The 56,631-nt window shown below is 70.9% G+C and carries 53 protein-coding genes and 1 riboswitch (2 of these 54 running past the window's edge); of the genes, 29 read left to right on the forward strand and 24 right to left on the reverse strand.

Features of this window, described 5'->3' with window-relative positions:
• Window positions 1–89: the 5' end (the start) of an SAM-dependent methyltransferase gene (locus tag KUF83_RS20040; RefSeq protein ID WP_217456108.1), read on the reverse strand. 721 nt of this gene lie to the left of the window's left edge; the window shows 89 of its 810 coding nt (coding positions 1–89); it begins with the start codon at window positions 87–89; the stop codon falls past the left edge of the window.
• Window positions 90–260: 171 nt separating this feature from the next.
• Between KUF83_RS20040 and KUF83_RS20045 the strand changes: the two genes are divergently transcribed.
• The gene (locus KUF83_RS20045; protein ID WP_217456109.1) at window positions 261–569 is read left to right on the forward strand and encodes a GNAT family N-acetyltransferase; all 309 of its coding nucleotides are present in this window, start codon (window positions 261–263) and stop codon (window positions 567–569) included.
• 21 nt (window positions 570–590) lie between these two features.
• Here KUF83_RS20045 and KUF83_RS20050 read toward each other — a convergent pair whose 3' ends face one another.
• From KUF83_RS20050 to KUF83_RS20060, 3 genes are all read right to left on the reverse strand, one after another.
• Window positions 591–1,622, reverse strand: coding sequence for an LLM class flavin-dependent oxidoreductase (locus KUF83_RS20050; RefSeq protein WP_217456110.1), 1,032 nt, complete (start codon window positions 1,620–1,622; stop codon window positions 591–593).
• 131 nt (window positions 1,623–1,753) lie between these two features.
• Window positions 1,754–2,461 carry an AAA family ATPase gene (locus KUF83_RS20055; RefSeq protein ID WP_217456111.1) on the reverse strand — a complete coding sequence of 236 codons (708 nt, stop codon included), beginning with the start codon at window positions 2,459–2,461 and terminating at the stop codon, window positions 1,754–1,756.
• Between the two features lie 52 nt (window positions 2,462–2,513).
• Window positions 2,514–2,903 (reverse strand): DUF5997 family protein, encoded by a 390-nt coding sequence (locus tag KUF83_RS20060; protein WP_217456112.1) that lies wholly within the window; start codon window positions 2,901–2,903, stop codon window positions 2,514–2,516.
• A gap of 58 nt (window positions 2,904–2,961) precedes the next feature.
• On the opposite strand from KUF83_RS20060, the gene KUF83_RS20065 reads away from it, so the two are divergent.
• Complete coding sequence (locus KUF83_RS20065; RefSeq protein ID WP_217456113.1) at window positions 2,962–3,741, forward strand: LysR substrate-binding domain-containing protein; 780 nt, start codon at window positions 2,962–2,964, stop codon at window positions 3,739–3,741.
• A 12-nt stretch (window positions 3,742–3,753) separates the two neighbouring features.
• Here the strand turns inward: KUF83_RS20065 and KUF83_RS20070 are convergent, their stop codons facing one another.
• Window positions 3,754–4,362: a TetR/AcrR family transcriptional regulator gene (locus KUF83_RS20070; RefSeq protein WP_217456114.1), complete on the reverse strand. Its 609-nt coding sequence runs from the start codon at window positions 4,360–4,362 to the stop codon at window positions 3,754–3,756.
• Window positions 4,363–4,387: 25 nt separating this feature from the next.
• A complete protein-coding gene (locus tag KUF83_RS20075) occupies window positions 4,388–6,445 on the reverse strand; it encodes a discoidin domain-containing protein (protein WP_217456115.1) in 2,058 nt (685 codons plus the stop codon).
• A 367-nt stretch (window positions 6,446–6,812) separates the two neighbouring features.
• Between KUF83_RS20075 and KUF83_RS20080 the strand changes: the two genes are divergently transcribed.
• The 3 genes from KUF83_RS20080 (at window position 6,813) to KUF83_RS20090 (ending at window position 9,025) form a co-directional block, all read left to right on the forward strand.
• Complete coding sequence (locus tag KUF83_RS20080; protein WP_217456116.1) at window positions 6,813–7,415, forward strand: hypothetical protein; 603 nt, start codon at window positions 6,813–6,815, stop codon at window positions 7,413–7,415.
• A gap of 10 nt (window positions 7,416–7,425) precedes the next feature.
• Window positions 7,426–8,241: a fibronectin type III domain-containing protein gene (locus KUF83_RS20085; RefSeq protein ID WP_217456117.1), complete on the forward strand. Its 816-nt coding sequence runs from the start codon at window positions 7,426–7,428 to the stop codon at window positions 8,239–8,241.
• 106 nt (window positions 8,242–8,347) lie between these two features.
• Window positions 8,348–9,025: an NUDIX domain-containing protein gene (locus tag KUF83_RS20090; RefSeq protein WP_217456475.1), complete on the forward strand. Its 678-nt coding sequence runs from the start codon at window positions 8,348–8,350 to the stop codon at window positions 9,023–9,025.
• Between the two features lie 74 nt (window positions 9,026–9,099).
• On the opposite strand, the gene KUF83_RS20095 is transcribed toward KUF83_RS20090, so the two are convergent.
• From KUF83_RS20095 to KUF83_RS20115, 5 genes are all read right to left on the reverse strand, one after another.
• Complete coding sequence (locus KUF83_RS20095; RefSeq protein ID WP_217456118.1) at window positions 9,100–9,894, reverse strand: sulfite exporter TauE/SafE family protein; 795 nt, start codon at window positions 9,892–9,894, stop codon at window positions 9,100–9,102.
• A gap of 219 nt (window positions 9,895–10,113) precedes the next feature.
• Window positions 10,114–10,734 carry an L-threonylcarbamoyladenylate synthase gene (locus tag KUF83_RS20100; protein WP_217456119.1) on the reverse strand — a complete coding sequence of 207 codons (621 nt, stop codon included), beginning with the start codon at window positions 10,732–10,734 and terminating at the stop codon, window positions 10,114–10,116.
• Window positions 10,735–10,831: 97 nt separating this feature from the next.
• A complete protein-coding gene (gene sthA, locus KUF83_RS20105) occupies window positions 10,832–12,235 on the reverse strand; it encodes a Si-specific NAD(P)(+) transhydrogenase (protein ID WP_217456120.1) in 1,404 nt (467 codons plus the stop codon).
• 148 nt (window positions 12,236–12,383) lie between these two features.
• A complete protein-coding gene (locus KUF83_RS20110; protein ID WP_217456121.1) occupies window positions 12,384–13,058 on the reverse strand; it encodes an SUMF1/EgtB/PvdO family nonheme iron enzyme in 675 nt (224 codons plus the stop codon).
• Between the two features lie 73 nt (window positions 13,059–13,131).
• Entirely contained in the window at window positions 13,132–14,292 is a 1,161-nt protein-coding gene (locus tag KUF83_RS20115; protein ID WP_217456122.1) for a Gfo/Idh/MocA family protein, read from the reverse strand.
• 111 nt (window positions 14,293–14,403) lie between these two features.
• Here KUF83_RS20115 and KUF83_RS20120 point away from each other — a divergent pair, with 111 nt between their 5' ends.
• Window positions 14,404–15,468, forward strand: a complete 1,065-nt coding sequence (locus KUF83_RS20120) for a LacI family DNA-binding transcriptional regulator (protein WP_217456123.1) — start codon at window positions 14,404–14,406, stop codon at window positions 15,466–15,468.
• Window positions 15,469–15,519: 51 nt separating this feature from the next.
• On the opposite strand, the gene KUF83_RS20125 is transcribed toward KUF83_RS20120, so the two are convergent.
• Both KUF83_RS20125 and KUF83_RS20130 read right to left on the reverse strand, forming a co-directional pair.
• Complete coding sequence (locus KUF83_RS20125) at window positions 15,520–15,729, reverse strand: heavy-metal-associated domain-containing protein (RefSeq protein ID WP_217456124.1); 210 nt, start codon at window positions 15,727–15,729, stop codon at window positions 15,520–15,522.
• A gap of 274 nt (window positions 15,730–16,003) precedes the next feature.
• Window positions 16,004–17,674, reverse strand: a complete 1,671-nt coding sequence (locus KUF83_RS20130) for an acyl-CoA dehydrogenase family protein (RefSeq protein ID WP_217456125.1) — start codon at window positions 17,672–17,674, stop codon at window positions 16,004–16,006.
• 135 nt (window positions 17,675–17,809) lie between these two features.
• Between KUF83_RS20130 and KUF83_RS20135 the strand changes: the two genes are divergently transcribed.
• Window positions 17,810–18,547, forward strand: coding sequence for a PaaX family transcriptional regulator C-terminal domain-containing protein (locus KUF83_RS20135; protein WP_217456126.1), 738 nt, complete (start codon window positions 17,810–17,812; stop codon window positions 18,545–18,547).
• A gap of 130 nt (window positions 18,548–18,677) precedes the next feature.
• Window positions 18,678–19,049, forward strand: coding sequence for a hypothetical protein (locus tag KUF83_RS20140; protein ID WP_217456127.1), 372 nt, complete (start codon window positions 18,678–18,680; stop codon window positions 19,047–19,049).
• Window positions 19,050–19,214: 165 nt separating this feature from the next.
• Here KUF83_RS20140 and KUF83_RS20145 read toward each other — a convergent pair whose 3' ends face one another.
• Window positions 19,215–20,048 (reverse strand): anti-sigma factor antagonist, encoded by an 834-nt coding sequence (locus KUF83_RS20145; RefSeq protein ID WP_217456128.1) that lies wholly within the window; start codon window positions 20,046–20,048, stop codon window positions 19,215–19,217.
• A gap of 131 nt (window positions 20,049–20,179) precedes the next feature.
• Between KUF83_RS20145 and KUF83_RS20150 the strand changes: the two genes are divergently transcribed.
• From KUF83_RS20150 to KUF83_RS20170, 5 genes are all read left to right on the forward strand, one after another.
• A complete protein-coding gene (locus KUF83_RS20150; protein WP_217456129.1) occupies window positions 20,180–20,551 on the forward strand; it encodes a helix-turn-helix domain-containing protein in 372 nt (123 codons plus the stop codon).
• A 67-nt stretch (window positions 20,552–20,618) separates the two neighbouring features.
• Window positions 20,619–20,993 carry an SDR family oxidoreductase gene (locus KUF83_RS42820; RefSeq protein ID WP_308403067.1) on the forward strand — a complete coding sequence of 125 codons (375 nt, stop codon included), beginning with the start codon at window positions 20,619–20,621 and terminating at the stop codon, window positions 20,991–20,993.
• A 106-nt stretch (window positions 20,994–21,099) separates the two neighbouring features.
• Window positions 21,100–22,665 (forward strand): FAD-dependent oxidoreductase, encoded by a 1,566-nt coding sequence (locus KUF83_RS20160; protein WP_217456130.1) that lies wholly within the window; start codon window positions 21,100–21,102, stop codon window positions 22,663–22,665.
• A 156-nt stretch (window positions 22,666–22,821) separates the two neighbouring features.
• Window positions 22,822–22,992 (forward strand): hypothetical protein, encoded by a 171-nt coding sequence (locus tag KUF83_RS20165; protein ID WP_217456131.1) that lies wholly within the window; start codon window positions 22,822–22,824, stop codon window positions 22,990–22,992.
• A gap of 203 nt (window positions 22,993–23,195) precedes the next feature.
• Complete coding sequence (locus KUF83_RS20170) at window positions 23,196–24,845, forward strand: MFS transporter (RefSeq protein ID WP_217456132.1); 1,650 nt, start codon at window positions 23,196–23,198, stop codon at window positions 24,843–24,845.
• A 47-nt stretch (window positions 24,846–24,892) separates the two neighbouring features.
• Here the strand turns inward: KUF83_RS20170 and KUF83_RS20175 are convergent, their stop codons facing one another.
• Window positions 24,893–27,712, reverse strand: a complete 2,820-nt coding sequence (locus KUF83_RS20175; RefSeq protein WP_254644101.1) for a SpoIIE family protein phosphatase/ATP-binding protein — start codon at window positions 27,710–27,712, stop codon at window positions 24,893–24,895.
• A gap of 267 nt (window positions 27,713–27,979) precedes the next feature.
• On the opposite strand from KUF83_RS20175, the gene KUF83_RS20180 reads away from it, so the two are divergent.
• The 8 genes from KUF83_RS20180 to KUF83_RS20215 all read left to right on the forward strand — a co-directional run bounded on the left by KUF83_RS20180 (window position 27,980) and on the right by KUF83_RS20215 (window position 38,181).
• Window positions 27,980–28,216: a DUF6296 family protein gene (locus KUF83_RS20180; protein ID WP_217456133.1), complete on the forward strand. Its 237-nt coding sequence runs from the start codon at window positions 27,980–27,982 to the stop codon at window positions 28,214–28,216.
• Window positions 28,217–28,491: 275 nt separating this feature from the next.
• On the forward strand, window positions 28,492–29,697 hold the full coding sequence (locus KUF83_RS20185) for a cytochrome P450 (protein WP_217456134.1): 1,206 nt from the start codon (window positions 28,492–28,494) through the stop codon (window positions 29,695–29,697).
• 346 nt (window positions 29,698–30,043) lie between these two features.
• Window positions 30,044–32,152 carry a DUF1996 domain-containing protein gene (locus tag KUF83_RS20190; RefSeq protein WP_254644102.1) on the forward strand — a complete coding sequence of 703 codons (2,109 nt, stop codon included), beginning with the start codon at window positions 30,044–30,046 and terminating at the stop codon, window positions 32,150–32,152.
• Window positions 32,153–32,812: 660 nt separating this feature from the next.
• Complete coding sequence (locus KUF83_RS20195; RefSeq protein ID WP_217456135.1) at window positions 32,813–33,352, forward strand: toxin-antitoxin system, toxin component; 540 nt, start codon at window positions 32,813–32,815, stop codon at window positions 33,350–33,352.
• 3 nt (window positions 33,353–33,355) lie between these two features.
• A complete protein-coding gene (locus KUF83_RS20200; protein WP_217456136.1) occupies window positions 33,356–34,555 on the forward strand; it encodes an MAB_1171c family putative transporter in 1,200 nt (399 codons plus the stop codon).
• Between the two features lie 236 nt (window positions 34,556–34,791).
• Complete coding sequence (locus tag KUF83_RS20205) at window positions 34,792–36,030, forward strand: hypothetical protein (protein WP_217456137.1); 1,239 nt, start codon at window positions 34,792–34,794, stop codon at window positions 36,028–36,030.
• Between the two features lie 396 nt (window positions 36,031–36,426).
• Entirely contained in the window at window positions 36,427–37,824 is a 1,398-nt protein-coding gene (locus KUF83_RS20210; RefSeq protein ID WP_217456138.1) for an NAD(P)/FAD-dependent oxidoreductase, read from the forward strand.
• 180 nt (window positions 37,825–38,004) lie between these two features.
• Entirely contained in the window at window positions 38,005–38,181 is a 177-nt protein-coding gene (locus KUF83_RS20215) for a hypothetical protein (protein ID WP_217456139.1), read from the forward strand.
• Between the two features lie 95 nt (window positions 38,182–38,276).
• Here KUF83_RS20215 and KUF83_RS20220 read toward each other — a convergent pair whose 3' ends face one another.
• A complete protein-coding gene (locus KUF83_RS20220) occupies window positions 38,277–38,840 on the reverse strand; it encodes an ABATE domain-containing protein (RefSeq protein ID WP_217456140.1) in 564 nt (187 codons plus the stop codon).
• Between the two features lie 316 nt (window positions 38,841–39,156).
• Between KUF83_RS20220 and kstD the strand changes: the two genes are divergently transcribed.
• Window positions 39,157–40,959, forward strand: coding sequence for a 3-oxosteroid 1-dehydrogenase (gene kstD / locus KUF83_RS20225; protein WP_217456141.1), 1,803 nt, complete (start codon window positions 39,157–39,159; stop codon window positions 40,957–40,959).
• A 43-nt stretch (window positions 40,960–41,002) separates the two neighbouring features.
• On the opposite strand, the gene KUF83_RS20230 is transcribed toward kstD, so the two are convergent.
• The gene (locus tag KUF83_RS20230) at window positions 41,003–41,494 is read right to left on the reverse strand and encodes a lamin tail domain-containing protein (protein ID WP_217456142.1); all 492 of its coding nucleotides are present in this window, start codon (window positions 41,492–41,494) and stop codon (window positions 41,003–41,005) included.
• A 223-nt stretch (window positions 41,495–41,717) separates the two neighbouring features.
• Here KUF83_RS20230 and KUF83_RS20235 point away from each other — a divergent pair, with 223 nt between their 5' ends.
• A complete protein-coding gene (locus KUF83_RS20235) occupies window positions 41,718–42,347 on the forward strand; it encodes a GNAT family N-acetyltransferase (RefSeq protein WP_217456143.1) in 630 nt (209 codons plus the stop codon).
• Between the two features lie 84 nt (window positions 42,348–42,431).
• Window positions 42,432–44,192, forward strand: a complete 1,761-nt coding sequence (locus KUF83_RS20240) for a serine/threonine-protein kinase (protein ID WP_217456144.1) — start codon at window positions 42,432–42,434, stop codon at window positions 44,190–44,192.
• Window positions 44,193–44,281: 89 nt separating this feature from the next.
• Here KUF83_RS20240 and KUF83_RS20245 read toward each other — a convergent pair whose 3' ends face one another.
• From KUF83_RS20245 to KUF83_RS20260, 4 genes are read right to left on the reverse strand one after another with little or no spacing between them, the layout of a single operon-like run.
• A complete protein-coding gene (locus KUF83_RS20245; protein ID WP_217456145.1) occupies window positions 44,282–45,145 on the reverse strand; it encodes an energy-coupling factor ABC transporter ATP-binding protein in 864 nt (287 codons plus the stop codon).
• Window positions 45,142–45,891: a cobalt ECF transporter T component CbiQ gene (gene cbiQ / locus KUF83_RS20250; protein WP_217456146.1), complete on the reverse strand. Its 750-nt coding sequence runs from the start codon at window positions 45,889–45,891 to the stop codon at window positions 45,142–45,144. Before cbiQ ends, KUF83_RS20245 begins: the two co-directional genes overlap by 4 nt.
• Before the next feature lie 6 nt (window positions 45,892–45,897).
• A complete protein-coding gene (locus tag KUF83_RS20255) occupies window positions 45,898–46,353 on the reverse strand; it encodes an energy-coupling factor ABC transporter substrate-binding protein (protein WP_254644104.1) in 456 nt (151 codons plus the stop codon).
• Window positions 46,350–47,051 (reverse strand): energy-coupling factor ABC transporter permease, encoded by a 702-nt coding sequence (locus tag KUF83_RS20260; protein WP_217456147.1) that lies wholly within the window; start codon window positions 47,049–47,051, stop codon window positions 46,350–46,352. The genes KUF83_RS20255 and KUF83_RS20260 overlap by 4 nt, the downstream gene beginning before the upstream one ends.
• 29 nt (window positions 47,052–47,080) lie before the next feature.
• A riboswitch (cobalamin riboswitch) is annotated at window positions 47,081–47,264 on the reverse strand.
• Window positions 47,265–47,718: 454 nt separating this feature from the next.
• Between KUF83_RS20260 and KUF83_RS20265 the strand changes: the two genes are divergently transcribed.
• Together KUF83_RS20265 and KUF83_RS20270 are read left to right on the forward strand one after the other, a co-directional pair.
• Window positions 47,719–49,389: a cellulase family glycosylhydrolase gene (locus tag KUF83_RS20265; RefSeq protein ID WP_217456148.1), complete on the forward strand. Its 1,671-nt coding sequence runs from the start codon at window positions 47,719–47,721 to the stop codon at window positions 49,387–49,389.
• A 310-nt stretch (window positions 49,390–49,699) separates the two neighbouring features.
• Window positions 49,700–50,032, forward strand: coding sequence for a hypothetical protein (locus tag KUF83_RS20270; RefSeq protein WP_217456149.1), 333 nt, complete (start codon window positions 49,700–49,702; stop codon window positions 50,030–50,032).
• A gap of 138 nt (window positions 50,033–50,170) precedes the next feature.
• Here the strand turns inward: KUF83_RS20270 and KUF83_RS20275 are convergent, their stop codons facing one another.
• Window positions 50,171–50,860: a BlaI/MecI/CopY family transcriptional regulator gene (locus KUF83_RS20275; protein WP_217456150.1), complete on the reverse strand. Its 690-nt coding sequence runs from the start codon at window positions 50,858–50,860 to the stop codon at window positions 50,171–50,173.
• A gap of 632 nt (window positions 50,861–51,492) precedes the next feature.
• Here KUF83_RS20275 and KUF83_RS20280 point away from each other — a divergent pair.
• Window positions 51,493–52,653 carry a GNAT family N-acetyltransferase gene (locus KUF83_RS20280; protein ID WP_217456151.1) on the forward strand — a complete coding sequence of 387 codons (1,161 nt, stop codon included), beginning with the start codon at window positions 51,493–51,495 and terminating at the stop codon, window positions 52,651–52,653.
• Between the two features lie 213 nt (window positions 52,654–52,866).
• The gene (locus KUF83_RS20285) at window positions 52,867–54,096 is read left to right on the forward strand and encodes a DegT/DnrJ/EryC1/StrS family aminotransferase (protein WP_217456152.1); all 1,230 of its coding nucleotides are present in this window, start codon (window positions 52,867–52,869) and stop codon (window positions 54,094–54,096) included.
• 133 nt (window positions 54,097–54,229) lie between these two features.
• Here the strand turns inward: KUF83_RS20285 and KUF83_RS20290 are convergent, their stop codons facing one another.
• Together KUF83_RS20290 and KUF83_RS20295 are read right to left on the reverse strand one after the other, a co-directional pair.
• Window positions 54,230–54,694: a hypothetical protein gene (locus KUF83_RS20290; protein ID WP_217456153.1), complete on the reverse strand. Its 465-nt coding sequence runs from the start codon at window positions 54,692–54,694 to the stop codon at window positions 54,230–54,232.
• 66 nt (window positions 54,695–54,760) lie between these two features.
• Window positions 54,761–55,621: an RNA polymerase sigma factor SigF gene (locus KUF83_RS20295; RefSeq protein WP_217456478.1), complete on the reverse strand. Its 861-nt coding sequence runs from the start codon at window positions 55,619–55,621 to the stop codon at window positions 54,761–54,763.
• A gap of 340 nt (window positions 55,622–55,961) precedes the next feature.
• Here KUF83_RS20295 and KUF83_RS20300 point away from each other — a divergent pair, with 340 nt between their 5' ends.
• Window positions 55,962–56,631, forward strand: partial view of a phospholipase D-like domain-containing protein gene (locus KUF83_RS20300; RefSeq protein WP_217456154.1) — the 5' portion only. It continues 554 nt past the right edge of the window; only the first 670 of its 1,224 coding nucleotides appear in the window; its start codon is at window positions 55,962–55,964; its stop codon lies beyond the right edge, outside the window.

The raw sequence follows: 56,631 nt of genomic DNA on the forward strand, positions 1-56,631 counted from the left end.
TTCCAAAAACGCGCGGAGTGCGGCTTGTCCGTGTCGATCCGGGCCCGTATCTCGGCAGCGGCGGCGAGCTGGGGTTCCTGGTCGGTCACGGGAGTGCCTCCTGGCTGTCGACTGTCGGCCGTAGCCCGCCAACCTAGTCGAACAGTCCGTCCGGTTGCCGGTGTACCGGCAGGTCAACAGGGGTGCACCGGACGGGTTTCGGCCACACTGGGATACGCTCGAACTCCTGATCGGCAGTGGGTGTGCAAGGAGGAGGACACATGGCGGTGGAGGTGAGCGACGCGCCCGAGGCGCGGCGCTACGAGGCCCGGCTCGACGGAGCGTCCGCGGTCGCCGGTTTCGCCGACTACATCCGGACGACGGAACTCATCGCGTTCGTCCACACCGAGGTGAGCCCCGAGTGCGAGGGCAAGGGGGTCGGTTCCGCGCTGGTCCGGACCTCCCTCGACGAGGCGCGCGCCGCCGGCCTGAGGGTGCTGGCCACCTGCCCCTTCTACGCGGGCTGGATCGCCCGGCACCCCGAGTACGGCGATCTGCTGTACCAGGCCCGCAGCCGCGTCAGCGACTGAGAGGCGGCCCGGCACCCGGGCTCACTGTCCCCGGTGGACCGACGGCTGCCAGCCCAGGGCCGGGCCGAGCACGGTCGCGATGTCGGTGAGGATCTGGACGTAGTCGTCGTGCCCGAAGGTGAAGGGCAGCGCGAACGCGACCTCGTCGATCTCCCGGAACGCCGCCTGGGAGTAGAGCCGTTCGGCGATCTCGGCGGACGTCCCGACGAGGTCGGGCGCGAACATCATGCGTGCCGGGCCCTGGGGCGCGGCGGTCCGCGGGGTCCGCTCCTCGGCGTACGCCTCGTACTTCGCGCGCTGTTCGGGGGTGGCACTGTCGGTGGGGATCACGACGAGCCCCTGGGAGACGCGGGCGCTCTCCCCGTCGGGGTGGTGGGCCCGGAAGGCGCGCACGTGGGACAGCTGGATCTCGGCGAAGTCCTCGGACTCCTCCGCCTTGACGACGCTGCTGGTGAGGAAGTTCATCGCGTGCTCGCCGGCCCACCGGGCCGACCGCAGGCTGCCACCGCCGTACCACAGCCGGCGACCGAGACCGGAGGCGTGCGGCTGGACGCGGTCCGAGAACGTCTCGAATCCCACGGCACCGCTGAAGTCGGTGGCCGGTTCGCCCCGCACGAAGTCCAGCAGCCGGGCCACCCGGTCGTGACCGAAGTCCTCGGCGTCGGCGGTGCCGGGATACAGCGCGTCCTTGACCTGGTCGAAGTGCATCGGCGGTCCGACGCTGACACCCGGGTTGAGGCGCCCTCCGGACAGGATGTCGACCGTGGCGAGGTCCTCGGCCAGCCGCAGCGGGTTCTCCCAGCCCAGGGGGATGACCGCGGTGCCGAGCTCGATACGGGTGGTGCGCTGCGAGGCCGCGGCCAGGACGGCCACGGGGGAGGAGATCCCGTACTGGAGATGGCGGTGGCGCAGCCACGCGCTGTCGAAGCCCAGCCGTTCGCCGAGTTCGATGATCTCCAGCGTCGACTCGTGGCCGGTACGGGGGTCGGCCTCGTCGAACAGGCCGATGGTCAGGAAGCCCAGCTTCCGCAACGGTCGTGAGGGCAGCGGCACGGGGCTCCTCCTGCGTCCGGGGCGAGTTCTCTCGAACTCCGGGCCGAGCGCATTCTCGCAGCCGATCACCGGGGCCGGCGCTCGCGGGGGCTCCTGCCGGGGCGGCGACGGCCGGGGCCGCGCCGAGGGTGTCAGTCCAGGATGTGCCGCAGGTAGGCCTGCGGGTCGGCGAGGTAGCGGCGCCAGTGGTCGACCAGCGCCAGTTCCCGCCAGGCCACCCGCCGCATGCCGTGGTCGCCGACCTCGATGATGTCGGCGCCCGGCAGCGCGGTCAGCACGGGAGAGTGCGTGGCACAGACGACCTGGCCACCCCGGCGCGCCAACTGGTCGAGATGGCCGAGCAGTTCGAGGCACGAACTGAACGAGAGCGCGGCTTCGGGCTCGTCCAGCACATACAGGCCGGGCTGGTGGAACTTCCCCCGGAACGCGGCGAGGAAGCCCTCGCCATGACTGACCGAGTCCGGTGCGAACCCTTCCCGGTCCAGTGCGTCCATGGCTGTTTCGGCCCGGAGGAAGAAGCCCTTGCGGGCCGACCAGCTGCCGAGCATCCGCCGCCCGTGCGCCGCGGCGTCGAAGCGGATCCGCTCGCCGAGCTCCGACCTGGACCGGGAACTCGCGTAACGCCAGTCGTGCGAGCCGCCCCAGGAGTCGAGCCCGAAGCCCTCCGCCAGGGCCTCGACCAGTGTCGACTTGCCGGAGCCGTTCTCACCCACGACGAAGGTCACCGGCGCGGTGAACCGGATCCCGTCCGCCAGCAGCCCGCGCACGCAGGGCACGGACCAGGGCCATTCATCTTCGTCGTACGAAGCCACATGTGCGTACGCGCGTTCGATGATCACGCGTCGAGTGTTCCACAGGGCGGCCTGGGACCGCGAAGGCGACTGCCGGGCTCTAGCGCTCGTCCTTGGCCTCGGCCTTCTTGTCCTTGATGCGGGCCGTCTCCTTGCGGACCTCGGCCTGGGTGGCGCGCTCCTTCTGGAGCCACTCCGGAGAGTCCTGCTTCAGCGCCTCGATCTGGTCCGTGGTGAGGGCGTCCGTCACGCCGCCTCGGGCGAGCCCCGAGATGGAGACGCCGAGCTTCGCCGCGACCACCGGCCTGGGGTGCGGGCCGTTGCGCCGCAGCTCCTGCAGCCACTCGGGCGGATCGGTCTGGAGCGCGGTCAGCTCGGAGCGCGAGACGACACCCTCCTGGAACTCGGCGGGTGTGGCCTCGAGGTACACACCCAGCTTCTTCGCCGCGGTCGCGGGCTTCATCGTCTGGGTGTTCTGGTGCGACGTCATGCCGTCAAGGGTATCGAGCATGTGAACCAGCGCCGACCACGACGGGTAACCTGGCCAGGTGACAGGCTCGGAAGAATCCCCTTCGTTCCGGCTCGCGTATGTCCCGGGAGTGACGCCCAGCAAGTGGGTGCGGATCTGGAACGAGCGGCTGCCCGACGTTCCCCTGACTCTCCTCGCGGTGTCCGCCGCCGAAGCCCTCGGTGCGCTGCGCGGCGGAGACGCCGACGCGGGTTTCGTCCGGCTGCCGGTCGACGGCGAGGATCTCAGCGCGATCCCCCTCTACACGGAGACGACCGTGGTGGTCGTCCCCAAGGACCACGTCGTGGCCGCGGTGGACGAGGTGACGGCCGAGGACCTGGCGGACGACATCGTGCTGCGTCCCCTCGACGACCCCCTCGAATGGGAGCGTCCGCCGGGCCGCCCCGCGATCGAGCGCCCCGCCACCACGGCCGACGCGGTCGAACTGGTGGCGGCCGGAGTGGGGCTCCTCGTCGTCCCGCAGTCGATCGCCCGCCTGCACCACCGCAAGGACCTCACCTACCGGCCGGTCACGGACGCCCCCGAGTCGCGGGTCGCCCTGTCGTGGCCGCAGGACAGGACCACGGACCTGGTGGAGGACTTCATCGGGATCGTCAGGGGCCGGACCGCCAACAGCTCACGGGGCCGCTCGCAGACCCCCGCCGAGCCGAAGGCCGCACGGTCCGACAAGGCGGCCCGCTCCGACAAGGGTGCGGCCCGGCACAAGCCCGCCGCGGGCCGGGCGACCGGCAAGAGCCCCCGGCCGGGCGCGAAGAACGCCAAGGGAGCCAAGAAGGGCAAGCCCCGCCGCCGGTCGTAGCGGCGTCGGAGGCTACGGCGCCTCGTCCGTGTCGCGGACGAGGCCGGCCACGTGGTCGGTGATCGTGTCGAGGATGTCGGCCCACGCCCCGTCGTCACCGAGCACGAGGAAGTTGAGGGTCAGCCCGTCCGTCATGGCCGCCAGATAGCGGGCCAGCGCCGGGACGGGCACCCGGAGGTCGAAGTCCATGTCGCGGCTGAGCTGTTCGATCAGTTCGGCGTAGGCGTCGGAGTACAGCTCGTACTGCCGTCGTGCCAGGTGCTCGAATCCCGGCTGGCGCAGGGCGTACTGGGTCAGCTCGTAGGTGAGCATGTGCTCGCCGGGGTGCGCGGACACATGGTCCCAGTAGGCCTGGAAGCCGGCCGCGACCGTCTCCCGCAGCGTGGCCCTGGGCCGGATGGCCTCGCGCACCACCGTGACGTAGTGACCGGTGATCGTCTCGATGACGGACTCGATCAGTGCCTGCTTCGAGTCGAAGCAGTAGTGGAAGACACTCAGTGACACGCCCGCCTCGGCCGCGATGGACCGGGTCGTCGTCCTGGGGACGCCGTCCCGGGTCATCGCGCGGATGGCCGCTTCGGTGAGCTGACGGCGCCGTTCGGCCGACGGCATCCGTGCCATGAGGTCCCTTTCGTCGTCGTGGGCGTCAGTTGCTGTAGACGCCCACCTCGTGGAGGGAGTAGCCCCAGTCGGTGCCGCGGTCCAGCCCGTGGACGCGCACGTAGCGGGCGGGCACACCGGAGAACTGAGCCGTGTCCAGGCCGCCGTCCCCGGTGGTGGTGGACCACACCGACTGCCAGTTGCTGCCGTCGGTGGAGACCTCCACACGGTACGACTTCCCGTAGGCGCGCTCCCAGTCGAGAGTGACGCGCTTGACCGTGCTCGTCGAACCGAGGTCGACCCGCAGCCACTGGTCGTCGCTCCAGTCGCTGGCCCAGCGTGTGCCCTGGTCGCCGTCCACGGCCCGGCCGGGCGCGTAGCTCGTGAAGGGGTTCGACTCCGACGAACTGGCCGACGCCGAGGCGCCCTTGGCGAGGTTCACCCCGGCCTTGTGCTTCTCGGACGAGCCCCAGGTGTCGAGGTAGGACTCGGCGCCGCGCGACAGGTCGTCCACGACGTCCTGGCCGGCGACCAACCGGATGTCCTCGATCCAGTCCGGGACGAGTCCGTAGTGAGCGGCGCCGTCGGTGTTGATGTCCCAGGTGCGCCGGCCGGTGGTCTGCCGGTCGATCACGGCGCTCCCGTCGGCGCTGCGGAACGGGTACCGCACGGGGTTCGAGGTGTCAGCTCCCCGCGGGGCGGGCCAGCCGCCGACACCGTTCATGTCGGTGCCGTAGCCGTACCCGACGCCGTACTTGTCGCGCAGGGCCTCCGTGCGCTCGGCCTCAGCGCCGAACTCCTCGGAGCCGTGCATGTACTGGGCGATGAAACCGCCGAGGCGGTAGACCCGCTCGGTCCACTTGAGGTCCATCCAGCTGTGCGAGGAGAGCACACCGGGGTAGGACTCCGCCTCGAAGAGGTCGAGGGCCCGGCCGGTGGCCTTGACGCTCATGTGGTCGATCTCGAGCATCATCTTGCGCTTCATCAGGCCCTGGACGGCGTACTCGCCCAGGTCGGTGAGCCCGCGTTTGTTGCACTGCGCGTCCTCGTCGTACGACGGGACCTCGACGCCCGCCGGCAGTTCGTCCTCGGCGCCCGGTGCCGCCGCGCCCCCGATCGGGTTGTCGCGCTGCGGGCCCTTGCACTTCTCCGTCTGCCAGAAGGTGCCCGTCGACAGGAACTGGCCGACGTTGATCGCAGTACCGAGACCGTGCTCGTCGAAGCGGACCCCGCACAGCGCGTTGTCGAACTTGTGGCACAGGAACATGCTGCGCACGCCGAGGTCGTACAACTCGTCGAGTCCGGCGTCGATGTCGTCCTTGTCGCACTGCGCGATGTCCAGGATCTGCTTGCAGCCGAAGGGCTCGGACGTCTCCACGCCCAGAACGACGGCGAGTCTGCCCTGCTCGACGACCTCGCGGGCCTGTGCGCTGTCGGTGACGATCCGGAACCAGCCCTTGCCCGGACCGCCGTACATCGCGTCGATGTAGTCCTGCATGTCGTACGTCAGCTTCGCCTGCAGCCGGATCGAGGTCATCTCGTCACAACTGCGGTCCTTGAACGGGTAGACGGAGCAGATCACGCCGTTCGTCACGAGGTCGTTGACGAGCACGCGCTGGCCGCCGCGCCAGGCCCGTTCGACCCAGGCGTAGTAGTTCTGCTGGTGGGTCAGCGAGTCATGGGCGGGCCAGTCCTTGAACGTGGGCCAGCCGTCGGGGTCGTGCTTGCCGTCGCCGCCGTTGGTGATGAAGTCGAAGATCGCGAGCGAGCCGTCCGGGTAGTGCTCGGGGCAGTCCTTGAGGGCGTCCGCGACACCCGACTTGGAGAACGGCTTGCCACAGATGAGCCGGCCGCCGAAGGCCTCGTTGGCCATGATGTGGTTGTGCGCGTCGACGAACCCGCGTACCTCTCCCTGGGCGTTGGTGCCCTTGAAGGGTTCACCGGTGACGTTGATCTGGGAGTCGGGCGTGGGCCGCGCGGTCGGGTTCCACCAGTCCGTACCGGCCGCCGAACTGGGCGTGGGGCCGAGCGTCATGGCCATCACGACGAGCAGCAACGACAGGACCGCGAGGGGTCGGCGCCTGCGGTGAGGCTGTCGGGTCATGGTTCATCACCCACGTCTTCGGTTGGGGTCGGCGCAGTCGATGAGCCAGACGGTCAGGACCCTGACGACCCTGTGACGCTTGTCATGACTCGTGCAAACGATGGGACGAGAATCGCGACTGCCGCAGAGAGAGTCAAGAGTCCGGGACGGATGACCTGATGGCTCGTCGGTGGGTCCCGGTGGGCGGGAAGGGCGCGGCGGACGGCGGCCGTTGGTGTCCCGCGCCGGACGGGCCGGTGAACCGCGGGTGTCGCCGCCCCTCTTGACGGCTCATTGGTCCAGTCCTACTTTCCTCCTCAGCTGTTCAAAAGCTCAGTCATCGTTCGTATTCATGAACGGCTTCATCCCCCACACTCAGGGAGCCGACATGCTCACGCGCTTGCGAGCGCTCACCGTGACCGGTGCGGTGTGCGCCTCGACATTCCTGGCCGCGCCCAGCGCCTTCGCCGAAGTGGAACCCGGCGGCTGGACGTCGGTCTCGCCCACCCACACCGTGCAGGAGCGGGGCTGCGGCCAGGTCGACGGCCTGACCTTCCGGCTCACCTGCTCGACGGCCAGTGGAGACCAGCGGGCCGAACGGCGGTACGCCACCTACACCGGAGGCACGCGCCAGTTCGAGGGCTACTTCAGGATCAGCAGCCTCAGCGGCACCCGGATCAGCCTCAAGCAGACCTTCAACGAGTCGGCGGCGGGCCCCTACTTCATGCTCGCCGCCGAACGCGGCGGGCGACTGTACGCGGTCCACGGCGGCGACACCCTCTCCAACGCCGGCACGGTCGGCGCCACCGTGCGCGTCAACACCGTTCACCAGGTGGGCAGTTCGCACCGCACCTACATCAACGGCTCGCTCCAGCACACCTACGCGAGCCCCGGCGGCAGCTTCTACGACAAGTTCGGCGCCTACCGCACCAACAGCGGCAACGGACCGGCCACCGTGGTGTGGAGCAACGTCCGCTTCTGGCGCAAGTAGCGCGGAACCCATGCGAGTCACCGCACGCGGAGCGGCGCCGGCAGCCCTTGCTCCTGCCCTGGTCCTTCTCCTGGGGCTGGTGCTGCCGGCCTGCGACGCGACCCGGACCACGGGCGGGAGCGGAGCCGCGGCCCGGGGCCCCGCCACCGCTAGTCACCCCGAGACTGGTGAGGCCGTCGCCGCCTCGAACGTCGTGCTCGATGCCGAGCGTGCCTCGCCCACGGACATCGACCTGCACTGGCGGGGCGGCGGCTCCGGTTCGTCCGGCCACGTCCTCGAATTCGCCACGGACGCCTCGGGTCCGTACACCGTCCTGCGGTACCTGCCGGCCGGGGTGACGAGCTACCGGCACCCCGACCTGATGCCCCGCACCACGTTCCACTACCGACTGCGGGCCGTTCTCGGGCCCGTTTCGAGACCCGTGAGCGTCGCCCTACCCGCGGGAGAGCTGACCGCGTCGGACGAGGAATCCGGCCACGACTGGCTCCCCGCGCGCACGGATCCCGTACGGACCGTCCCGGGCACACCACTGCGCCGCACGGGTGCCGGAGCGCCGACCGCGTTCAAGGCCGTGGTCAAGCATGCGAACGGCATCCTCTTCACCTGGACGGACCACGCATCCGACGAGGAGGGATTCCTGCTGGAGGCCCGCGTCCGGAAGGACTCCGGGTACGTACCCGTCGCGGTCCTCGATCCCGACGTCAATTCCACGGGCCTGATCACCCTGCCCACCGAGAAACGGGGGTCGTACCGGGTCCGCGCCTTCACCCATGGCGCCCCCTCGAACGTGGTCCGGCTGACCACCGGCGACTTCGCCGGTCAATGACAGGCCTGACACGGGAGGGGCCAGGATGGTAGAAGCAGGGCATGACCACTGGTTCCACCCGCACGACCTCCGCCTCCACCCGGGCCCCTTCTCCGGCCGGTGCACGATGACCGCGGGCATCGACACCCCCGACCGCAGGGGCCGTACCGGACTCGACCGGGTCGGCCTTGACCTGACCGGAAACCCCCGGGTCAAGGTGCGGGACGTGACACTGCTGTCCTGCCACTGGTACGTGGAGCGCACCACGACGTTCGACATCCAGCAGGCCGACGGCACCTGGTCCACCCAGGAGCGCGAGACGCACGACCGCGGCAACGGCGCGACCATCCTGCTGTACGACACCGAACGTGAAACCGTGCTCCTGACCCGGCAGTTCCGCTACCCCGCGTACGTCAACGGCCATCCCGACGGCATGCTCGTCGAGACGGCGGGGGGCCTGCTGGACGAGGACGACGAGCATCCGGAGGTGGCCGTACGGCGCGAGGTCATCGAGGAGACCGGGCACACGGTCGGCGAGGTCCAGCGGGTCTTCGACGTCTACATGAGCCCGGGCTCGGTCACCGAGTGCCTGACCTTCTACGCGGCCTCCTACGGTCCGGCCACGCGGACCCACGAGGGCGGTGGGCTGGACGAGGAGGGCGAGGACATCGAAACCGTCGAACTGCCCTTCCGCCAGGCCCTGGGCATGATCCGTACCGGCGAGATCGCCGACGCGAAGACCATCATGCTGTTGCAGTGGGCGGCGCTGGAAGGGCCGTTCAGCGCGGGCGCCTCAGCCGGGTAGGTGTACGCGGCGGCCGGGCGCCGTCCCTGCGGGGGCGGCGCCCGGCCGCCGACAGTGCGGGGGCGGAGAGGCGCTCAGCGGAGCAGCAGTTGGACGAGCGCGACGGTGCCGATCGTCACGATGAGGGCGCGCAGGACCACGGGGCTGAAACGGCGGCCGACCACCGCCCCGAGCTGCCCGCCGAGCGCGGAGCCCACGGCGATCAGTGCGACGGCCGTCCAGTCGAAGTCCGCGACGAAGAGGAAGAAGGTCGCGGCGACGGTGTTGACGACGGCGACGAGGACGTTCTTGACGGCCGTGAGGCGTTGCAGCGTCTCGTCCAGGAGCACCCCCATCAGGGACATGTAGATGATCCCCTGCGCTGCCGCGAAGTAGCCGCCGTAGACGCTCGCGAGGGCCATACCGACGAACAGCAGCGGGCCGCCGTCGCCCCGGCCGGGGGCGCGGTCGTCCGGGCCCGGGGCGCCGACGGCGGCCGACGCGCGGCGACGGCGCAGACGCCTGGTGATCAGCGGCTGGAACGCGACCAGGACGAGGGCGAGGCCCACCACGACCGGGACGATCCTCTCGAACGCCGACGCGGGCAGGGCCAGCAGCAGGGTGGCGCCCGTGAAGCCGCCGAGCAGGGCGCCGACGCCCAGTTTCAGGATGCGCCGCCGCTGGCCGCGCAGTTCCTTCCGGTAGCCGAAGGCGCCGCTGACGGCGCCGGGTACCAGACCGAGCGCGTTCGAGACCGTGGCGGTGACGGGCGACAGTCCGGTGGCGAGCAGCACCGGAAAGGTGATGAGGGTCCCGGACCCCACGACGGTGTTGACGCCACCCGCGCACACGCCCGCGACGAACACGGCGACGGCCTCCCACGGCGTCACGTGACGCCCCGCCGCGCACGGCGGCCGTCCGCGGACGGCCGGACACCACGGTCAGGACGGCGGAGGAGCCGGTGAGGGACGGTCATGGGACCCATGCTGTACGGCCAACCCTTCGGCGCTCCCCGACAGGTCCCGGCCGCTTCCGCCCGGCCCCCGTGTGCCGACGGCATGCCGAAGGCCGGGGCGGCGCCACCGTCGACCGCCTCGCCGGGCGACAGGTCATCCGAACCGTGAGACGTCGCCGGCTCCCTTGCGTACGACCTCGGCCTCGCCGCTGGAGAAGTCGATGACCGTCGTCGGCTCGGTGCCGCAGTCCCCGGAGTCGACCACCGCGTCCACGACATGGTCGAGCCGCTCCTTGATCTCCCAGCCCTGGGTCATCGGTTCCTCCTCGTCGGGGAGCAGGAGGGTGCTGGACAGGAGCGGCTCGCCGAGTTCGGCGAGCAGGGCCTGGGCGACCGTGTGGTCGGGGATGCGAACGCCGACCGTCTTCTTCTTCGGGTGGAGGAGCTTGCGCGGGACTTCCCTGGTCGCGGGAAGGATGAAGGTGTAACTGCCGGGCGTGGACGCCTTGATGGCCCGGAACACGTCGTTGTCGATGTGCACGAACTGGCCGAGCTGCGCGAAGTTCTGGCACACGAGCGTGAAGTGGTGCCGGTCGTCGAGCCGGCGGATGGAGCGGATCCGGTCGATGCCGTCGCGGCTGCCCAACTGGCATCCCAGTGCGAAACAGGAGTCCGTGGGGTACACGACGAGCGCACCGTCACGGATGGAGTCGGCGACCTGGGTGAGGGTTCGCTGTTGAGGATTCTCGGGATGAACGTCGAAGTACTTGGCCACCCGTCGAGCTTATGCTCTCGACCGCCGGCGGGGACGCAGGTGCCCTGGGGGATCTGTGGGGCGCTGGTGGGAGTTCGGTACCCACCAGCGCCGCCGGTCAGTCCCTGAGCCGGTCGATCTGGCGGATCTTGTTGGTGGCGTCGAGCGCGGCGACCTTGTAGGACTCCGCGAGGGTCGGGTAGTTGAAGACGGCGTCGACGAGGTAGTCGACCGTGCCGCCGCAGCCCATCACGGACTGACCGATGTGGATCAGCTCGGTGGCACCCGTACCGAAGCAGTGCACGCCGAGCAGTTTCCGGTCGTCGGGGGAGACGAGCAGCTTGAGCATGCCGTGCGAGTCGCCGATGATCTGACCCCGGGCCAGTTCGCGGTAGCGGGAGATGCCGACCTCGAACGGCACGCGGTCCTCGGTGAGCTGGTCCTCGGTCCGCCCGATGAAGCTGATCTCCGGGATGGTGTAGATGCCGATCGGCTGCAGGTCGTGCATGCGGTTCACCGGTTCGCCGCACGCGTGGTATGCCGCCGTACGCCCCTGTTCCATCGAGGTCGCGGCGAGCGCAGGGAAGCCGATGACGTCACCGACAGCGTAGATGTGCGGCACTTCGGTGCGGTAGTGCTCGTCGACCGTGATCCGGCCGCGCCGGTCGGCGGACAGACCGGCCTTGTCGAGGTCCAGGTCGTCGGTGAGGCCCTGTCGCCCCGCGGAGTACATCACGGCGTCGGCCGGGATCTTCTTGCCGCTCTCCAGGACGGTGAGCGTCCCCCGCGGATGGCTCTCGACCGCGGCGACCGTCTCGCCGAAGCGGAAGGTGACGGCGAGGTCCCTGAGGTGGTACTTGAGCGACTCGATCACCTCGACGTCGCAGAAGTCGAGCATCCCGGGGCGCTGTTCGACCACGGTGATCTTGCTGCCGAGGGCGGCGAACATGGAGGCGTACTCCATGCCGATCACGCCGGCCCCGACGATGACCATGGAGCGGGGCACGCGCTCCAGGTTGAGAACGTTGTCGGAGTCCAGGATGGTCCGCTCGTCGAACTCGACGGTGGCCGGCCTGGCAGGCCTCGTGCCGGTCGCGATGACGATCGTGTCCGCGCTCAGCATCCGGTCGTGGCCGGTCACTTCGCGCAGCGCGACGGTGTGGTCGTCGACGAAGCGGCCGGTGCCGGCGAACAGCGAGACGTGGTTGCGGGACAACTGGTTGCGGATGACGTCGACCTCGCGGCTGACCACGTGCTGGGTGCGCGCGGTCAGGTCGGCGACGGTGATGTCCTCCTTGAGCCGGTAGCTCTGGCCGTACAGGTCCCGCTGCGTGAGACCGGTGAGATAGAGGACCGCCTCGCGCAGCGTTTTCGAGGGGATGGTCCCGGTGTGGATGGAGACCCCGCCGACCATGTCGGGGCGGTCGACGACGGCGACCCGGCGGCCGAGCTTGGCCGCGGCGATGGCGGCCTTCTGGCCGCCCGGGCCGGATCCGATGACTAGCAAGTCGAAGTCGCGCACCCTCGGGAGTCTGTCAGCCCGAGGCTGTCGCACGAAAGGGTGAACAGGGGTCAGTTGCCCCCGCGCACGCGAACCGGGCCGGCTCGTGGCGGAGCGGTCACGGCCGCTCGGGAGCGCCGGGGCCCGGAACCCGTACCGGGCAGGCGGATCAGCGCGCCACGGTACGGGCGACGCGGAACCCCACGTCGTCCACCTGGTAACTCGGGTGGCTGCGGCGCCGTGCGGACGCCCGGCAGCTCCAGTGCTCGTCGAACCATCCGCCGCCCCGCAGCACCCGGTAGGTGCCGTAGACCTCGGCGTCGTAGACGTCCCAGCACCAGTCCCAGACGTTGCCCAGCATGTCGTGCAGGCCCCAGGGGTTGGGCCGCTTGCCGCCCACGTCGTGGACGCGTTCCTGGGAGTTGTCGCGGTACCAGGCGATCTCGTCGAGCGGCCCGTAGCGCGGACCCGGCGTGCCGGCGCGGCAGCCGTGCTCCCACTCGGCCTCGGTGGGCAGCCGGTAGCCGTCGGCGGCCGTGTCCCAGTCGATGCCCTCGCCGTCGGCATGAATGGAGTAGGCGGGGGTCAGCCCTTCGCGCCGCGACAGGGCGTTGCAGAACCGGACCGCGTCCCACCACGAGACACCCTCGACGGGCAGGCGGTCACCGTCGGCGGCGCTCGGCCGCGCGCCCGTGACCCGGGCGTACAGCGCCTGCGTGACCGGGAAGGCCCCGAGCCGGTAGGGCGCGAGTTCGACGGACCAACTGCGCTGCGTCCGCCGGTCCGACAGCGTGACCTGCCCCGGCGGCACAGCGATCATCTCGTTCACCGCACGTGTGTCCATGAGCAGGCAATCCTACTGACGATCACGCAGGCCCGTGGTTCGTGGTGGCACGTACCGCGCGACTATGCCAAACTCATCCGCCCGCCGGACTCACCCAGGTGCCCTGCTCGGCGGAGCGTGCCATGGCGTCCAGGGCGGCCGCGCTGTGGACGGCGTCGTCGAGGGTGGCGCCGTGGGGGGTGCCCTCGGCGACCGACCGCAGGAAGTTGTATGCCTCGATGACCTTGAGGTCGTCGTAGCCCATGCTGTTGGCCGCGCCCGGCTGGAAGGCGCCGTACTCGCCGTGTCCGGGGCCGACGTACAGGGTGCTGACCGGCTGGTCCTGGTACGACGTACCGCGGCTGACGCCCAGTTCACCCATACGACGGAAGTCCCAGGAGACCGCGCCCCTGGTGCCGTGGATCTCGAAGCCGTAGTTGTTCTGTTCGCCGACCGAGACCCGGGAGGCCTCCAGGACCCCGCGGGCGCCGGAGGCGAAGCGCAGCAGGCAGGACACGTAGTCCTCGTTCTCCACCGGGCCCAACTCGCCGCCGGTGGAGCGGGTGTGGCCGGCCGTGGCGCCGGTGGGCCGGGCCCGTTCGGGGACGAAGACGGCCGTGTCGGCGGTCAGTGACGCGATCTCGCCGAGCAGGAAGCGGGCCAGGTCCACGCCGTGCGAGGCGAGGTCGCCCAGCACTCCGCTGCCGCCGCGCTCCCGCTCGTACCGCCAGGTCAGGGCGCCCTCGGGGTGGGCGGCGTAGTCGCTGAAGAGGCGGATGCGGACGTGCGTGACCGTGCCGATCTCCCCGGCGGCGACCAGCTCGCGTGCGGCCGCGACGGCAGGCGCGTTGCGGTAGTTGAAGCCGACCGTGCCCTGGACACCCGCCTTGGTGACGGCGTCCGCGACGGCCCGCGCGTCCTGGGCCGTGAGGCCGACCGGCTTCTCGATCCACAGGTGCTTGCCCGCCTCGGCCATGGCGACGCCGATCTCCCGGTGCAGGAAGTTGGGGGCGGCGACGCTCACGGCCTGGACCCGGGGGTCGGCGGCGACCTCCCGCCAGTCCCGGGCGGCCGTGGCGAAGCCGTACCGCTCGGCGGCCTCCTCGGCGCGGCCGGGCACCTCGTCGGCGACGGCGATCAGTTCGGGCCGTACGGCAAGTCCCGGGAAGTGGTGCGGCACGCGTGCGTACGCCTGGGTGTGCACCCGCCCCATCCAGCCGAACCCCACGACGGCGACGCCGAGCGTACTTCCCATGACTGTCCTTCTTTGGATCGGTCCAGAACCATTCCGGCTCACATTGGAGTCCGTAACAGCAGGTGTCAACCCCTTTGACTAAACGGTGGGCGCTGTGGAACGGTCCATTTCATGAGACCACCGACGATCCGTGATGTCGCCGACCGGGCCGGAGTGTCGAAATCCCTGGTCTCGCTCGTGCTGCGGGGCTCCGACCGGGTGCGCCCCGAGAAACGGCAGGCCGTGCTGGCCGCCGTCGAGGAGCTCGGCTACCGGCCCAACGCCGCCGCGCGCAGCCTCAGCGAGCGGCGCGCACACCCCCAGGCCCTCGATCACGCCCGCTCAGGGGGCACCCCCATGGTGGGCGTGCTCCTGAACGACATGCGCAACCCCTGGTTCGTGGAACTGCTGGACGGCCTGAACTCCGTGCTGGACGCCCGCGGCCTGCACATGCTGCTGGCCGACGGCCACCTGAACCGGCGACTCGGCGAGGACCTCACCCGCACCTTCACGCACCTGCGGGTCGACGGCCTCGTCGCGGTCGGGACGCTGCCCGGCCCCGAGGCGCTGCGTACCGCGGCAGGACAGTTGCCGACCGTCGTCGCGGGTGCCCGTGAACCGGTGCTGCCCCGCGCGGACATCGTCGCCAACGACGACGAGTACGGTGCCCGTCTCGCCACCGAACACCTCATCGGGCTCGGTCACCGGCGCATCGCCCACATCGCCGGGCAGGGGATGGTCGGCGAACTGCGCCGCCGCAGCTTCGAGACCGTGATGCGCGAACACGGACTGGCCGACTCCGCCGTCGTGGAGCAGGGCGACCTGACCGAGGAGGGCGGGTACCGGGCCACGGTCCGCCTGCTCAGCGCACCGCGGCGGCCCACCGCCGTGTTCGCCTTCAACGACATCGCCTGCGTCGGCGCGCTGTCGGCCGCCGAGGAGCTCGGACTGCGGGTGCCGCGGGACCTCTCCCTCGTCGGCTACGACAACACCTACCTCGCCCGGCTGCGGCACCTCTGGCTCACCACCGTGGACAGCGCGGGCCACGACGTCGGACGCCGCGCCGCGCAGTGCCTGCTCGACCGGATCGCCGACCCGGCCCGGCCCGCACAGGTCGTCCTCACCGCGCCCACCCTCGAAGTGCGCGGCACGACCGCGGCACCGCCGGGAGTGGGCGCCGACCGGCGGCCGTCCTGACCGGTGCCCGGTGCCCGGTGCCTGATGCCCGATGCCGTACGGGGCCGCGCCTCAGAGCACGGCCTCGACCTCGAACCCGGCGTCCGCGATGGCGGCGCAGACCTTGGACCCGTCGAACGCCTCACCGGTCACGGTCACCGACCCGGAGCCGACGTCGATTCCCACGCGGTCCACCCCGACGACCTTGCCGATGCGGGATTCGAGCGTGTCGGCACAGCGGCCACAGGTCATACCCGTGACGTGGTAACGCTGTTCGGTCATCGTGCCTCGTCTCTTCCCGGCGGGCGCGCCCGCGCCGTGGAGCGGTGCCGGGAAGTCATACGGGCCTGCGGACAGAGGCGTTCAGTACGGTCCCGCACGGTCGGCGAGCCCGGATCGGGGCCGGGCCCGGGGGCCGGGCCGGGGCTCGCGGTGAGCCGGCCGTCCGTGGCCGTCACGTTCGGCGGACCGGAGAACTCGTGCGCGTACAGGCCCGTACACCTGTCGTCCGACCGCGCGGCGGCCGTGCCTGGGCGGCGGGTGGGAAGCGCCCGCCTCAGCCCGCCGTCGCGCCGTCCGGCAGAGCGCGGTTCAGGATCGCGTTCAGGTTCGCGGAGGAGGGGAGTGTGCCGAAGGCGTGTCCCCAGTCGCCGCCGAGCCGGGTCGCGCAGAACGCGTCGGCGACCGCTCCCGGTGCGTGGCGGACCAGGAGAGAGCCCTGCAGTGTGAGAGCCATCAGTTCCACGAGCCGACGGGCGCCCGTCTCGATGTCGCGCAGGCCGGCCAGCTGGTCCCTGAGCCGGGTCACCGCCGCGTCCAGGCGGGCGTCGGCGCCGTGTGCCAGGGCGAGTTCAGCGAACAGGGCGTCGGCGGTGTCGGGTGCCCGGCCGAGGGCGCGCAGCACATCGAGGGCGTTGACGTTCCCCGACCCCTCCCAGATGGAGAGGAGGGGAGCCTCGCGGTAGTGGCGGGGCATGCCGGACTCCTCCACATAGCCGTTGCCGCCGAGGCACTCCAGCGCCTCTGCGGTGAACGCCGGGCCCCGCTTGGTCACCCAGTACTTGCCGACGGCGGTGGCGATCCGCCGGAACGCCGCCTCGTGCGCGTCACCGCGGATCGCGCGGTCGGCCGCGCCCGCGAGCCGCAGCGTGAGCGTCGTGGCGGCCTCCGACTCCAGCGCGAGGTCGGCCAGTACGTTGCGCATGAGCGGCTGGTCGATCAGCGGCGCACCAAAAGCACTCCGGTGCCTCGTGTGGTGGCCGGCCTCGACGAGGGTCTTGCGCATCAGCGTGGCGCTCATCATCACGCAGTCGAGGCGGGTGCAGTTGACCATCTCGATGATCGTCTTGACGCCCTGCCCCTCGGGGCCGACGAGCCAGGCGAGGGTGTTGTCGAACTCCGGTTCCGAGGACGCGTTCGAGCGGTTGCCCAGCTTGTCCTTGAGCCGCTGGATGCGGAACGTGTTGCGGCTGCCGTCCGGGAGGACGCGCGGCACGAGGAAGCAGGACAGGCCGCCGGGCGCCTGGGCGAGGACCAGGAACAGGTCGCACATCGGGGCGGACGTGAACCACTTGTGGCCGCGCAGCGTGTAGACGCCCGGCTCCGCGGTCGGTGAGGCTGCCGTCGTGTTGGTGCGGACGTCCGAGCCGCCCTGCTTCTCGGTCATGCCCATGCCCGCCAGCAGTCCGCGCTTCTCGGTCGGAACCCGCAGTCCCGGCTCGTAGACGCGGCTGACCAGTAGAGGTTCGTACACCGCTGCCAGCTCGGGCTGCCGCCTCAGGGCCGGTACAGCGGCGTAGGTCATGGAGGTGGGGCAGCCGTGCCCGGCCTCGGTGTGCCCCCACACCAGTCCGCCGGCCGTCCGGACCACATGGGCGCCGGGCCGGTCGTCGGCCCAGGGCGCGGCGGCCAGCCCCTCGGCCACCGCGGTGCCCATCAGGCGGTGCCAGCTGGGGTGGAACCCGACCTCGTCGATCCTGTTGCCGAACCGGTCGTGCGTACGCAGCTCGGGCTCGTGCCGGTTGGCCTGTTCGCCCCACTCCTGGGCCTCCTCGCCGCCCGCCATGCGGCCCAGGCGGCGAAGGTCCTCCTCGGCCCAGCCGGCACCCTCGCGGCGGAGCCCTTCCAGCAGTGCCGTGTCCTCGGCTGCGTCGTACGGAGCCAGGGCGGGGGCCTGATTGGTGACGTCGTGCGTGGCGGACTGTTCCGGTGTGAGTATCGGGACCATGCCCGTAATGTTGCATGAATCCTACGGTTGCAGCAATGACGTAATAGTCATCTCTTCCCGATCGGGGGTTCCCGGCGTGGGCCCGGCGCTGCCGTGCCCACGGCCCGGCTTCCCCGACCGGGCACAATGCCGTCCATGCGGATGAACGAGCCCCAGTCCTCGGCCGGCCCCGAGCTGCGCCCGTTGTCCGCGCGATCCGTGGTCCTGAGCCTCCTCCTTGGCGTGCATCCGCCCGCCCTGCCGGTGCGGGACCTGGTCCGCGGTGTGGAGCCGTTCGGGATCGCCGGCTCCACCCTGCGGGCCGCCCTCAGCCGGATGGTGACGGCGGGCGACCTGCGACGCGCCGACGGCGTCTACCGGCTCAGCGAACGGCTCCTGGAGCGACAGCGCCGCCAGGACGAGGCCGTGCACCCGAGGACCCGGGCCTGGGACGGATCGTGGGAGACCGTCGTCGTCACCGCCACCGGTCGCGGGCCCGCCGAACGGGCGGAACTGCGCGCCGAGTTGTCCGGCCTGCGGCTGGCGGAACTGCGCGAGGGGGTCTGGCTGCGGCCCGCCAACCTGCGACGCCGATGGCCCGACCGCCTGAACGACCTCACCCAGCGGTTCACCGCACGGCCGGAACAGCCCGCACGCGCCCTGGCCGAGAGCCTCTGGCCGCTCGACGAATGGGCCGACGCCGCCGACTCCCTGCTGGCGCACGTGGCCCGGACCGAACGCCCGGCCGACCGCTTCGCCGCCTTCGCCGCCGTCGTCCGGCACCTGGTCACCGACCCCGTCCTGCCCGGCGAACTCCTCCCCGCGAACTGGCCTGCGCCGGCTCTGCGAGCCGTCTACGCCGACTACCGGGCAGAGGTGCTCGCGGCGCTGTGAGGGGCGGCGCTGTGAGGGGTCCGGCCCCCGTCGAGGGATCGCGCGGAGTGGGCCAGGCGGGGCGTTCCCGGCGGCCGGCCGAGACCAAAACCCCGCGCCGGAGTGCGGAGTTGCTCCGTACGATCGCCTCGTGTGCTTCTACGCGATGACCTACTACAAGCTGCACTACGCGTGTGTGTCGTGCCGTGTCAGCTTCAAACGGCACGCCCATGCCGAGCGGAGCCACCGCTGCCCGAACTGCGCCCGCGCTCTCGTGAGGGCCGGCCACGACTTCGCGCCGCCGCCCCGGCGGGACGTCCGCGCGTGGTCCGCCGTGGCCGCGGTCCTCGACGCGGGCCTGCGCTACGAAGGGCTTTCCGTATGCGGGTGCGGCAAGGAGCCGAAGTACCGCCCACGTACGCGCGCGCAGGTGCGGGCGCGTCGCGTCGTGGCCGTGAGGGAAGGGCTGCCGCTGTCCGAGGCCCTGTCCCGTGCGGACCCGCAGACGCCCTCGGCGGACTGACCGGGCAACCCCGGCCAAGGATGTGGACCTCGTCGCCGACGGGGCGGATGCCCGAGGTGACGAGGCCGGCGCGCTTCCTGTGCCGGGTTCACGGCTCCGCTTCCCGGGACAGGCCCCGGGCCCCGCGGGCGTGACCCTGCGAAACCGGCTGGGCGGCACCGGTGTCTAGGCGGCACCGGTGTCGGCGGCGTCGGCGGCTGTCGAGCGGGAGGCCACCCGTTCGGCGACCGCCGCGGACAGCTGTTGCCGCAGGGAGTCGGGCAGCGGTTCGCCCTGGACGGTGGCCACTGCGGCCTCGGCGAGGTGGTGCAGTTTGATGTTGGCGTTCTGGGAGACCGTGACCAGCACGCTCCACGCGTCCTCGGGACTCAGGCCGAAGGAGGCCATCAGGACCCCGCGGGCCAGGTCGATGACCGGCCGTGTCTGCATGGCGCGCTTCAGCTGGACGACTTCGACCCGCAGATCCTGCTCCGCGTCGACAGTTTCGACGGCGTCGACGGCGTCGATGGCGTCATCGGACAACGGACTCTCCTCCGTGGTGCTGTGCGTCGCGCCGGGCCGCGGATCCTGATCCCGGAGTTCCTTGTCCGAGCCCGCGACGGGCGCGGGCGCGAACAGTGACGATGTGTCCGTGAGGGTGAGCAGCCGCTCGACGGCGGGACTCGCGGACCGGACCACGACCGTCTTGCCGTCCGCCAGCGCGCGACGGCGGACGTGCAGCAGGACGTTGAGGCCGCAGCAGTCGCAGAAGTCGACCCCGGTGAGGTCGAGATCCACGCCGCTGACCGATTCGCCGAGGGCCGTGCGCAGGGCGTGCTGCAGGCACGGGTAGGTGTCGATGTCCACTTCGCCGGTCGCCGTGAGGGTCATCCGCCCACCGGCGGCGTGGGTCTCGATCTGCAGGGAGGCCGCCGGGTGGCCCCGCGCGGTGCCGGACGGCTCCGCGCAGGGGGCGGCGTACCAGCCCCCCAGCTGCGCAGAAAGTACTGGTTCCGACATGGCAGCCGCTCCCCGGACATCCGCCGTCACTACTCCTCCAGATTCCGCGCTCCACTTTCGCACGTCAAGTGATACACGAAAAATCTTTCACCCTTTTGTTTGCGTGAATGACAGGTCGTATGCTGTCCGTCATGGGCGAAGTACCTGAGACACATTCCGGCTGGACGTTCCTCACCAATCACGCCCGGGTGCTGGCCGCGATCGCCGAAGACCAGAACACCCGTATCCGGGACATCGCAGCGCGCTGCCGACTGACCGAGCGAGCCGTTCAGAAGATCATTTCCGATCTGGAGCAGGGCGGCTATCTCACCCACACCCGGCAGGGGCGCAGCAACGAGTACCGCATCGAGCCGGGGACGATCCTGCGACATCCGGCCGACGCCGGTCTCACCGTCTCCGACCTGCTGTCCGTGCTGGCTCAGCACGACGCCCAGCGGGACGCGACACCCCAGTGGATGCGGACGGCGAACGTGCAGGAGCAGGGCTCCCCGGTCGACCAGTGACGTCGCCGGCGCCGTCGGTACTCCGGCGCCCCTCGGCGGCTCGATCCGCACCCGGACACGTACAGGTGTGGTTCCACCCGTACGGGGGACCGGCAGGGGTGGCGGAGACGCGACCCGCACGCGGTCAGGGGACGAGACAGGCCCCGGCGCGGGCCCTTCGAGAGCGCCCGGCCTTCGACGACGCCCGGCCCTTCGCGGGCGGCGGGGTGCGTACAGCGGCGCCTTCCACGTCACTCGGGTGACGAGGAGGGCCGCGCCGCACCGAGTGCGCGGCCTCCGCCGAGGACGGCACTTGTGCGAGGAGCCAGGGAAACAGTCGCCGATGGGCCGGCCGGCCCACCCCGCCGAGATGGCACCCGCCTTCGTCTTCCTCGCCTCCCAGGGGGCGAGCTTCATCACCGCGGAGGTCGTGAACGCCACAGGCGGTACGCCCCTGCCCTGACGGAGTCCGCACCGGCGGGGAGGTGCCGTCCCCGGGACGGGCTCCCTCCCCACGGCCACCCCTGCGCGTGGTGCTTCGCCGGACGACCAGGGGGAACTCGGGGCCCATGACTGAGCACACAGCCGATCAGACGTCGTACTGGATCGAGACGGCACCCCCGGGAACCCTGCACGCACCCCTGGCCGCCGACCTCACGGTGGACGTCGCCGTGGTCGGTGGCGGCATCGCGGGCCTCAGCACCGCCCGGGAGCTGGCCCGCACCGGCCGCACCGTGGCCGTCCTGGAGGCCGACCGGATCGCGACGGGGGTCACAGGGCACACCACAGCCAAACTGAGCGCCCTGCACACCCTCGTCTACGAAGGGCTGCGGCGTACCCGGGGCGCCGAGGCCGCGAAGCTGTACGCGCGCTCCCAGTCCGAGGCGATCCGCCACGCGGCGGCGATCGTGGACGAACTGAGCATCGACTGCGACTGGGAGGACACGGAGGCCTTCACCTACACCCAGGACCCCGAAAGGGCCGGGGAACTGAAGGCGGAGGCGGACGCCGCCCGCGCAGCCGGGCTGCCCGCGGACTACGTGACCGGGACCGACCTGCCGTTCCCCGTCGTGGGCGCCGTCCGGGTGTCGGAGCAGGCCCAGTTCCACCCGCGGAAGTACCTGCTGGCCCTCGCCGACGACCTGCTCCGGCACGGAGGGACCATCCACGAGCACACCAGGGTCATCGGCCTCAAGGAAGGCGAACCGTGCCGCCTCACCACCGAGGCGGGGCCGACGGTCACCGCCAAGGACGTGGTGGTCGCCACGCACTACCCGGTCTTCGACCGGGCGCTCCTGTTCACCCGGCTCTCCCCGCGCCGCGAACTCGTACTGACCGCCCCCGTCGCGGCCGAGCTCGCACCGCACGGCATGTACATCACCCCGGAACACGGCACCCGCTCGCTGCGCACCGCCCCGTACACGGACGGTCAACGGCTGCTCATCGTCACCGGGGAGCACTTCACCCCGGGGACGACCGACGTCGAGGAACGGTTCGCGCGGCTCGCCGACTGGGCCACAGAACACTTCGGGACGCTCACCTTCACGCATCGCTGGGCGACACAGGACAACGACTCCACCGACTCCGTGCCGCTGGTCGGCCCGTTCCACGTGGGCAGCCGTCACACCTACGTGGCGACCGGCTTCGGCGGCTGGGGCATGAGCGGCGGCATCATGGCGGGCCGGCTCCTGTCCGACCTGATCGCCGGGCGGAATCCGCCGTGGAGCGAGCTGTACGACCCCCGGCGGGTGCGCACGGCCGTACGCGAGGCCCCGGCCTTCCTCAAGCACCAGGCCCAGGTCGCCCGGCACTTCGTCGGGGACCGGCTGCCGCCCACGTCGGGCTCGGTGGACGACCTCGCCCCGGGAGACGGAGCACTCGTCCGTATCGACGGCCGGCGCTGCGCCGCCTACCGCGACGAGGGCGGAGAGCTCCACGCCGTCTCCGCCCGCTGTACGCACCTGGGCTGCCTGGTCGCCTTCAACCGCGCCGAACGAGCCTGGGAGTGCCCCTGCCACGGCTCCCGCTTCGACCCGGACGGCCGGATCCTCCAGGGGCCCGCCACCCAGCCCCTCGAACCACGTGACGTGACCGGCACGGACACGTCGGCGGACCCGTCCGCGGAACGTCCCTGAGGTCCTCCCGCTTCCGGCCCGGGAGGGCGGGGCCGGTCCCGGCTGGGTTTCCCGGTGCCGCCGCTGGGGACTCGGCGGGGGAGGCCGAGAGACGGCAGCAACGCGACGCAGACCCGGCCCCGGGCGGGGCAGGACGCAGAAGGAAGATGAGGAGTCGTGACCGCGTACGGCAGCACCCAGGACACCGTTCGTCGCCCCGAGACAGGCTGGGCGCAGGCCCGCCGCCGTGACAACGGCGTACGCATCTGCCTGTCGGCGACAGCCGAGAGGGATCCGAGCCGGACTCCCACGGAGCCGGAGGGCAACATCGTGAGGGGCGAGGACTGAGCGCGTTCTGCCCGACGAAGACCCGACCCCGACGAACACCCACGGGGACAGCCCGGAGCCGGAGAGACAGTCGACTGCCTCTCCGGCTTTTCGCATGCCCGTCCACGGCCCGGATGATCGACTGGTGAGGAGTCGAGCCCAGGGCTAACGTCGATCTAGCGAACGTCGGGGCCCGGACGCCGTCAGGCACAGAGGTCAAACCCATGACTGGAACTCACGCGACATCTTCCGGCACTGCCAAGTCCCCGGAGCGGGGCCACGGGAGTGGTATCGCACTCCTCGTCATCGCCTCGTGCCAGCTGATGGTGGTCCTCGACATCACCATCGTGAACATCGCACTCCCGCACATCCAGAGCTCGCTCGGGTTCTCGACCGAGAACCTGTCGTGGGTGATCAACGCCTACACGCTGACGTTCGGCGGTCTGCTCCTGCTCGGCGGGCGGCTGGGAGACGTCCTCGGCCGCCGCAGGGTCTTCATCTTCGGCGTCCTGCTCTTCGTGCTGGCCTCGCTGCTCGGCGGACTCTCCCAGGAGTCCTGGCAGTTGCTCGCGGCCCGCTCACTGCAGGGTGTCGGCGGAGCCATCGCCTCGCCGACGGCCCTGTCCCTGATCACCACGACATTCCGTGAAGGACCCGAGCGGAACAGGGCGTTCGGCGTGTTCGCCGCGGTCTCGGCCGGCGGCAGCGCGATCGGCCTGCTCGCGGGCGGGCTGCTCGTCGAGTGGCTCGACTGGCGCTGGGTCCTGTACGTCAACGTCCCCATCGGCCTGCTGATCGCGCTCGCGACCCCCCGCTACATCCGGGAGTCGGAACGCATGCCGGGGCACTTCGACATCCTCGGCGCGCTCACCTCCACCGCGGGCATGGTGCTGCTCGTCTACGGGTTCATCCGCGCCTCGGAGGAGGGCTGGAGCGACGGCCTCACCATCGCCGCCTTCCTGGCGGCCGTCGTGTTCCTCGCCGCGTTCATCGTCGTCGAACGCCGCTCGAAGCAGCCCATCACGCCCCTGTGGATGTTCCGCGACCGCAACCGCTCCGGTGTCTACGCGATCATGCTCAGCCTGGCCGCCGCGATGTTCGGCATGTTCTTCTTCCTGACGCTCTTCGTGCAGAACATCCTCGGCTTCAGTCCGCTGCGGGCCGGACTGGCCTTCCTTCCGGTCAGCGCGATCATCGCCCTCGGCGCAGGAGTCGCCTCCCAACTCCTGCCCAGATGGGGGCCCAAGCCGTTCATGACGGTCGGTGCCGTCCTGTCCGCGATCGGACTGGGCTGGCTGACACTGACCGAGGTCGACAGCACGTACGCCGGGAGCATTCTCGGGCCCATGCTCGTCTTCGGCTTCGGTATGGGCCTGAACTTCGTGTCACTGACGCTGATGGCGGTGTCCGGCGTGGCGCCGCAGGAGACCGGAGCGGCCTCCGGGATCCTCAACGCCACCCAGCAGGTGGGCGGTTCGCTCGGCCTGTCCGTGCTGGTCACCGTCTTCGGCACGGCCAGCCGCAACGAGGCCACCGACCAGGTCCGCCAGTTCATGGCGGAGGCGACCCCGGCCCAGCGCCTCGAGTTCCGCAGAACCGGCGCACTGCCGGCGCCATGGAGCGACCAGGTACTGACGTCGGGCATTTCGAGCTCCTTCGTCGTCGCCGCGGTCTTCGCCGTCGCGGCTGCCCTGATCGCCCTGCTCGTCATCCAGGTACGCCCCGACGACCTGGAACGTCTCCAGGGCAACGGCGCCCTGTCCGCCGTACCAGCGCCGGACGGCCCGCAGGGCACGCCGGCCGGCGGCGGCGAGACGGCACCGGACACGTCGGAGCCCCGCGAGGGCCCCGGTCCTCCACCCGCTCACGGCTGAACCCCGCCCGTCGATCCAGGCCGTGCCGGTCGCGGCGGCGGCTCGGCTCAGGAGAGGGACTGTTCGGCCCAGATCACCTTGCCCGCGGGCGTGTAGCGCGTCCCCCAGCGCTCGGCGAGCTGGGCGACGAGGAACAGCCCGCGTCCGCCCTCGTCCGTCGTCGCCGCGTACCTCAGGTGCGGCGAGGTACTGCTGCCGTCGAAGACTTCGCAGATCAGGGTGCGGTCGAGCAGCATACGGACCCGGATGGGGCCGCTGCCGTACCGGATCGCGTTGGTGACCAGCTCGCTGAGCATCAGCTCCGTCGTGAACACCATCTCGTCCAGCTCCCACTCGGCCAGCTGCCGGGTGACCGAGGCCCGCACCTCGCCGACGGCCGACGGCTCCGAGGGCACCTGCCACTCGGCGATGCGGTCGCTGCCGAGGGCACGGGTGCCCGCGACGATCAGGGCGATGTCGTCGCTCGGCCGGGGCGGCAGCAGGGCGTCGAGAACACCCTGACAGGTGTCCTCCGGTGACCGGTCGGCCCCGGCGAGGGCGGTACGCAGCAGTTCCAGCCCGACGTCGATGTCCCGTTCCCGGTCCTCGACGAGCCCGTCGGTGTAGAGGACCAGCCTGCTGCCCTCGTCCAGCTCGAGCTCGGCCGTCTCGAAGGGGAGGCCACCGAGGCCGAGCGGCGGCCCCGCCGGCACCTCGGGGAAGTCGACGGTGCCGTCCGGGCGGATCACCGCGGGCGGCGGATGGCCCGCCCTGGCGACGGTGCACCGGCGGGACGCCGGGTCGTAGACGGCGTACAGGCAGGTGGCTCCGGTCACCGCGGCGTTGCTGTCCTCGCCGTCCTCCGCCACCTCGTCCTGGTCGATACGGCCGACCAGCTCGTCGAGGAGACCCAGCAGCTCGTCGGGCGGCAGGTCCAGAGCCGAGAAGTTGTGGACGGCGGTCCGCAACCGTCCCATCGTGGCCGCCGCGTGCAGCCCGTGGCCCACGACGTCACCCACGACCAGTGCGACCCGGGCGCCCGAGAGAGGCAGCACGTCGAACCAGTCGCCGCCCACCCCCGCCTGGGCGGGAAGGTAGCGGTAGGCGATGTCCAGGGCGCTCTGCTCGGGCAGGTTGCGGGGCAGCAGACTGCGCTGGAGGGTCACGGCCATGGTGTGTTCGCGGGTGTAGCGGCGAGCGTTGTCGATGGAGACCGCGGCGCGGGCGACCAGCTCCTCGGCGAGGGCCAGCTCCTCGTCGTCGAACGGCTCGGGCTTCTCGGAGCGCCAGAAGTTCGCCACGCCCATCACCAGGTTGCCCGCCCGCAGGGGGACCGTGATCAGTGAGTGGATCCCGTACTCCACGACCTGCGCGGTGCGCCCGAGGTCCTGGGCGAGCCAGCCGTGAGCCTCCCTGAGATCGGGTGCGACGACGGCCTCGCCGGTGCCGAGGCTGTGGGCCTGGGGCGTGGAGGCGACGAACCCGATCCGCTCGCCCACCGCGTACAGGGGGGCGTCCTTCCGGATCCCGCTGAACGCAGTACGGCGCAGCGAGGTGCCCGCATCCGGCTCCTCCCCGCTCAGGACGGCCTCGGCCAGGTCCACCGTGGCGTAGTCCGCGAAGCGCGGTACGGCCACTTCCGCCAGCTCCTCGGCGGTCCGGGTCACGTCCAGGGTCGTACCGATGCCCACTCCGGCGTCGTACAGGAGCTTGAGGTGCTCCCGGGCCACCTCGGCCCTGCCGGACAGCGCGCGCAGCTCGGTCGAGTCGCGCAGCGTTGCGACACTGCCCGCCGGGCCGCCCTTGAGGTCGGTGGGCCGCTGGTTGATCGCCAGCAGCCGGTCGCCGACCAGACGCACCTCGTCCGTGGCCACCCGCCCGGAGGCCAGCAGGTCGCCGGTGTCCGTGTCCAGACCGAGCTCGAGGACGTGAAGGCCCTCGGCGTTCTCCGGAAGGTCCAGCAGACGGTGTGCCTCGTCGTTGGCGAGGAGCAGCCGCCCCTCTCCGCCGACGATCAGCACTCCCTCGCGGACGGCGTGCAGGACCGCGTCGTGGTGCTCGTACATCCGGGTCATCTCGAACGGTCCCAGGCCGTGGGTCTGGCGCAGCAGCCGGGTACTCACCAGCGCCGTCCCGCCCAGGGCCAGGGCGAGTGCGGCGCCCGCGGCGGTCAGCAGGAGCGGCAGCTGCCGGTCCCCGACACCTCCCACGTTCTCGGTCGTGATGCCCGCCGACACGAGGCCCACGACCGAGCCGTCGTCCTCCTTGACGGGCACCACGGCCTGCACCAGTGGCCCGATGGTCCCCGTGATCTCCTCGGTGAAGGACTTTCCGGCCAGCGCCGGATCGAGGGTTCCGACGAACGTCTTGCCGATCCGGTCCGGCTTGGGGTGGGTGTAGCGGACGCCGTCGGTGTTCATGACCACGACGAAGTCCACCTTGGACTGCACGCGGGCCGCCTCGGCCCGCGGCTGGAGCACGGCCGTGGGATCGGGGGCACGCAGTGCCTCGCGGGTGCCCGGAGCGTTGGCGAACGTCTCGGCGACGGCCAGGGAGCGGTTGCGCGCCTCCTGGGTGCTGTCGTGGCGTACCTGCAGGATGAGCGCCACCACCGCGGCCGCGACCAGCAGGAGCACGATCGCCACCTGCAGTACGAAGACCTGGCCGGCGAGGCTGCGTCCGCCCAGCGGCAACCGAGGCCCCGCGGGCCCGCGGCGGGGCCCGTCTCCGTGTGCCCCTCGCCGGCCGAGCGGCCTGTGCGGCGTCTGCGGTGTCCGCCGCCCGTGCGCTCGTCGTGGACGGTCATGGCTGTCACGTCTGCGCCGTGCGCGCAGGCCGCCGGGGCGGGGGATCGACCGGGCCCAGGATCGACCCAAGAGTCGGACCATATGCCCATGTCTACACTGCCGGGCGCCAGGAGGCGAGGGGCACCCGTGGTGCGGGGGGCGGAAGGTCTGACCCATGTGGCCCAGACCAATGGCGAAGCCCGCGGGGGACGGGCCGATCACTTCGGGCGGCCGGAGGCGCTCGGGCGCGGGCGCCGGAGCCTTCCCGGCCGTCCGTGACAGGGCGACGCTGCCGCCGGTGTGATCCGGCCGCATCATGGAAGAGGGGGTATTCATAGCTTTTGTGCCTGAATGCACGCGGAGGTCGTCATGCACACCCCGGACCGCTACCGGCTGACCTTCACCCACGGGCGGTCAGGCACTGGCGCAGCCACGGACGAGGTGGTCGTCGAACGGACCGCCTCCCTCGGACCGGGCGGAAACCCGGTCTACTGCGATCCCACGGGAATTCTCAGGGCCGAGATCAGCCCGGCCGGAGAGGTGCGGATGCTGGCCAGCGGCGGCTACCAGTCACCCCGGCCGCCCTCCGTCGAGCCACTGCCCTGAACGGTTCGGGCCCCGGCCGGTCCTTTGCCGGCCCTCGTGCCTCGTACGCGACGGCGGCGGGCGTCGGCGTGATCCGCCCCTGACCTGCGCCGGCGACGGTGCCGGACGACCCGCACCGCACGCCGCGGCATACGGCACGCGGTGCGTGCAGAACCCGTGGCCGAGGACGCACGACGGGTGCGACGAGCGGGACACACCTGTCCGAAGAAACCGTTGGCTCCACGACAGGTGCCCGGTTAGCGTGCCCTTCGGCCGTCCGATCTGGGGGAAAAGACATGGTGGCAGGGCCTGTTGTCGATCTGCGCGAGCGCGGAGGGGACTTCACCCGCGATCCCTATCCCGTGTACGCCGAACTGCGCGCGGCCGGGCCCGTGCACCGGGTGCTCGACCCCGACGGCGAGGAGGTGTGGCTCGTCGTCGGCCACGACGCGTGCCGAGCGGCCTTCACCGATCCACGGCTGAGCCGGGACTGGCGCAAGTCCGGAAACATGGCCCAGATCGTCAACACCGAACAGGACCAGCCGGCCCTCGCCCACATGCTGATGTCGGACCCGCCGGACCACACCCGGCTGCGGCGCCTGGTGGCCAAGGAGTTCACCCCGCGCCGCATCGAGGCCCTGGCCCCGCGCGTCCAGCAGATCGCCGACGAGTCGCTGGACGCGATGCTGGCGGCCGAGGACCGGCGCGCCGACCTGGTCGCCTCCTTCGCGTTTCCGCTGCCGATGACCGTCATCTGCGAACTGCTCGGAGTACCCGCACTCGACCGGGCGGCCTTCCGCGGCTGGTCCAACGAGATGGTGGCCCGTACGAGCCCGGAGGCGGAGGCGCGGGCCTACCAGGAGATGCCGGCCTACCTGGCCGAGCTGATCGCGGCCAAGCGCGCCCGGCCCGCCGAGGACCTGCTGAGCGCGATGATCCACACGGTCGACGACGGCGGCGACCGGCTCTCGCCCTCCGAACTCATCGGGATGTCGGTCCTGCTGCTCATCGCGGGCCACGAGACGACGGTCAACCTGATCGGCAACGGCGTACGGGCCCTGTTCGCGCACCCCGACCAACTCGCCGCCCTGCGGGCCGACGCCGGCCTCCTCGACGGCGCGATCGAGGAGATGCTGCGCTACGACGGTCCGGTGGAGGCCTGCACGGACCGTCTCGCCCTCGCGGATGTGGAGATGGGCGGCGTGACCATCCCGGCGGGCTCCACCGTCCTGATCGCCATGGCCGACGCCGACCGCGACCCGGAGCGCTTCCGGAACCCCGACCGCTTCGATATCCGGCGGGACGCCCGCGGCCACATCGCCTTCGGCCACGGCCTGCACTACTGCCTGGGGGCCCCGCTGGCGCGGCTGGAGGGCCGCATCGCGATCCGCACACTCCTGGAACGCTGCCCGGACCTGGCACCCGACGCGGACGAGGCCGAGCTGACGTGGATGCCGGGGCTGTTGATCCGGGGCGTACGGGAGCTGCCGGTGCGCTGGTGACCCGGTTCCTGCCCGCGAACTCCTAAGGCCCGGGCCGGCTCACCGCAACAGGTGTGTGCGCTACGGAAAGTGACAGGGCGCCGACCCCCGGCCACCGCACGGGGGTTGCGGCGGCCTGTCGCAAAACGGCGAAATCGGCAGCGATACCCCTGTTGTCGGTCGGTCGGATCGTTCCATCCGCAACCAGACCGCGGGAAAACGTGATTGGCCGCACACCGCCCCCGCAAACGCGTGGTTCATGAGAGGTTTCTAAGAACCTGAGATGTGTTTGAACACTCGGGGCTTCATCTCCGTATGAAGCGGGGGATTGCCATGCCGTTCGGCAACGAAGCGTAGGAGTAGATCCTTGGGACGCAACACGCGCAGACGCCCGACAGGCGCACGGCGCGCGACCATAGGGGCGGTCGCGCTGATGCTGGGAGGAGGTGGGCTGGCAGCGGCGAACGTCTATGCCACGGCCTCCGAGAACACTTCGGGCAACCAGCCCAACCAGGTCCTGGCCTCGGGAGCCGCCACGATCGACTGCCCGGACGTCGGCAGCCAGCTGGCCGCGGTACCGGAGGTCGCCAAGACCCAGGTCGACAAGGAACTCGCCCTCCTGGACAAGCAGATCGCCGAGGCCTACCAGCGGCTGCAGAGCTCCGCTGACGCGATCCGGCAGGACAGCGGCTTCGCCGAGAACGCGATCATGAATCCGCTCAAGGACAAGCGAGCGGCCGCGATCGACCGGATCGCCATCGCCATCGACGCCGTGGGAGACCGCCCCGAAGGGCTCGAGGCCTTCGCGCCCTGCATACTCCGCGCCTCCGGCAACCAGGCCGAGCCGGAGAACGGGCAGAACGGCGACGGCCAGGGCGACAACGCGGACAACGGCGACGGCCAGGGCAACCAGGACGGCCAGGACCAGGGCGCCGGCCAGGGTGAGGGTCAGGACCAGGGCGGCGACCAGAACCAGGGCGGCGACCAGGGGCAGGGTGACCAGCAGGGCGGCAACGGCGGCCAGGCCGGGAACGGTCCCGTGGCCGCGGACTTCGTGGACATCAAGACCGTCCAGCCCAACGTGCGGAAGCCGAACGCCCAGGGTGGCGCCTCCAAGGGCACCTTCACCACCAAGTGCGGGGTGAACGCGAACGGGCTGTTCAACTCCGACAACGTGATCGTGGCTCCCGGTGTCAGCAACGGCGCCCACCACTTCCACGACTACGTCGGCAACCAGGCCAACGACGCCTTCGCGAGCGACGAGGACCTGGCGAACGGCGAGACGACCTGCGAGAACGAGGGCGACAAGTCCTCGTACTTCTGGCCCGTGCTGCGGCTGCAGAACGGCGCCGAGGAAAAGGACGCGGCCTCTCCCGGCGGCGGCATCGAGGGCAACGCGGGCGAGATCCTCACGCCCGAGCAGGTCACCATGTCGTTCGAGGGCAGCCCGCAGGGCAAGGTCACGGCCATGCCGAAGCTGCTGCGCATCATCACCGGCGACGCCAAGGCGTTCGTCAACGGCCCCGCCAACGCCAACGCGTCGTGGAGCTGCACCGGCTTCGAGGACCGGCAGCTGAAGGACAAGTACCCCCTCTGCCCCCAGGGCAGTGACGTGGTCCGCACCTTCAGGTTCCAGAGCTGCTGGGACGGCCAGAACATCGACAGTGCCAACCACCGCACCCACGTGGCGTTCGCGGGCGCCGACGGCAACTGCGCGGGCGGTTTCCGCGCCATTCCGCAGCTGGTCCAGCGCATCGTCTACGACGTCGACGCGCCCAGCGTGGCGGACGGCGGCCGGACGAAGCCGCTGTTCGCGGTCGACTCTTTCCCGGAGCAGCTCCACAAGCCGGGCACCGACCACGGCGACTTCATCAACGTCTTCGACGAGGCGCTGATGGGGGAGATGGTGGACTGCATCAACGAGGGCCGAAAGTGCGACGCGGCGTCGGGCGCGGGCGAGGAACCGGCCGACCCGCCGGCGCCGAATCCGGACGACCCCTCGGACGAGGACGACCAGCAGGGCGGGAACGACCAGCCGGGGAACGAGCAGCCCGGTGGTAACGACCAGCCCGGAAACGAGCAGCCGGGCGGGAACGACCAGCCCGGAGGCAACGGCCAGGACGACGAGCCGGCGGACAACGGCGGCAAGGACACGCCGGAGCCCACGGTCAGCAGCACGCAGGAGGCCAAGCCCGCCGACGGCAAGAACGGCGACCGGGACAACGCGGCGCCCAAGGCCGCCACGTCCTCGCCGGCGGCGGCCCAGAACGATCCGGCCACCCCGGCGGACGGCTCGGACGCCGACAGTGCCGTGCCGGGTCCCGAACCCGCGGAGGCGGGCGGGGCGACCGAACCGCAGGCGGTCACGGGTGGACTCGCGGACACCGGGACGCAGCTGTGGCCGGCCGCGTTCGGAGGCCTGCTGGTGATCGCGGGCTTCGTACTGCTCCGCCGTATCGGCAACAGGTCGAGGTAACACCGCTCAGGCACCTCACCAGGGCGGCCGGACTCTGCGCAGGCAGGGTCCGGCCGCCCTTCGTGCTGGAGCGGCGAGGAGTCCCGTCGGTGCGCGCATGCCGCGCCGGGCCGAATGAGCGCGCGCGTCGATGAGTGACTGGATCAAGACCTTCCCGGAACGCGGAGACTCCCGGGCTTCCCGGGCGCGCGGGCCGACCCGTGCTCGCGGTGACTCGCGCCCAGGCGAAGAACACCGGCTGTGTGCAGGCACGATGCCGTCGGCGCCCGCCGGTGACGGCATGCGTCCCGGCGGCTGAAGCGGTCGACGGAGGTCTCGCAGCCGGGCGGGAGAGCAGTGGGAGCGCAACGGATGCGCCAGGACAAGACCGGTACATGTCGGGCTTGTTCGGTATTTCAGGCCCCTTCGCCCGGAGTGTTTCTCGCAGCCGGGTGTGGCCGACACGGCTCGTGTTTGACATATTTGCCTACCGGGTCGGGTGCGTCGGCGCCCGTGCAGGGGGCCGGTCCCGTGGGCGTCCACCCCGGACCCGCCTCACGCATGGCCACCGAACGCCTTCGGCCGGGTACACAGGCAAGGTGGGATTCGGCGGACGCCGCGTGACGGTGCCCGTGCTGAGGTTCACGGGGGAGAGCGGTGCGCACAGGCAAAGCCAAAGAGATGCGGAATCTGATCGGCCAGCTGGTCGACGGGCTGAACCTGCCCGCGCCCACGGACCCCGAGCTTCTGTTCGCGGCGCTGATCACCTCCGTGAGCGAGCTGAGGGGCCGTGAGGTCCGGCTCGTGAAGGAGGAGTTCCCCCACCAGACCGCCAGTGGACTGTGGCTGGACCTCCCCGCCTACGACCTCATCGTGGTGGACAAGCGGGCGACCCCCCTGCACCAGCTGGCGATCTTCTTCCACGAGGTCTGGCACATGCTCAGGGGCGACTGCGGCAACCACGTGGTGGGCAAGGCGGTGGCGGCCCGGATGCTCTCGACCGGTGCCGAGCTCTCCGAACTCCAGGAGCCCGTACGGAAGGTGGCCGCCCGCACCGAGTTCGACCGGCGCGAGGAGGCCGACGCCGAGAGGTTCGGACTGCTCGCGGTCACCCGCTTCCGGATCTGGCTGGAGGGAGAACCCGACAGCACGGCCATGGACCGGGGGCGGGTCGCCGGCCGCATCGGTGCGTCGCTGGGACAGCGTCGGCCACAGGTCTGAGCCGTGGACTCCTCCGACTACTACATACCGGCCGTCGCCATGATGGTCGGCCTGGCCGTCAAACTGCCGGGCCTGGTGAAGGACTGGCGCGACCCGCTCGTACGGACCGTCTGCCTGGTGATCGCCCTCGGCGGCGCCGGCTTCTTCTTCGCGGCCCCGCCCACGATCACCGCCGTCAACGAGGCCACCGGCACGGCCAACTTCTCCAGCCCGCTGGTGTACGGCATCATCAGCGCCTTCAGCGCGTCCTGCCTGCTGCTCATAGTCCACTGGCGCGGAGGGCCGCCCGCGTACGTGCGGCGCGTCTCACGCCGCTGGCAGGCCGGGTACGCCCTGGTCATCGTCCTGCTGGTCGTCCTCTTCGCGCTCGGTGACGCCCCGGCGGACCGCCACACCGACTTCGACACCTACTACGCGACGACCCCCTTCATCCGCGAGATGATCCTGCTCTACCTGGTCGCCCACATGACCGCCGCTCTCGTCACGACGGTGCTGTGCTGGCGCTGGGCGCTGCAGGTCGGCGGGTGGCTGCGGGCCGGGCTGTGGATCCTCGTCGTGGGCTGGCTGCTGAACCTGGCCTTCAGTGGCCTCAAGCTGGCCGCGGTGATGGCACGTTGGGCCGGTCAGGACTGGGGCGCTCTCAGTACGACCCTGGCGCCTCTCCTCTCCGCGCTGTCCGCGCCCTGCGCCACCGTCGGATTCCTGTTGCCCCTGGTGGGGCCGTGGCTCGTCTGGAACTGGCGGGCGGCGAGGACCTACCGGGAGCTGGGCCCTCTGTGGCGCGAACTCGGGTACGCCTCGCCCCGGACGCCGCTCGCCGGGCCCATCCCGTGGTACTCGTCGCCCCACGTCCGGCTCACGCAGCGCGAGGCGGGCATCCAGGACGGACTGAGCCTCGTGGGGCCCTGGTTCGACGGCGCGGTCCGTACGCGCGCGCAGACCGAGGCGGCCGCCGAGGGCCGTTCCTTCGACGAGGCCGCCCGGATCGGCCGCGCCGCCATGGTCGCCGCAGCCGTCCGGGACGTCCGCCTGGGCCTGCCCGTCGATCCCCACGCCCTCCTGGACCACACGGAGATCAGCGCGGTGCGCACCGCACCCGCGAGCGTGTCCGCCGCGTTGCGCGTGTCCCCGATCGTCGCGGCGGTCCGCCGCGAGAGCCCTGCCGCCACCCCGGCCGAAGACGGCGAGAAATCTCCCAGATGACCCACCTTCCCCCCACCGCCCGGCCCCGCCCGAGCGCCCTTCGGGCATCGCGGCCCCTTGTCGCGAAGTCACCCTGCCGTTCCCCCGGCACGGGGACACCACCTGCTCGCGCCGGCCTGCCCGCGAGGCCGGAGCGCTCCGGGCCCCGTTCGCCGTCGTCGCCCGGCAGATCCGGGCGCGGGCTGGTCCGCCCGGCCCGACGACACCGGTCGGCGACCGCGGAAGGCCGGTGAACCGTGGACGTCGTCTTCTACATCCCCGGCGTGATCCTTCTCGTCACCGCCGTCTTCAAGCTGTCGTCCATGGGGGGATCGTGGCGTGACCCGCTGATGGTGTCGAGCAGTGCGGTCCTGGTCGTCGGGGCCTGCGTCTGCATCCTGTCCGCGCCGCCCACCATCAGCGTCGTCAACGAACTCGTCGGCATCGCCAACTTCTCCGCCCCGCTGGTCTATTCGGGGATGTCCGCGCTGAGTGCCTCCTACCTCGTCCTGATGATCGCCTGGCGGGGCGGGGAGCCCGGAAGGGTCGCCCACGCGTCCCGCCTGGTGGTGTACGTCTACGGGCTGGTGATCATCGGGATCGTGGTCCTCTTCACCCTGGCCGACGTGCCCGTCGAGCGGACCCGGGACCTTGACACGTACTACGCCACGACGCCGTACATGCGCGAAATGATCCTGCTGTACCTGATCTCCCACACCGCGGCCACCGCCGCCCTCGCGGGCATGTGCCTGGGCTGGCTGCGGAAGGTGCGGGACCTCACCCGGCAGGGCCTGACGCTGATAGCCGTCGGCGTCCTGTTCGACCTGTCGTACCAGTTCGCCAAGTACCTTGCCATCGGGGCCCGTTGGAGCGGCCGCGACTGGGACTTCCTCTCCACCAGTGTCTCGCCGCCCCTGGTGGCGGTCGCGGGCGTCACCGTCGCCGCCGGCTTCGCGCTGCCGCGGGTCGGACCGTCCGTCGCGGACAACCTCCGCGCCTGGAGGCGTTATCGGCTCCTCAGGCCCCTCTGGCTGGAGATGCGCGACCTGCGGACACCGGTGGCCGACACCCACTGGTGGGATCTCCCGGTGGTGCGCCTGGTCCAGCAGGAGATCACGATCCTCGACGGAGTCCTGGTGTGCTCACCCCATTTCGACGACGAGGTCCGCAGGGCGGCCCGCTCCGCCGTGCGCGAAGAGGCGGACCACTCCGCGGCCCGGGCCACGACCCCGGCTCCCGTCCCCGCCGCCTCACGTCCGCCGGGTGGGCGGACGCCGCCGGACCATGCGGAGATCGTGGCCGAGGCGGCCATGCTCGCGGCGGCCAGGGTGCGGGTTGCGGCGGGCCCGGACGCCGACCTCCCGGCGGAGCCGGGACGGCTGCGGTCCGTGGTGCAGCCGCACCTCATGGTGGAGCTCGCGCAGGCCCTCGCGTCCTCACCGGTCGTCGCCGAGGCCCGACAGCGGGCGGCCCGGCAGAAAGTACGCCACGACTGAAGCCGCGAGCGCCCGCCGGGGCGCCGGGGTCGCCGTGCCGTCGGTCCCGCCGCTGAGCGAGCGGGGGCGGCCGAGCCGTGCGCCGGGCGCCCACCGGCTCCGTACGAGTCCGGCGACGTCTTCCCCGGCGAGCGCGGCGACAAGTCGCCGCGGAGCGGGGCCGTATCGCCCTGTACTGCCGAGGTACCGGAGCTGATCCCCTCTCAGGAGGGCTCCCGCGGGGCCCAGTTGGGATTCAGGGCCCCGCGGTGCCCTCCTGGCCCGATCATGGTTCGATCAAAGGGCCGGACCGAGGAGGGTTCCGGCCTGGCGATCCGACCAGCGACCACGCGCAGCAGCGCGACCCGAGTACCGCAGCCATGCGCCGACGACGGTCAACAGAGAGGGCCACCATCCATGCCTGACACGAGCTCCATCCCCGGGCGCAGTGCGATCGTCGTCGGAGGGGGCATGACGGGCATGCTCGCCGCAGCGGTACTCGCCGACCACGCGGACGTCACGATCGTCGAGAGGGACGTCCTGCCGGACGGCCCCCGGCCCCGCAAGGGCCTGCCGCAGGCCAGACACGCGCATGTGCTGTGGTCGGGTGGCGTCAAGGCCATGGAGGAGCTTCTGCCGGGCATCGTCGACCAGCTCGTCGACCGTGGTGCCCGCAGAACCCCCGTCATGGCCGACCTGGTGTCCAAGGCCCCCTCCGGACAGTGGTTCCGGCGCTTCGCCCACGCCCACCACATCAATCTGCTGTGCAGCCGCGACCTGCTCGACGCGGTGATCCGCGCCAGGGTGCTGAAACATCCGCGCATCACCTTGCGCCAGGACACCGAACTGCTGTCGCTGGAAGGCAGCGCCCGCCGCGTGACCGGGGTCCGAATACGGTCGGCGGACACCGAGAGCACCCTCCCGGCGGACCTGGTGATCGACGCGGGCGGACGGGGCAGCCGCGCCCCCGTCTGGCTGCAGGACCTGGGACTTCCGCCGGTGGTGGAGCGCACGGTCGACGCCGGTGTCGGGTACGCCAGCCGGATCTACCGCGCCCCCGGCCGGACCGCCGAGGGATTCCCGATCGTCAACGTCCAGGCCGACCCCCGGCAGAATCCCGGCAGGGGCGGGATCATCGCTCCCATCGAGAACGGCCGGTGGCTGGTCACGCTCTCCGGAACCGAGGGGGGCCGGCCGAGCGCCGACAACGACGAGTTCGTGCCCTTCGCGCTGCGGCTGCCGCACCCCGTCATCGGCGAACTCCTCGCCGACGCCGAGCCCGAGACGGACGTCGTCACCACCCGCAGCACGGCCAACCGGCGGCGCTACTACGAGAAGGCCGCCCGCTGGCCCGACGGCTTCGCCGTCCTCGGTGAGGCGGTCGCCGGTTACAACCCCGTCTACGGTCACGGGCTGAGCGCCGCCGCGCAGAGCGTCGTCGCACTGCACCACATCCTGCAACGGCAGGACCTCGGCGCCCCCGGCACGGCCCGGCGCATCCAGAAGGGCGCGGCACGTCCGGTGGAGAACGCCTGGAATCTGGCCGTGGGCCAGGACGTGTTCTATCCGGGCGCCAGCGACGAGCCGCCCACACGGCTCGAAAAGGCGCTCGCCGCCTTCGTGGACAGAGCTGTCGACGCCGGTTCGCGGAACCCCCACGCCCTGCGCATCCTGCTGGACGTGATGAGCATGGAGAAGCCGCCCGTCCGGCTCTTCCTGCCCGACATGCTCGCCCTCGTCTACTTCGGCCGGAAGAAGCCGCACCTCGCGGGCCCGCCGCTGACGGACCACGAACGCGACGCCGTCACGGCCTGAGCGCCTCTCCGCAGCCCTCCGGGCAGTCTTTCGGGGAGCGGTCCGGGGCAACGCGTCAGGGTGCGGTCCAGGGGCATCGGCCCGGCGTCATCACCCCCTTGACTGGTGACGGCCCCTCTGCGAGGATCGTCACCAGTCAAGCTGGTGATGTCGCGCAGCTCCGAGACGCAGGAGGCCGAGATGCCGCAGGGAGAGAAGGCTCCGGATGCCGCCGAGGCGGCACGCCGCGCCCGGTTCGGCACGCTGCCGGAGAGGGTCCGCCTCGCGGACACCGTCGAGGAGAAGCCGGCCACGGTGGTGGATCCCGCGCGCAACGCGTATGACGATGACGAGTGGCTCGTCCGCAACATCTTCTGACGGGTGCGGGATCGCGCGTGCCGTGATCCCGCGGCGGTCGGCCGACCGGGCCACCGGCCGCCGAGACGCACTCGCGCAGCCGGTGGCCGGGGGCGTCAGTGGGCGGCCGGTGCCTGGACCTGCTTCTTGCGGGCGCGGTACGCGGCGGCCTTGAGCTTGTTCCCGCAGGACTCCATGCCGCACCACTGCCGGCGAACCCCACGCGACCGGTCGATGTAGACGCGGGTGCATTCGGGGTTGCCGCACTCCTTGAGCAGCGGCACCTCCGGGCCGCTCAGCACCTCGACGGCGTGCCGCGCCACGGTGGAGAGGGCTTCTTCCGCTGTCGCCTCCGTATGCCGCCCCGTCGCGGTGAGTTGCGGGGTGGCGGATGGCTTGCGGGCCGCGCCGTTCACGGTGGCGAGTGCTTCGGCTTCGTAGGACTCGCCGAGGCGCCGCGCGGTGACCAGCACGTAGACCGCCTCGCGCAGAGCGACCGCCTGGGCGACGTCGGACTCCCCGCTGGGGGAGAGGGCGTCGACGATCCCGGCTTCGACGTACCAGGCGTCCAGCCGCTCCGGAGACACGAGCGTCTCGGCGCGGAGTGTGCGGCGGGCGCGGAGCGTCGCGGCGAAGTCCAGCGCCGGGTTCCCGCAGACGAAGACGTGATCCAGATTCACGTCACCATCCTGGCAGGTGACAGAGGCCCCTTGCAAGGCTGGTCACCGGTTGAAGAGGTTACGGGGGAGTGGGGGCGGCGAGGGGCGCGTGGTCCGGGCAGGGTCGTTCGCCCGAGCGTCGGAAGCAGGTCCCGATGCGGCCCCGGCGCGGGTGGGGGCCGGTGATCGTCCGTCGTCCGGCCGGCGTGACCCTTGACTTACCAAGACCCCCGCGCCACATTCCTGACTCCGCATCAGAACCGGGACACCATACGTGAGTTGGCTCCCGGGGCACAGCACGCACTCCCATTCCTTCGCCCGGTTGGAGCGCCCTGCCATGGCCACTAGCGCGGACCCCGCAAGACGTACTGATTCCTCCTCCCTGTCCGGCCCGTCGAGGCGCCGGGTGCTCGGCGCGGCGACCGGAACGGGGCTGGCGCTCGCGGCCGGCCTCCCCGGCACGGCCCAGGCGGCCGACCTGCCCCTGCTCGGCACGTACGACGTCGTGGTGATCGGCTCGGGTGCGGCGGGGATGACCGCAGCCCTGACGGCCGCGAAACAGGGGCTGAGCTGCGTCGTCGTGGAGAAGGCGGCCACTTTCGGCGGTTCGGCGGCGCGCTCGGGTGCCGGTATCTGGATCCCGAACAATCCGGTGATCCTGGCCGCCGGCGTCCCCGACACCCCGGCGAAGGCGGCGACCTACCTGGCCGCGGTGGTCGGTCCCGACGTGTCCGCCGACCGACGCCAGGCCTTTCTCGGGCACGGGCCCGCCATGATCTCCTTCGTCATGGCCAACAGCCCGCTGCGGTTCCGCTGGATGGAGGGCTACAGCGACTACTACCCCGAACTGCCCGGCGGTCTGCCCGGCGGCCGGTCCATAGAACCCGCCCAGCTCGACGGCAACATCCTCGGCGCCGAGCTGGCCCGGCTGAACCCTCCGTACCTGGCGGTCCCGAGCGGCATGGTCGTCTTCAGTACCGACTACAAGTGGCTCGCCCTCTCCGCGGTCAGCGCGAAGGGCCTCGCCGTCGCCACGGAGTGTCTGTCCCGCGGCACCAAAGCGGCACTCCTCGGCCAGAAACCCCTCACCATGGGCCAGTCGCTGGCGGCCGGCCTGCGCGCGGGACTGCTCACGGCCAGGGTGCCGGTCTGGCTGAACAGCCCGCTCACCGAGCTGTACCTGGAAAGCGGCAGAGCGGCGGGAGCCGTCGTGACCAGGGACGGCGCGCCGGGCCTGGTGAGGGCGAGGCGCGGGGTGATCGTCGGCTCGGGCGGCTTCGAGCACAACGCGGCCATGCGCGAGCAGTACCAGCGACAGCCCATCGGCACGCAGTGGACGGTCGGAGCCAAGGAGAACACCGGGGACGGGATCCGCGCGGGCCGGCAGGCGGGTGCCGCACTCGACCTGATGGACGACGCATGGTGGGGCCCGGCCATCCCGCTGCCCGGTGAGCCCTACTTCTGTCTCGCCGAACGCACCCTGCCCGGTGGGCTCCTCGTCAACGCCGCGGGAGCCCGCTTCGTCAACGAGGCGGCCCCCTACAGCGACGTCGTCCACACCATGTACGAGCAGCACGCGAACGCCCCGCACATCCCGGCCTGGCTGATCGTCGACCAGAACTACCGCAACCGCTACCTCTTCAAGGACGTCGCTCCGACGTTCACGTTCCCCGACGCCTGGTACTCGTCAGGCGCCGCCCACAAGGAGTGGACGCTCGACGCCCTGGCTCAGCGGATCGGAGTGCCGGCGGCAGCCCTCCGCGCCACCGTCAACCGCTTCAACGGCCTTGCCCGCGGCGGCACCGACACCGACTTCCACCGCGGGGACAGTGTCTACGACCACTACTACACCGACCCGGCGATCCTCCCGAACTCCTGCCTGGCGCCGCTGTGGCTGGCCCCGTTCTACGCCTTCAAGATCGTCCCCGGTGACCTCGGTACCAAGGGCGGTCTGCGCACCGACGCCCGGGCGCGCGTACTGCGCCCGGACGGATCCGTGATCCCCGGCCTGTACGCGGCCGGGAACGCGAGCGCGGCCGTCATGGGGCACAGCTACGCGGGCGCGGGCTCGACGATCGGACCGGCGATGACCTTCGGCTACATCGCGGCGCGTGACATCGCGGCGGGCGCCGGGGCCTGACGTCCCGGACGAGGAGGCCCGCTCAACGATCCTGTCCGGACGGTCAGCTGTGGAAGCGGATGTAGCCGTTGCCGTCGGAGTCGGAACCGCTCTTGGTGTATTTGTGCACGTCGGAGCGGCTTCCGGAGGGCTTGTAGAAGTAGATCGTGTCGCCGGGGTTGTTCCACATGAAGTTGCAGTTGTCGCGGTAGACGACGTTCCGGCCTTCGGAGTCGGTCCCGTTGCCGCCGCGCAGCTTCACGTAGTCGCCGGGCTGGAGGTAGTGGTTCGCGGTGAAGAGGAAGCGATTGCCGGTGGCGTCCTCGACCAGATAGTTCTTCAGGTTGATGGTCGCCGAGGACGAGTAGTTCTTGATCGTCAGGTACTCCTCGTCCGTGTTGCCGGTGGCGCAGTTGTTGGAGTCGCTGCCGGGTGCGTCGTACTGCACACCGCGGATCTTCAGAGCCGACTGGTACTCGGCCGCCTGGGCCGGGGTGACGACGACGGCCAGCGCGCCTACGGTGACGGCCGCGGCTATGACCGGGTGTTTACGCATGAGAAATTCCCCCTCCGGATACCTGCAAGGCACCGGAGCCTAGCCATGTCGTGAAACATCCGTGTTGGGTGCGAGGAAATTACCTATTCCGCTATCGAAACGTGATAAGTGAGGGCACGGTCGAACGGCCCGTGCAGGCTCCCGAGGTGGTCGACCGGGGAAGCGGAAAAAGGTACCTTCCCCGGCTTGTGGGAGCGCTCCCATGCACGCAAGGATGCTTGCCATGCTGTCGCAGCCCGGAATTCGCCCCTACCAACTCGCCGACCGTGCCGGAGTCGCCGCCGTCTGCGTGCGGACCGCCCTCGACGGAGGCGACTCGCGCGACCGCTACCCCGACGAGGAGTTGATGCCGTCCATATTCGCCGCGCCCTACTGCCACCTGGAGCCGGAACTGGCCTTCGTCCTGGACGACGGATCGGGCAGGCCGGTCGGTTACGTCGTCGGCACCGCGGACACGGAACAGTTCGTCAAGAACTTCCGCGCGACCTGGATCCCCCGCGTCGCCCGCCGCTATCCCGAACCGACGACGGCACCCCGTACACCCAGCGAGGAGATGATCCATTTGCTGCACACTCCCGAGCGGATGGTCCTGCCCGCACTCGTCGCGTACCCGGCGCACCTCCACATCGATCTCCTGCCGGAATGGCAACGGCGGGGCTTCGGACGAGCCCTGATGCGCTCCTTCCTGGCCGCGCTGGAGAGCCGCGGCGTTCCAGCCGTCCACCTCGGCATGGTCACTGCCAACACCGCCGCACGGGCGTTCTACGACCGCCTCGGCTTCCACGAGATCCCTGTGCCCGACCCGGGCCCCCTCACCTACCTCGGCAGGTCGACGGCCGCGAACACTCCGTAGCCGCCACACCCGGCCGAGCAGGCCGTTCCCCGGACCGTCCGCCCGGGGGAACTCCTGTCCGACCTGTCCTCTATGCTCCCGCGCATGAGCGAGGCGGACTCCGGCAGACGGGTCATCGACGGGCGGTTCCGGCTGGAGTCGCGGCTCGGCGGCGGCGGGATGGGCACGGTCTGGCGGGCCACGGACCTCGCCCTGCACCGACAGGTGGCCGTCAAGGAGGTGCGGCCCCCGGACATCGACCTCGCCGAGTACGACCCGGACGGCGCGCGGATGCTGCGGGAGCGGGTGCTGCGCGAGGCGCGGGCACTGGCGAGGATCGACCATCCGAACGTCGTGACGATCCACCACATCGTCGACGGCGGCGAGGGCACCTATCCGTGGATCGTGATGGAACTGGTCACCGGCGGCTCGCTCGCCGACCGGCTGGGCCGGGGCCCGATGGACCCCGCGGACACGGCACGGCTCGGGCGCGAGGTACTGGCGGCGCTACGGGCCGCCCACGACGCCGGCATCCAGCACCGGGACGTCAAGCCCGCCAACGTCCTGCTGCGCCCCGACGGCCGCCCCGTGCTCACGGACTTCGGCATCGCGGCGATCCGCGAGTCCACGGCTCTCACCGCCACCGGGTCGATCATCGGCACCGCCGACTACATGGCCCCCGAGCGGGTCGCGGGCAACGACGGCGGATCGGCTTCGGACCTGTGGTCACTGGCGATGATGCTGTACGCCGCGGTCGAGGGCCGTCACCCGCTGAGCCGGGGCACGACGCTGGCGACCCTCGCGGCCGTGCTCTACGAGGACGTGCCGCCGCCGGAGAAGGCCGGACCCCTGGCGGATGTGCTGATGGGCGTACTGGTGAGGGACCCGGCGGCACGCCCGGACGCCGGGACGCTCGACCGGATGCTGGCGGACGTCGCGGACAGCCGCACGGAGCCCACGTCCTACCGGCTCACCCCTCCACCGGCCGGCACCGCCCAGGCCACCCCGCTCCACCACCTCGGCGGGTCCGCCGTGCACCAGGACCGGCCGACACCGCAGGACGCCGTACCCCGGCCGTACGTTCCGTCGGGCCCGGCCGTGCCGGACCGGACGGGACCCGGTGCGCCGACACCCGTCCGCCCGGCGGGGCGAGGCCGCCGTGCCACGGTCGCCCTGTCCGCCGCGGGCACGGTCCTGGTGGGCGTACTGGCGTGGACACTGCTGCCCGGCTGGGGGAACGGCGGCTCGTCCTCCGCGGGTGACGACTCCTCGAACGGAGCGAACGGAGCGAAGGGGAAGCCGTCGGCCAGTTCTTCCTCGATCGACCCGAGCGGCACGTCCCGGCAGACGAAACAACCGGAGCAGCCGAAGCAGTCGGAGGGGAAGGAACAGCCGGAACAGTCGAAGACCACCGGCCTGCTGACCCCGGACGGGATTCGCTCCGCGATCCGGGCCATCGAGAAGGACACCGGCCGCGACCGGTTCGGGGCCTTCTCGGTCTACCCCGATCACATCTCCGCCGAGGTGATGGTCAAGGGCAGCCGGACCAGTTACGACCTCTACAGCTACCGCGTCGACAGCGGAGTGGAGAAGGGCATCATCAAGAACCAACTGTCCGGCGGGGCCCAGCCGATGAGTCTGGACGACTTCGACTGGGACAAGGTTCCCGCGCTGTTCGCCGAGGCCGACAGGAAGCTGAACGTCGACAACGCCACGAGCCGCTATCTGCTGGTCAAACCGCCCAACACGGTGTTCGGCACAGCGGCTTACATGTCCGCCTACCTCAGCGACGAGTACAACAAGGGTGGGTACGTGCAGGCCGACCCGCACGGCAAGGTGACCAAGGTGATGCCTTTCGACGGATAGCGAACGGCGTGCGGGCCGACGGCACATGAGCCGTCAGCCGTCAGCCGTCAGCCGTCAGCCGTCAGCCGTCAGCCGTCAGCCGTCAGCTGTCAGCCGTCAGCCGGTACCGGGGGAGCGGAGTGTCGGGAGGTCATGGCGGCCAGTTCCTCCGCCGTCAGCGGGCCGGGTGACAGGTCGGTCAACAGGCCTTGCGTTTGCAGGAGTTGAGCGACCGCGACGCCCCAGGGCAGACGCAGACCCGCTTGCTCCAGTAGATCCGTGCGGGCCAGCGTCCCGGCAGCCGGGCCGGTGAACACTCCGTCCGGGGTGAGGAGGGCGGCGTCGTCGGCCCAGCGCAGGGCGAGGTCCACGTCGTGCGTCGCCATCACCACGGTGGTACCGCCCTCGCGCAGCCCGTCCAGGGCCGCGAGCAAGCGTTCCTGGCCGTCCGGGTCGAGCCCGGCGGTCGGTTCGTCGAGGATCAGGACGCGCGGCCGCATCGCCACGGCGCCCGCGATCGCGGTCCGTTTGCGCTGGCCGTAGGAGAGCAGATGGGTGGGCCGGTCGGCCAGGGCACTGATGTCCAGCGCGGCGAGCGCCTCGTCCACCCGGGCCCGTACCTCGAGGTCGGTCAGGCCGAGGTTCAGCGGCCCGAACGACACGTCCTGCCCGACGGACGCGGCGAACAGCTGGTCGTCGGGATCCTGGACGACGAGCTGGACGGTCGTGCGCAGCCTGGTCAGGCCCTTGCGGTCGTACCGGACCGGCTGGTCCGCGACAGCCAACTGGCCCGTGTCCGGCCGCAGTCCGCCGCTCAGCAGCCGCATCAGGGTGGTCTTGCCGCTGCCGTTGCGGCCGAGAAGGGCGAGCGCGCGTCCCTCGCGCACCTCGAAGTCGAGGTTGCGGAGCACGGGCGGGCCGTCCTCGTAGGCGTAGGACGCGCCCCGCAGGGCGACCAGCACGGGCTCGCTCATCGCAGCGGCCTTTCCAGTACGAAGGTGAGGGCGGCCACGGCCGTGAGCAGCGCGACGCTGGCGAGCGTGAAGCGTGCGGAGACGCGGGCCTCCGGAACGAGGACGCGCAGGGTGCCGTCGTAACCGCGTCCGGCGAGCCCTGCCTGCAGCCGCGTCGCCCGGTCGAAGGCCCGGACGAACGCGGTGGCGCCGAGCCCCGCCAGCGAACGCCACTGGGCGGCCCGTGTGGTGTGCCCGAGCCGTGCGGCCTGCGCGTCCCGGATCCGCCGCACGGAGTCGAGCAGCAGGAAGCTCATCCGGTACGTCACCAGGGCGACGTCGACGACCGGCGCGGGCACCCCGGCCTTCACCAGGCGCGGCAACAGGTCGGACATGGGGGTCGTGAACGCGAACAGCAGGACACCGAGGGAGGCCGCGGAGGTACGCAGCAACAGTTCTCCGGCGCGTACGGGCCCGCCGTCGGCCGGTGTCAGGAAGCCGTCGGGCCCGCCGACCTGCAGGAGCAGGGGGAGGGCCCCGGTCACACAGAACCCCAGCGGCACCCGGTAGGCGCGCCACAGCCGCCGGGCGGGGACCCCGGCCGGGCCCAGCAGCACACTGAGGGCCGTCAACAGGACCAGAGCGGCGCCCGGCCAGGGCGGGAGGGAGATGGCGAGCACGGTCAGGCCCAGTCCGAGGACGGCCTTGTCCACCGGGTGGCGGCGGCGCCAGCGGCTGCTGTGCGCCGCCGCGTCAATGGGCAGCATGAACGCTCAGATCCGTCCGACCGAGGACTCACCGGTGCCGGCGGGTGTGCTCCCGTGGGTCTTCGCGGTGGTGCCGCCCGGTGAAGTGGTGACCTCCGCGGAGGTGGTGACGTCCGGGGCGGTGACAGGGGTGGAGTCCTGGCCGTCCTGCTGTGCCCGGGCGCGCAGTTCGCCCTGGCGGCGTCCGCGGCGGACACCGAAGTAGTAGGCGAGGACACCGGCACCGAGGGCGGCCTGGAGGGCGAACAGTGCCGATTCGATCTCACCCGACGGCGGCTCGTACAGAGGGGAGAACCAGGGCTCGTAGTCGGGTTCGATCTCCGTGATCGCGGTTTCCGCCTCTGCGTCGGCGCCCGCGAACGGCTCCTTCTTGTGATCGCCGAGGCCGAGAGCCAGTGGCAGGACGGCGAGTGCGACCACGACGAGGAGCAGCAGCGCGTTGATCTTCGTGTTCCTGCTCATCGGGCCACCGCCTCGGTCTCGGTCCTGGACTGCTTCTTGGTGAGGAGCACGCCGAGCCGGGTCAGTTCGCCCTTGCTGGACTGCACCAGGAGCCGCATCACGAGCACGGTGAGAAGGCCCTCGCTGACCGCGAGCGGAATCTGGGTGACGGCGAAGATCGAGCCGAACTTGCCGAGTGCGCCCAGGAATCCGCTGCTCGGGTCGGGGAACGCGAGCGCCAGTTGCACGCTGGTCACGCAGTAGGTGGACAGGTCGGCGACGAACGCGCCGAAGAACACCGCGACCATCAGCGGCACGTCGAAACGCCGCAGGAGCCGGTAGATGCCGTAACCGGCCCATGGCCCGACGATCGCCATGGAGAAGACGTTCGCGCCGAGTGTCGTCAGGCCGCCGTGGGCGAGCAGCAGGGCCTGGAAGAGCAGGGTGATGGTGCCGAGCACGGCCATGATCGGCGGCCGGAAGAGGATGGCACCCAGCCCGGTACCGGTGGGATGCGAGCAGCTCCCGGTCACCGAGGGCAGTTTGAGTGCGGAGAGGACGAACGTGAAGGCTCCGGAGGCACCGAGGAGCAGGGTGCTCTCGGGATTGTCCTTGACCTCACGGGTGAGTGACCGGGCTCCGTGGACGACGAAGGGCGCGGACGCGACGCCCCAGGCGATCGCGTGCGCCGGTGGGAGGAAACCCTCGGCAATGTGCATGGCTCAGCAGACCCTCTCCAGCACCTCGTGGATGGTTGACGTGCCTTGGCCGGTCTCCTGGCTGACGGGTACCACCGCCCGTGCTCCGCCTTCCCGGGTCCGAGGACCCAGTGGCTGCCCGCGAGGGCTGGAGCCGGACTTCCCGATCACAGTGGCGAGGGCCGCACCGGCATCACACCGGATTTCCCGTTCACCAAGGCGTGGTGACAGTAGTGCGCGTACAGGGGTGGTGACAAGCGGCCCTCAGGGGCGCGAGGGTGGTGACGGGGCGCACGCCGATCCCCCCCGGGTGGGAACGGAACGGCGGCCCGGCCGCCCCGCTCATCAGCCGACGCCTCCGGCATGGCGCCTGCCGAAACGTGGGCGGAGGACCTGACGCGGTGGGGCGTACGACTGCACGGCCGCCGGCTGCGGGCCCGGCCGACGCGGTGACCGTACGCGTAAGGGGTGGCGAAGTGCTGCGCAGCGAGGGGCCGTTCGTGGTGACGAAGGAGTACGTCGCCGGTTGCGACGTTCTTGCGTGCGACAGCCTGGAGCAGCACGGCGGACGTCCGGTACGGGCCGGAGCCTGCGCGATGTCTTGACGTGCCCCTGGCAAGGTGACTCTATGGGAGCGCTCCCACTTCCCGAAACTCACGTTTCTTGGCGCTCACTTTCTGGAGTCGCAGTGAGAAGAGCAAGAAGCACGACACGAAAGAACCTCGTCAGCGCCCTGCTGGCCGGGCTGGCCAGCCTCCTGGGGCTCGTCGTCCTCGGCGCTCTCGTTCCGGCAGCCGCGCACGCCCAGTCGCCCGGCGCCCTCGCGACGGGCCTCCATATCGACGACGGCCGCCTCGTCGAGGGCAACGGCAACGACTTCGTCATGCGCGGGGTCAACCACGCCCACACCTGGTACCCGGGCGAGACGCAGTCGTTGGCCGACATCAAGGCACTCGGCGCCAACACGGTCCGCGTCGTCCTCTCCGACGGCCACCGCTGGACCAGGAACAGCCCCGAGGACGTCGCCGCCGTCATCGCCCAGTGCAAGGCCAACCGGCTGATCTGTGTGCTGGAGGTGCACGACACCACCGGCTACGGCGAGGAGGCCGCGGCCGGCACGCTCGACCACGCGGCCGACTACTGGATCAGCCTCAAGAGCGTGCTCGCCGGCCAGGAGAACTACGTCATCGTCAACATCGGCAACGAGCCCTGGGGCAACACCGACCCCGCCGGCTGGACCGATCCCACGATCGCCGCCGTCAAGAAGCTGCGCGGCGCCGGGTTCGAACACACCATCATGGTGGACGCACCCAACTGGGGCCAGGACTGGCAGGGCGTCATGCGCGCCAACGCCCGGTCCGTGTACGACGCCGACACCACCGGCAACCTGATCTTCTCGATCCACATGTACAGCGTCTACGACACCGCACAGGAGATCACCGACTACCTCAACGCCTTCGTCGACGCCGGACTGCCCATCCTCATAGGCGAGTTCGGCGGACCTCCCGACCAGTGGGGCGACCCGGACGAGGACACCATGATGGCCGCGGCGCAGCGGCTCAGGCTCGGCTACCTCGCCTGGTCCTGGAGCGGCAACACCGACCCGATCCTCGACCTCGCGATCGGCTTCGACCCCGACCGGCTCAGCTCCTGGGGCCAACGCATCTTCAACGGCGCCGACGGCATCGCCCAGACCTCCCGGGAAGCCACGGTCTTCGGCGGCGGCAACCCGGGCGACACCCAGGCCCCGACCACGCCCGGCGCCCCCCGTGCCTCCGCCGTGGGCGCCACGTCCGTGACCCTCAACTGGACCGCCGCGACCGACAACGTCGGTGTCACCGGCTACGACATCGTCCGGGTCAGCGGCAGCTCCGAGACCACGGTCGCCGCGTCGGCCGTCACCACGGCCACCGTGACCGGCCTCACCGCGGACACGGCGTACACCTTCGCCGTCTACGCCCGTGACGCGGCCGGAAACCGATCGACCCGCTCGGCGACGGTGAACGTCACCACCGACGAGGGCGGCGGCACCCCGGGCGCCGGCTGCTCCGTCGGATACCGCGTCGTCAACGAGTGGCCGGGCGGCTTCCAGGGCGAGATCACCATCCGCAACACCGGCACCGCCGCCGTCAGCGGCTGGAAGCTCGCCTTCACCTTCGCCAACGGCCAGACCGTCTCCAACATGTGGGGCGGAACCCCCACGCAGAGCGGTGGCACGGTGAGTGTCGCCCCCGCTTCCTACACCTCCACCATTCCCGTGAACGGCTCGGTCACCGTCGGCTTCACCGCCAACAAGGGCGCTGCCAACACCGCTCCGACCACGTTCACGCTCAACGGCACCACCTGCGCCACCGCTTGATCCGGCATGCGTAAGGGGCCGGCGGGGCGCAGTGACCCCGCCGGCCCTCACGCATCGCACACCCTCTTCAAGCCCTCCGGCCCGAGCCTGAGCGGGCCGCCGGGACCGTGCCTCCGGACCTACGGGTCTCCCGCGCCCAGGCCTTTCGGCTGAGGCCGAAGACTGCTCGCCGTCGCACAGGGTGCCCTCGACCCCGCCCCGGCCAACGCGGCCGAGGCCGCGGCGGGTGACGCCCGGTGGACCCGTACGACATCCGCCAACGGCTGGCGGATCGACCCCGACACCACCGCGGTCCACCACATCGAGGGAAGTGCCAGGTCCGTCTCCCACCCTCCACCCCAGGGCTTATCCACTACTGGCCGGCAGTGAGGGACTGTGGCCGCATCACGAGCAGATCGTGCGGGACATCCTCGTCGACTGTGAGGGAACCGTCGTCTGGGGTGGTGACCTGACTCCTGTGAAGCGGTCGCACTTCCACATCGCGGCCCGCCCCGGTGACAAGGTCCTGGCCCGGGTCGCGGCCAGGCTGGACAGCAGCAGGCACACCCCGTCCCGGGCGCAGACCGCCGGCATGGTGGCCGATCCCGCGGCGCCCGCACGCCGCGTCAAGGCCCGCCGCCTCCAGCGCGCCACGACCGGCTGAACGACCCGGCCCCGGAGCACGGGGCGTCGGTCAACATGCCCTGCCAGGCAGGACAGTTGACGGTGTGTCATGTCGCCTGGGGTCCACAGTGTGAGAACTGCGGTACGGGGCGGCGTCAGGGCAGTCGTTCCCCGATGGTCAGGCTGTTTCCGGGACCTGCTCGGCCGAGGTGTCGGCTGCAGCGGTCCCGGACGGCGTGTAGAACACGGAGGACCCCTGCTTGGTGCGCTGCACCTGGCCCTTGGCGACGAGCCCTTCCACCGTGGTGCGTACGACCTTGGGCTTGATCTCGCGGTCGGGGTGGGCCTCAGTCAGTGCCGTGGTGACCTCAGCGGACGAGCGGGGCTCGGACTGCTGGGCGAGGTGGTCACGGATGAGCTCGACGAGCGTGGGCTTGGCGGCGGCCGGCTTCGCGGCGGCGGGATCAGCCGCGGCAGCCTTGGTGGCGGCCTTGGTGGCGGCCTTGGGCGCGGCGGCCTTCACGGCCGGCTTCGCCGCGGGCTTGGCGGCGGCGGGCTTGGCAGCAGCCTTCGTGGCGGTGGCCTTCTTGCGCCGGCCCGCCGTGGCCTGACGCGGCACTGACGGCTTGGGCGTGGAGCCCTTCCCGGTGCTCCGGGCGGCCTGCGGAAGGTCGTTCTCGCCGCCCAGTGCCCGCTGCAGCTCCGCCAACAGGGTCCGGTCGTGCTGGAGCGCGCTCAACTGCTCCTCGAGCGCGGCCACTTCGGCGCCGATTCGTTCCTGCTCCTTGGTGTTGCGCTCGAGGTCCGCGGCCACTTGAGCGGCGTACTGGGTCTTGAGTTCCGTGGTGGCCGATTCGACTTCGGACATGGCAGCTACCTCTCCTCATACATCGGATGGTGTTGGGGCCGGATGCTACTCGCATCATCCCGGCCATGATCCCGAATGTGTCCGAACCACCCTTGTGGGTCCGTGGTTTCGAACATGGCGCTGTGGGCTGCACAGGTGCGGGCAGAACCGTAGGCGCGGGGTGCCGGCCGTCCTCGCCCGACGATGTCTCGATTTCAACCTTCAAGGTGACAAGAGCGGGTGGCCCGCATGCTTCTGCCTGCGTGTTCCATGATCACGCCCCGGGTGTGACCCCTGCGTGGACCCCGGGTGTTCCTGGACCTCAGGAGCATGGTCAACCAGGCGGGTCACCCCATCCGCACCTGTTTCGTTACGACCGACACCCTTGACAGCGTGCGTACTGTTTCGCGACGTTTGATCCTTGTCGAATACTTCGGGTACCGGCTGTCGGGCGGGCCGCGAAGGCTTCGGTGACGTGGGTGGGGAGTTGGCCGTGGGAGCGGCCAGGACGCGTACACCGCGTCCATGGGGGAATGGGGGGCGATCATCCATGCGATCCATGAGCTGTGATTCACGCGCCACACGATGCAGCACGGTGTGCACCTCGACCGGTACGTCCTTCGCGAAGACCGCGGAAGGGCGGTCGATCTGAGGTGGACATCAGCATTCACAGACCGGAGTCACTGAGTGGTTCGCTGCGCGAGGCATGGCACCGGGCGGCGGACGAGTCACCCGGCTACGCCAACCCCTTCCTGTCGCCGGAGTTCGCGGCCGGCATCGGCGGGTTTCGCGGCGGCGCACGAGTGGCGGTCCTGAGCGAAGGCACCGAGGCCGTGGGCTTCTTCCCGTACGAGCGCACGTCCCTCGGTGTCGGACGGGCCGTCGGACTCGGCCTGTCCGACTGCCAGGCACTCGTGCACCGGCCCGGGGTCACCTGGGACGCCCAGGAACTGCTGCGGGCCTGCGGGCTGTCCGTCTTCGAGTTCGACCACCTCGTCGAGGAGCAGAAACCGTTCGACCGCTATGTCACGGGGACGTTCGCGTCACCGGTCGTCGACCTCAAGACGGGTGAGGGCGGGTACGCGCAGTGGCTGCGGGGCGCGTACCCGGGGCTGGCCAAGACGACGCTGAAGAAGGAACGCCGACTGGGGCGTGATCTGGGGGAGGTGAGGTTCGTGTTCGACGAGCGCGACCCCGCGATGCTGCGCACGCTCATGCAGTGGAAGTCCGCCCAGTACCGCAGGACGTCACGCATGGACCGGTTCGCGCGGCCGTGGATCGTGAACGTCGTGGAGCACCTGTTCCGCGTCCGGGAGGAGCACTTCACCGGTGTCCTCTCCGTGGTGTATGCGGGCGACCGGCCGGTGGCCGCACACTTCGGGCCGAGATCGCGGACGGTGTTTGCGGCCTGGTTCACCGCGTACGACCCCGAACTGAGCTACTACTCACCCGGGTTGATCATGCACCTCCGGATGGCGGAGGCGGCGGGCCGTGAGGGTGTGCGGGTCATGGACCTCGGCCGCGGTGAGAAGGAGTACAAGGACTGGCTCAAGACCCGCGAACTGCGGGTGGGGGAGGGGTTCGTGAGCCGCTCCCACCCGGTCGCGACGGCGCACCGGCTGTGGCGCAGACCGGTACGGGGCCTGCGGAACACGGTCCTGGCCCATCCCCGGTTGAGGGAGCCCGCCGACCGGCTGCTGAAGACGGTCGGCGCACTGCGCACCTCCGGCGGGACGGGCTCCGGGCGAGAGCGCTCAGGCCGGGCGGACCCCGCCCGGACGGGTTCCGACCGGGCAGGGCCCCGCGCACGCTGAGCAGTCGTCTCCGCGGCCCGCCCATACCCGGCATCCGCGCCGAGGCAGTGTCGTCGCCGTCATGCGCCAGAGCACGCGTTCCTCCCTTCCCGCCGCCGGACGGCGAGCGCCTGCCCGGCGGCAGCCGGTCGGTGCACCTCGCCCGGCGGTCGTGAGAACGCGCTGAGCCCTTCGGGCAACCCCTGCACGGCCCTTCCACGGAAGAGGTGACGGATGCCGTACGGATCGCGGCTCGCGGCGATGATGACACGGCGGCTCGGACGGGAATGTGTCTACACCCCCTCGGCGCGGCTGGCGCTGTACCTGGCGCTGAGGCGCTGGTGCAGGCCGGGCGGCCGAGTCCTGATGTCGCCGGTGAACGACGACGTGATCCTCTTCGTGGTCCTCGCGGCCGGACTGCGCCCCGTGCAGGCCCCGGTGTCCGTGTGGGACGGCAACATCGACCCGGCCGCGGTGCCGGAGTCCACCTGGCGGAGCGTCGACGCCGTCCTGACCACGAACCTGTACGGGCTCCCGGACCGGGTCGCGGAACTGAGCGCCCGCTGCGACGCGTTGGGCATCCCCCTGATCGAGGACGCGGCGCACGCCATCGGCACGCATGTGGACGGGCAGCCGATCGGCACCTTCGGAAGGGCTGCGGCGTTCAGTCTGTCCAAGCACGTGGCCGGGATGGCCGGCGGGTTCCTCGCCGTGGAGGACGCGCGTACCCGACGGGAGGTGGAGTTGCTGCGCGACGATCTCCTGGAGCCGGGCCGACTGGCCGGCGACCTGGCCGCGGCCCTGCGACCACTGGCGCGCTCCGCCGTACGAGCTCTCCACCTGGTGCGCCCGGCATGGCGGACGATGCAGAGCCTCGGGATGCTGGAACGCGACGACTACCGCATGGCCCTGCACGCCCCACGACTCGCCCTGAGCTCCCGCGACACGCCGAGCCTGACGGCGTACGAACCATGGGTGCGGGTCGACCTGCACGACTACCGCTCCCGCCACGGAGCGCTGGTCCGGGGTCAGTTGATGCTGCGGACGGCGCTCCTGGACGCCGGTCTCGCCCGGCGCAGGGCCGGTGTCGCGCAGCTCTCGGGCACCGCCTGGGCCTCGCCCGCGCTTCGCGACCGCGCGGCACACCACGGGGCCCTGCCCCTCTTCCGCGTTCCACTGCTGGTCCACGACCGCGACGGGCTGGTGGAACGTCTGGTACGGCACGGAGTGGTGTCCGGCTACATCTACGACCCCCCGCTCGACGACTACGCGGGCGCGGAGTTCGTCGAGCCGTCCCCCGATCCTGCGGCCGCCCGCTGGTTCGCCTCACATGTGCTTCCGGCCGATCCTCTGCTGGCCCGTACGATCACCGGCGCCCTGACGAGGGAAGGGGCGACCACGGCCCACCCTCCGGCCCCGGCGCCGGTTCCGGACACCACACCGCCGTCGCCCCTGGGGCAGTGAGGCGGGAACGATCTCGCGGGGCACATCACCACAAGACCATGGGCCGAGGTGCGACCTGCGCCGAAAGGCCACTCACACCGCCGGGCACGGAGGTCGGCGTCCCGCGCCTGCTGAAACCCGGCCGGTGGGCGTGTCAGAGGCCGTTGTCCGCCGTGTCCCCGAGTGAGCTGTCGGGCTTGCCCAGGGACCATCCGGAGATGTCCGCGAGCCGGCCGCGCCACAGCGGCATGAGCACGGGGCCGCCCGCCCCGACGACACTGGTGGCATCACGCAGGTGAATCCACTGCGGCAGCCGCTCCGGGACCCGGCGCCCCTGCTTGTCGACGACGGCCTGGTCCACCTGCTCCGGGAAGCGTTCCAGCAGCTGTGCGCCGGCTCCGTCCACGCCGTGCAGGTTGCGCGCCCAGTCGGTCGTCCACGCCTTGTGCGAGATCAGATCGCCGTAGAGGAGCCCACCCCCGATGACCAGGGTGATCGGCAGAGCCGCCTCCGGGTCCTGGGCCACCAGCCGTACCAGCATCTGCAGTTGGAGATCCGGCACGTGCTCGGTCACGGTCGGCGCCGCCGACTCGCGGAGCGGGTCCAGCTCGTCACTCACGATTCTGCTCGTCCTTTCGATCCCGTGACAATCGGAACAGGGAGGGGTTCGTGGCGGAGACGGCCGTCACGCGGTGAGGAGGCCGCTGCGCAGCCGGTTGAGCGTGCGGGTGAGGAGACGGGAGATGTGCATCTGGGACAGGTTCAGTTCCCGGCCGATCTCCGCCTGGGTCATCTCCTGGCCGAAGCGCATCTCGATGATGGTCCGCTCCCGCTCGTCGAGGTCCTGCAGCAGGGGGCCGAGCGTGTGCAGGTCCTCGAACAGGTCCATCGCCGGGTCGGCCTCGCCCAGGGTGTCCGCGTACTTGGGACCGCCGTCGCTGGACTCGTCGTCGCCACCGGGAGTGTCGATGGAGCCGGCGATGTAACCGTTGGCAGCCACGAGACCCTCGATCACCTCGTCCTCGGACAGATCCAGGTGGGCCGCGAGTTCCTTGACCGTGGGCGGACGGTTCAGCGCGGTGCCGAGCTCTTCCTTGCTCTTGGCGAGAGCGACACGCAGCTCCTGCAGACGGCGCGGGACGTGCACGGCCCAGGTGGTGTCCCGGAAGAAGCGCTTGATCTCGCCGACGATGTAGGGAATGGCGAACGAGGTGAACTCGACCTCGCGCGACAGGTCGAAGCGGTCGATGGCCTTGATGAGGCCGATGGTGCCGACCTGGATGACATCCTCCATGTCACCGCTGCCCCGGTTCCGGAACCGGCGGGCCGCGAAGTTCACCAGGGAGAGGTTCATCTCGATCAGCGTGTTCCGGGCGTACTGGTATTCGTGCGACCCCTCTTCCAGGGCCTGCAGCCGGTCGAGGAACAGCCGGGACAGCACGCGCGCGTCCTTGGGCGCGACCTTGCCCCCGTCCTCGATCCACGGCAGGTCACCCGTGAGCTCCGGCGCTGCGCTGCCGCAGTCTGTGGCTTCGCGGGCGTTCACGGAGGAAATCACGGTGCCGCCTTAAATAGAAAGCAAGTTGGTCGTCTCCTGCCCGGCTTGCCCGCAAGCATGTGCGCCGTGTCAGGCCGTTCTCGCGCGCGCTGTCCCGTGGTGCGAAAGCGGTGCCCTCCGATGCGTGCGTGACGGGGTCGGACCCTCCGGCCGAACCTCTCGGGGTCAGGGGCACATCTGCCCCTGGGCGGGATCAGGGTGGCTGTCGCGTTTGCCACTCCTGGCTCCGGGTGCAGTCGCGGCCGGAGTACAGTCTGCTCGCCGCGCCCCGCGCCGGACCGGGCAGCGCGGCCTTCCTTGTCTTCTTCGAGTGCCGGCCGGTGACCCCATGACCAGTACGCAGGACCAGCCGGAGACGGCCTCACACCCGCTCGGCACACGCGCCTCGCCGATGTTCGAGGAGCGGTCGGAGCGAATACGGCGGCGGCTGGAGAGACTCATCGGCATCGCCGCGACCGAGGGCAACGCCCTGACCGCGCTGCGCAACGGCGACGAGATCTTCGCCGCGATGCTGGCACGCATCCGGTCCGCGGAACACACCGTGGACATGATGACCTTCGTCTACTGGAAGGGCGACGTCGCCCGCGAGTTCGCGCAGTCGCTCGCCGAGCGCGCCCGGGCAGGGGTGCGGGTACGGCTGCTGCTGGACGGCTTCGGCAGCCGGCTGATCGAGAAGGACCTGCTGGCGGCGATGGAGGAGGCCGGCGTGCAGGTGGCGTGGTTCCGCAAGCCCCTCGCCCTGTCGCCGTTCAAGCAGAACCACCGCTGTCACCGCAAGGTCCTGGTCGTCGACGAGCAGACGGCCTTCACCGGTGGGGTGGGGATCGCGGAGGAGTGGTGCGGTGACGCGCGCAACGAGCACGAGTGGCGTGACACCCACGTCGAGGTCCGCGGTCCGGCGGTCGACGGCCTCGCCGCCGCGTTCGCACAGAACTGGGCCGAGTGCCACGAGGAACTTTTCGATGCCCGTGACCGGTTCGTCGCGCACAGCCCCCAGG

It is taken from the genome of Streptomyces sp. BV286 (assembly GCF_019090165.1).
Taxonomy (GTDB): Bacteria; Actinomycetota; Actinomycetes; order Streptomycetales; family Streptomycetaceae; genus Streptomyces.

Bases quoted from the DNA above. Each gene is read 5' to 3' on its own strand.
- KUF83_RS20115 (WP_217456122.1), bottom strand. From the start codon at position 14,292: ATGGGAAGTACGCTCGGCGTCGCCGTCGTGGGGTTCGGCTGGATGGGG.
- KUF83_RS20110 (WP_217456121.1), bottom strand. From the start codon at position 13,058: ATGGACACACGTGCGGTGAACGAGATGATCGCTGTGCCGCCGGGGCAG.
- KUF83_RS20060 (WP_217456112.1), bottom strand. From the start codon at position 2,903: ATGACGTCGCACCAGAACACCCAGACGATGAAGCCCGCGACCGCGGCG.
- KUF83_RS20175 (WP_254644101.1), bottom strand. From the start codon at position 27,712: ATGGTCCGACTCTTGGGTCGATCCTGGGCCCGGTCGATCCCCCGCCCC.
- kstD (WP_217456141.1), top strand. From the start codon at position 39,157: ATGGCCACTAGCGCGGACCCCGCAAGACGTACTGATTCCTCCTCCCTG.
- KUF83_RS20260 (WP_217456147.1), bottom strand. From the start codon at position 47,051: ATGCACATTGCCGAGGGTTTCCTCCCACCGGCGCACGCGATCGCCTGG.
- KUF83_RS20070 (WP_217456114.1), bottom strand. From the start codon at position 4,362: ATGGCACGGATGCCGTCGGCCGAACGGCGCCGTCAGCTCACCGAAGCG.
- KUF83_RS20240 (WP_217456144.1), top strand. From the start codon at position 42,432: ATGAGCGAGGCGGACTCCGGCAGACGGGTCATCGACGGGCGGTTCCGG.
- KUF83_RS20235 (WP_217456143.1), top strand. From the start codon at position 41,718: ATGCTGTCGCAGCCCGGAATTCGCCCCTACCAACTCGCCGACCGTGCC.
- KUF83_RS20150 (WP_217456129.1), top strand. From the start codon at position 20,180: ATGGGCGAAGTACCTGAGACACATTCCGGCTGGACGTTCCTCACCAAT.
- KUF83_RS20075 (WP_217456115.1), bottom strand. From the start codon at position 6,445: ATGACCCGACAGCCTCACCGCAGGCGCCGACCCCTCGCGGTCCTGTCG.
- KUF83_RS20160 (WP_217456130.1), top strand. From the start codon at position 21,100: ATGACTGAGCACACAGCCGATCAGACGTCGTACTGGATCGAGACGGCA.
- KUF83_RS20215 (WP_217456139.1), top strand. From the start codon at position 38,005: ATGCCGCAGGGAGAGAAGGCTCCGGATGCCGCCGAGGCGGCACGCCGC.
- KUF83_RS20180 (WP_217456133.1), top strand. From the start codon at position 27,980: ATGCACACCCCGGACCGCTACCGGCTGACCTTCACCCACGGGCGGTCA.
- KUF83_RS20130 (WP_217456125.1), bottom strand. From the start codon at position 17,674: ATGGTCCCGATACTCACACCGGAACAGTCCGCCACGCACGACGTCACC.
- KUF83_RS20245 (WP_217456145.1), bottom strand. From the start codon at position 45,145: ATGAGCGAGCCCGTGCTGGTCGCCCTGCGGGGCGCGTCCTACGCCTAC.
- KUF83_RS20090 (WP_217456475.1), top strand. From the start codon at position 8,348: ATGACCGCGGGCATCGACACCCCCGACCGCAGGGGCCGTACCGGACTC.
- KUF83_RS20170 (WP_217456132.1), top strand. From the start codon at position 23,196: ATGACTGGAACTCACGCGACATCTTCCGGCACTGCCAAGTCCCCGGAG.
- KUF83_RS20230 (WP_217456142.1), bottom strand. From the start codon at position 41,494: ATGCGTAAACACCCGGTCATAGCCGCGGCCGTCACCGTAGGCGCGCTG.
- KUF83_RS20185 (WP_217456134.1), top strand. From the start codon at position 28,492: ATGGTGGCAGGGCCTGTTGTCGATCTGCGCGAGCGCGGAGGGGACTTC.
- KUF83_RS20120 (WP_217456123.1), top strand. From the start codon at position 14,404: ATGAGACCACCGACGATCCGTGATGTCGCCGACCGGGCCGGAGTGTCG.
- KUF83_RS20080 (WP_217456116.1), top strand. From the start codon at position 6,813: ATGCTCACGCGCTTGCGAGCGCTCACCGTGACCGGTGCGGTGTGCGCC.
- KUF83_RS20285 (WP_217456152.1), top strand. From the start codon at position 52,867: ATGCCGTACGGATCGCGGCTCGCGGCGATGATGACACGGCGGCTCGGA.
- cbiQ (WP_217456146.1), bottom strand. From the start codon at position 45,891: ATGCTGCCCATTGACGCGGCGGCGCACAGCAGCCGCTGGCGCCGCCGC.
- KUF83_RS20210 (WP_217456138.1), top strand. From the start codon at position 36,427: ATGCCTGACACGAGCTCCATCCCCGGGCGCAGTGCGATCGTCGTCGGA.
- KUF83_RS20255 (WP_254644104.1), bottom strand. From the start codon at position 46,353: ATGAGCAGGAACACGAAGATCAACGCGCTGCTGCTCCTCGTCGTGGTC.
- KUF83_RS20195 (WP_217456135.1), top strand. From the start codon at position 32,813: ATGCGGAATCTGATCGGCCAGCTGGTCGACGGGCTGAACCTGCCCGCG.
- KUF83_RS20045 (WP_217456109.1), top strand. From the start codon at position 261: ATGGCGGTGGAGGTGAGCGACGCGCCCGAGGCGCGGCGCTACGAGGCC.
- KUF83_RS20275 (WP_217456150.1), bottom strand. From the start codon at position 50,860: ATGTCCGAAGTCGAATCGGCCACCACGGAACTCAAGACCCAGTACGCC.
- KUF83_RS20135 (WP_217456126.1), top strand. From the start codon at position 17,810: ATGCGGATGAACGAGCCCCAGTCCTCGGCCGGCCCCGAGCTGCGCCCG.
- KUF83_RS20125 (WP_217456124.1), bottom strand. From the start codon at position 15,729: ATGACCGAACAGCGTTACCACGTCACGGGTATGACCTGTGGCCGCTGT.
- KUF83_RS20145 (WP_217456128.1), bottom strand. From the start codon at position 20,048: ATGTCGGAACCAGTACTTTCTGCGCAGCTGGGGGGCTGGTACGCCGCC.
- KUF83_RS20085 (WP_217456117.1), top strand. From the start codon at position 7,426: ATGCGAGTCACCGCACGCGGAGCGGCGCCGGCAGCCCTTGCTCCTGCC.